Here is a 55,960-nt window from a genome sequence, read left to right as displayed (position 1 = left end):
CTTCCCCACGATCACCGCTGCGACGCGCGCCGCGGGCTACGACTGGGCGTCGTCGCCGGTGCCCGTCTCGCCCGCGGCGCACTACTGGATGGGCGGCATCGCCACCGATCTCGACGGCGCAACCTCCCTGGCCGGTCTGTTCGCGATCGGTGAGTGCGCCTGCACGGGCGTGCACGGTGCGAACCGGCTGGCATCCAACTCACTCCTCGAGGCCGCTGTCTTCGCCGACCGGGCCGTGCGGGCGCTCCCCACTCGTGCGCCGGTGCCGATCAGCGGAGCCGACGGCCGCCACGCCGATGCCGCGGCGCCTGAACCCGGCGCGTCGCATCCGAACTCCGCCGACTCGCACGGCAGCCTTCGGTCCGAGATCCAGGCGATCATGTGGGAGAACGTCGGCGTCTTGCGCACCGGCGATCGCCTCCGCGCCGCCGTCGAGCGCCTCGACGCGCTCGAGCGGCCCGACACCGCTGCGGGATGCGCGGCGGCCGTCGCCGAGACAGCCAACCTGCTCGACGTGGCACGACTCGTCGCGCGCGCCGCACTCGCCCGGGAGGAGTCGCGCGGTGCGCACTTCCGCGCCGACTTCCCGAGCGCGGACCCCGGGCTTGCCGGCCGCGTGCCCGCGAGAGAGGACGCCATCGCATGCTGAACCCCGCCGCGATCGACCGGATCGTCTCCGCCGCTCTCGAGGAGGACGCCCCATGGGGCGACATCACGAGCGAGGCCCTCATCCCCGCCGAGGCGAGCGCGACCGCCCACCTCGTCGCGCGGGAACCCGGCGTCTTCAGCGGAAGCGCGCTCTTCGCGGCGGCCTTCCGCCTGACGGACGGCCGCATCGCGCTCTCGCAGCGCGTGCCCGACGGCGCCGCCTTCGAGGCGGGTGACGTGCTCGCCGAGGTCAGCGGGCCCGCCCGCGGCATCCTGCAGGCCGAGCGCATCGGCCTCAACTTCGTTCAGAGGATGTCGGGCATCGCGACCCTGACGAGCCGGTACGTCGCCGCCGTGCAGGGAACGCAGGCACGCATCGTCGACACCCGCAAGACGACTCCCGGGCTGCGCGCGTTGGAGCGGGCGGCCGTCATCGACGGCGGCGGCCGCAACCACCGCCACTCCCTGAGCGACGCGGTCATGGCGAAGGACAACCACCTGGCCGTGCTCACCGCGGGCGGGCTCAGCGTGACGGAGGCGCTGCACGCCGTGGCCGCCCGCCTCTCGCACACGACGCACATCGAGGTCGAGGTCGATCGGATCGACCAGATCGAGCCCGTTCTGGCCTCGGGAGTCGTCGGCACCATCATGCTCGACAACTTCACTGCCGAACAGCTCGTCGAGGGCGTCGCCCTCGTCGCGGGGCGCGCCGTGGTGGAGGCCAGTGGCGGCGTCAGCCTCGACACCGTGCGGGCTCTCGCCGAGACCGGCGTCGACGTCATCTCGGTCGGCGCGCTGACGCACTCGGTGCGCTCGCTCGACCTCGGCCTCGACGTCGTCGTGCAGGCGTTGCCGTGATCTACCTCGACAATGCGGCGAGCACCCCGGTGCGGCGCGAGGCCATCGAGGCCATGTGGCCCTACCTGACCGGCGAGTTCGGCAACGCCTCCAGCCACCACCGGCTCGGCGAGGTCGCGGCCGAGGCCCTCGCGGCCGCGCGCGCCGCCGTGGCGCGGGTGACAGGCGCGCGGGCCGGCGACGTCGTGTTCACCTCCGGCGGCACGGAGGCCGACAACCTCGCCGTCAAGGGCATCGCCCTCGCGTCTGGCCGCGGCCGGCACATCATCACGACGCCACTCGAGCACGAGGCGGTGCTCGAGAGCGTGGAGTACCTGCGCACCGAGCACGGCTTCGAGGTGAGCATGCTCGCTCCGGATGCGACGGGTCGCGTCTCGCCCGAGGAGCTCGCGGCCGTGCTCCGGCCCGACACCACGCTGGTGAGCGTGCAGTACGGCAACAACGAGATCGGAACCCTCCAGCCCATCGCGGAACTCGCCGCGCTCGCTCGCGCGGCCGGAGTCCCCTTCCACACCGACGCGGTCCAGGCCGCCGGCTGGCTGGCCCTCGACATCGACACGCTCGGGGTCGACGCACTCTCCCTCGCCGGGCACAAGGTGGGCGCGCCGAAGGGGACGGGAGCACTCGTCGTGCGTGGCCGCATCCCCCTGCAGCCGGTGCTGCACGGCGGCGGACAGGAGCGCGGGCGGCGCAGCGGCACCGAGAACGTCGCGGGTGCCGTCGCCTTCGCCACCGCTCTCGCCCTCGCCGAGGCCGAACGCGCGGAGGCAGCCGCCCGTGTGAGCACGCTGCGCGACCGTCTGATCGCCGATGTGCTGAACGCCGTCCCGACGGCCCTGCTCAGCGGGCATCCGCAGCAGCGCCTGCCCGGATGCGCGTCGTTCCTCTTTCCCGGAACCAGTGGCGAGGCGGTGATGCTCGAGCTCGAGCGCAGGGACGTGCTGTGCTCGAGCGGGTCGGCCTGCGCGGCGGGCAGCGACGAACCCTCGCACGTACTCACCGCGATCGGCGTCGAGCCCCTGGTCGCTCAGACAGCGGTGCGGTTCACGCTGGCGACGACGACGTCAGAGAGCGACCTGCGCGATGTCGCCCAGGCGGTCGCTGAGTCGGTTGAAGCGCTCGTCGGCGCCGGGCGCTGAGACGGCCGCCACAAACGCGGTGAGCATGTCGCGTCCCGGACGCCAGCCTCCGAGACCGCTCGCACTGTTGATGTGGCCGATCGGTCCCGCGACGATGAGTGTGGCACCCCACTGGCTCGCCAGGCTCGACGACGCCTCGACAGAGGCATAGGGATCGTCGCTGCTGGCCACGAGAAGAGCCGGAACCCGAAGGCGCTCGCGGGTGAGGCCGACGAACGTTGACGCCTCGCGGGCGGGAAAAGCCGGGGCGTGATCATCGGGTGCGGCCACGAGGAACGCCCCCGCCGCTCGTCCTCCACGTCGGAGCCACTCGGTCGCCGCGAGGGTGCCGAGGCTGTGCGCCACGAGCACGGTCGGCTCGACGCTGCGGGCGACGGCCGTGTCGATGGCCCTCAGCCAGTCCTCCAGATCGGGTGCGTCCCAACCGGCCGGGGCGATGCGGATGGCCGTGGCATCCCCGCGCTCCCAGACGCTCTGCCAGTGCTCGGTGCCCGACCCACCGATCCCCGGAACCATGACCAGGCTCACGTTGCCTCCCCTCCCGACCTGCGACCACCGGTGGCCGCGGATTCACACTGTACCCACAGCGTCGCCGATGCGTTCGCATCCGCTCCGGGCGATCGGCGTATCAGCATGTCGGCCCGTCCCGATAGCGTGATCGTGAATCCCGGCAAGAAACCGTCGTCGCCCGGGAATGGGGCGCTGCTTCGGCGAGTTCTCTCCCAATACACTCTCCACTCTTCATCCACATCGTCAGCGCGTCGGGGTACCGACGATCGGGGGATCCTGCACGTGACCGAATACAGCAACACCGACACCCTCTCTCCCGGCGGGGCCTCACTGAGCGAGGCCGGCGACGAGGCCCGGGCGACGCGCGAACGCGGCGTGCTCTGGGTACTGCTCGTGGCGACCTTCGTCGTCATCCTCAACGAGACCATCATGAGCGTGGCCATCAAGACGCTCCAGCTCGATCTCGGCATCGACGCGCGCTCAGCGCAGTGGCTCTCGACGTCGTTCATGCTCACGATGGCCGTCATCATCCCGATCACGGGATTCCTGCTGCAGCGTTTCACCACCCGGGCGATGTTCATCACCGCGATGGGGCTGTTCTCCGCCGGAACGCTGCTCGCCGCACTGGCGCCGGGCTTCGAGGTGCTGCTCGGCGCCCGCATCGTGCAGGCATCGGGCACGGCGATCATGTTCCCGCTGCTCATGACGACCCTCATGACCGTGGTGCCGCCCTCCCAGCGGGGCAAGACCATGGGCAACGTCTCCATCGTCATCTCGGTCGCCCCGGCCATCGGGCCGATCATCTCGGGCATCGTGCTCTCGGTGCTGTCGTGGCGGTGGATGTTCTGGATCGTGCTGCCCATCGCACTCCTCATGCTGCTCATCGGCTTCCGCCGCCTGCAGAACGTGGGCGAGCGTGTCGACGCGCCCATCGACGCCTTCTCGATCGTGCTCTCGGCGCTCGGCTTCGGCGGCCTCATCTACGGCCTCAGCCGCATCGGAGCGGATGCCGGCGAGAGCGCCGCAGACGCCGCCGTCTCGCTGACGCAGATGTGGGTCGCCCTCGGGGTGGGTGCGCTCGCGCTGGCCGGCTTCATTGTGCGCCAAGTGCTGCTCCAGCGCCGTGATCGGGCCCTGCTCGACCTGCGGGTGTTCACCTCCGGCAACTTCACGGTCGCCATCGGCATGATGGCCGTCTCGATGGCCGCCCTGTTCGGCACCATCATCGTGCTGCCCATCTACATGCAGCAGGTGCTTCACCTGCCCACCTGGCAGATCGGTGCCATCCTGCTTCCCGGTGGCCTCATCATGGGACTGCTCGCTCCTCTCGTGGGCCGGCTCTACGACCGCATCGGCCCCCGCGCGCTCCTGGTGCCCGGAACGATCATCGTGAGCGCAGTGCTCTGGGCACTCACGATGCTCTCGGAGACGACGCCGTGGTGGATGGTGCTCGGTGCCCACGTCATCCTGAGCGTCGGCCTCGCATTGCTGTTCACGCCGCTCTTCACGGCCGGTCTCGGCTCCATCCAGCCGCACCTGTACTCCCACGGCAGCGCCGTGATCGGAACGGTGCAGCAGGTGGCGGGCGCCGCCGGAACGGCGCTGTTCGTTACGCTGCTGGCCACGCAGACGGCAACGCTCACGGGCGCGGGCGTGGCGACGGATGCGGCGGCCGCCGGCGGGGTGCGCACGGCGTTCTTCGCCGGGGCGATCATCTCGCTGTTCGCGGTGGCCGCGGCCTTCTTCATCCGCAAGCCGGCGGACGTGCCCGACGAGCTCGCGATCCACTGATCGCAGGGGCAGCAGCTCGCGGACGCGCAAGCCCCTGAAGCGCTCGGGCTGCGCTGAGTATGGTGAGCTCATGAGCACGGATGCCGAGAACCGCGAGCCCGAGAAGACGCCCGACGAGGGCGAACAGGAGCAGGCCGCCCTCGCCCCCGAGGAGGAGCAACTGGAGGGGTGGCTTCCGGAGGCCACGCCGACCGAGGGCGGCGCACCAGCGCCCTGAGCCGACTCGAACGGCTTTGCGGATGGACCCGCTCAGCTCCAGTGGATGTCTGCGGGCGAGTCCGGAATCGAGATGGTGGGCCGTCGCGCGACGATGACGGGAGCACCCCAGCCGTCGTACTCGCCTCCGTTGGCCTCGACGATCTCGCAGACGTCGCGCACGAATCGGCGCACGCTCTCCTCGTCGAGGGCGTCGACGCGGCGAGCGCAGAGCGAGAACCGGCCGCCGGCCGCGAAGATCGATCCCGTGAAGCCCGCGCCCTCGAGCTGGCGTGCCGCGGCATCCAGTGCGGAGCAATCGGGGAAGTACGCGAAGTGCTCCACGTCGCGAGGCTGCGCAAGATCGTCTCCGAGGATGCGGCGATTCTCGAGTTGGGCGCGATCTACGGCGAATTGCGAAGCGAGGCGTCGGGTGCGCTCGGTGGGCATATCGGGTTCCCTTCGTGTGACCTGTACGGGTCACACTAGATCAGGGCACACGCGAGCCGCCTTCTTTCTCCACAGGGTTGACAGACCGGGCGGGGTTCAGGAACAGTTCGGCCGGCAGCTTCGCTGAGAGAGGGCGTCCACGAGCACGTTGCCCAGGTCTTCCGGCCGGGTCGCCGTGTAGGCCGCTCCCCCTGTCGTCTTCGCGATCTTCGTCATCGCGTCCAGGTCGGTGTCGGGGCCGAAGCCGATGAGGATGACGGGAACCGGCTTGCGCGGATCGTTCTGCGCCGCGAGCTTGGCGAGCAGGTCGTCGAGCGAGATGCCGCCCTCGTCCTCGTTCTTGCCGTCGGTGATCAGCAGCACCGAGTTGACCTTGGTGGGGTCGTAGCTCTCGCGCACCCGTGCCACGGCGGCGAGGGTGGTGTCGTAGAGGCCGGTCGCGCCGCCGAGGCGCGACGGGAGTGAGGCGATGATGTCGGCGATCTGCTGTGAGTGCGCGGCGTCCCCCAGGGGTGCGATGGGCGAGAGGTCCTCCCAGTCCTGATCACCGGCGCGCTTGGTCGAGAAGACCCAGACCCCCATCTCGACCTCGCCCGAGAACTTCTGCATCGCGCCCGTTGCCGCCTGCTGGAAGATGTCGATGCGTCGCAGACCGCTCTCGGTCGGCTCCTCCATCGATCCGGAGACATCGATGAGCGCGAGCATCCGTGAGCGAAGGGTGAGCACCGACCAGGTACGCAGCAGCCCGAGCTGGGCGGCGCCGTCGGCTGCCCCTGGCGCACTCACCGGATCGGCCAGTACGCCGTCTGAGCGCAATCGCCCGCCGCCGGCTCCGTTGCGGAAACCCGCCTCGGCGAAGACCTCGGAAGCGTCGTTGGCCGCCGTCTGAAAGGCGGCGACGAGGGCGTCCTTCTTCTTCGACCCGGTCGAGGAACCCTGAACGCGCACGAACGGGAATCCGACGGATGCCGTGCCGTCCGCGGGATACAGGGCGAGGAACGCGTCTTGCGGCGACGCGGTGTTGGCCGCCACCACCTGCTGCTCGGTGGTGATGACCGCGGTCGGGGTGGGCGACTGGGCCGCCGCGGCGAGGGCGGCATCGACGGAGCGCGGAATGGTCTTGCCCAGGGCGATCATCGCTGCGGCAAGGGGTCGCGGATCATCCGCAGGGGCGCGGGACTGGAGCGCTCCGAGAGCGGTGAGGCTGGCCGCACTGCCCTCCGGATCGGGCAGCAGCGCGGGCAGCGTGCCGGCCAGCAGGCCCGACCAACCGACGCCCGCCTTGGCGTACTCCGTCGCCTGCGTCGCGGGAGCCGCGAACACGAGAGGACTGGAGGCGATGGCCGGACCGAAGGCGGCCGCGGGGGTCGGTCGGCCGAGCGACGCCGCCGTCGCGGCCAGGCGTTCACTCCACGCCGGCGAGTCCGGAACCCACACGTCGGCGTGGGGGTCGTTGCCAGCAGCCAGGATGGATGCCGTGTCGGCGGAATCCTCGGCACGCACGCGAGTGCTCACGCAGCCGTGCCGGGCCTCATCGAAATCGCGCGCCACGTTCTTCAGCGCCCGCGCGATGGCGGGGTCGGCGACCACGTCGATGTTCTGCACCGAGCAGCGAGTCGCGGCATCCGCCGTGCCGGAGAAGTCGGAGAACAGGTCGCCCAGCCATCCCCCTGTCCAGGCGAATGCTCCGGTGACGACGAGCACCGCCGCGACGGCCAGGCTCAGCGCAACCACCAGGAGGCCGCGTCGTCGCCGCCTCACGCTGTGACGTCCCACACACACTCCGTCGTCATGCGGGTACCCGCAGCCGTCACTGGCACATTCGGACCACCCTGAACGGGGGTGGCCTGCGTCAGTGTATTACGAATCCTCATGATCGCGCGCACTCCCGGTGTCCGCGTCGTGGACGCCCGCAGGAGCAGGCGGCTACCCTCGAAGAAGACGAGCGACGGCGCCGTCGGGATGCCGTCGCACGCGGTGCAGGAGCGGGGCGATGATGGACCGTTTTCGCGACCGGGCGGATGCCGGCCGGCTGCTCGCCGCCCTGGTCTGTGAACACCCCGTGCAGCGGCCCGTGGTGCTCGGACTGCCCCGCGGCGGCGTTCCCGTCGCCGCCCCGATCGCGAGCGCCCTCGCCGCCCCGCTCGACGTGCTCATCGTGCGCAAGCTCGGCGTGCCATCGCGAGAGGAGGTCGCGATGGGCGCGATCGGCGAGAACGGCGCCCGCGTGCTCAACGACGACGTCATCGCGAGCGCGCACCTGAGCACCCAGCAGCTCGAGGCGACCGAACGACGAGAGCGGACCGAGCTGGAGCGCCGTGTTCGACTGCTGCGGGCCGGCAGGCCACCCCTGCGTCTGAGGGGCAGGACGGCGCTGATCGTCGACGACGGAATCGCGACCGGGGCGACGGCCCGGGCTGCCTGCCGCATCGCCAGGGCCCTCGACGCCAGTCGGGTCGTGCTGGCGACTCCCGTCGCCGCTCCCGACTCGCTGCCGCTTCTCACCGAGGCCGACGAGGTCATCTGCCTGCGCACCCCGCCCGGCTTCATGGCGGTCGGCATGGAGTACCTGGACTTCCGGCAGACGAGCGACGACGAAGTACTCGCCTTGCTCCGACTCGCCGGTGCGGCGTAGGTTCGCCTGTATGACAGCCGTGGCCGCGAGCGCCGTTCCCCCGCCCGTCGTCGTCGTGCTGATGGGCGTCTCCGGCTCCGGCAAGACGACCGTCGCCGCCCTGCTCTCGGAGATGCTGCACTGGGCCTTCGAAGAGGGTGACGCGCTGCATCCGGCGGCGAACGTGGCGAAGATGGCCTCGGGCCAAGCGCTGACCGACGATGATCGCTGGCCGTGGCTCGGCATCGTCGAGCAGTGGATCGCCGGCCAGCTCGCCCTGGGCAAGAGCGGCATCATCACCTGCTCCGCCCTCAAGCGCTCCTACCGCGACCTTCTGCGCCAGGCCGGACCCGGCGTCCACTTCATCTACCTCGAGGGCGATGAGGAGATGATCAGTGAACGCCAGGCGGCCCGTCAGGGTCACTTCATGCCGCCGTCGCTCGTGCGCAGCCAGTTCGAGACGCTCGAGGAGCCGACGCCCGATGAGGGCATCGAAAGGGTCGACGTGGGGCCCGCCCCGCGTGAGATCGCCCGGGAGATCATCGCGAGACTGGGGCTCGTCGTCGCGTAACGCTGCTCGTCGCGCACTGCGGCGCGGTTGGAGAGGAGGCCGCCATGACGGCCAGGACCATGCTCGACGAGATCGTGCGCGCTGCGGAGTCGGTCAATGACCCGTGGACCGCGCACGACACCATCGTGCTCATCGTGGCGGCGCTCGGCATCGCCATCGTGGTGGTACTCATCGTCTGGCTCAAGCTGCACGCCTTCCTCGCCCTGACCATCGGCGCCCTCTTCGTCGGCGTCGCCTCGGGCATCGACCTCGCCAAGGTGACGGCGTCGTACGAGCTCGGCGTCGGCGGGGTACTCGGCTATGTCGGCGTTCTCATCGCGCTCGGCGCCATGCTCGGCAAGCTGCTGGCCGATTCCGGCGGAGCGGATCGCATCGTCGAGACGCTGCTGCGCGGCCGCCCGGCGACCCTGCCGTGGAAGATGGCACTGATCGCGGGCATCATCGGCATCCCGCTGTTCTTCGAGATCGGCCTCGTGCTGCTCATCCCGGTCGTCATGCTGGCGGTCAGCAGGGCGAAGACCAAGGCGATGCTCCTCGGCATCCCGGCGCTGGCTGGACTGTCGGTTCTGCACGGCTTCGTTCCGCCGCACCCCGGCCCGCTCGCCGCCATCGGCGTGCTCAAGGCGGATGTCGGCACGACGCTCGCGCTCGGCCTGCTCATCGCCATCCCCTGCGTCATCGTGGCCGGGCCGCTCTTCGGCCGGCTCGCCGCGCGCTGGGTGCCCGTGGGCGCATCCGGTGCGGCGCTGGCCGTCACGAGCGGCAGCGGTTCGCTCGCCGAAGGGGATGCGAAGACCGGCAAGGCGCAGGACCCCGATGCCACGGGGACACCGAGCTTCGGACTGACCCTCTTCACGATCCTGCTGCCGGTGGCCCTCATGCTCATCCGTTCGGCCTCGGACATCTGGATGGATCCCGACCTCTGGATCTACCCGCCGCTGCAGTTCATCGGCGACCCGGTGGTGGCCCTGCTCATCTCGGTGCTCGTGGCGATGCTGACGTTCGGAACGGCGGTCGGCTTCAACGCGTCGGTGCTGACCAAGAAGATCGGCCAGAGCCTGCTGCCCATCGTCAGCGTGGTGTTCATCGTCGGCGCCGGCGGAGGCTTCAAGCAGATGCTCGTGGACGGCGGAGCCGGCATCGCGATCGCGAAGATCGCGGTGGCGCTGAGCATCTCGGTCGTCGTGCTGGGCTGGATCATCGCCGCCCTCATCCGCCTCGCCACCGGCTCGGCGACGGTCGCGACCGTCACAGCCGCTGGCATCGTCGCCCCGCTCGCCTCGGGGCTGGAACCGGTGCAGCTCTCCCTCGTGGTTCTCGCCGTCGGCGCCGGCTCGCTCATCTTCTCGCACGTCAACGACGCCGGGTTCTGGCTGGTCAAGGAGTACTTCGGCCTCACCGTCGGCCAGACCATCAAGACCTGGTCGGTCATGGAGACGATCATCTCGGTGCTGGGCCTCATCTGCGTGCTGCTGCTCTCGTTCGCCTTCGGCGGCGCCTGAGTCCGTGGCGGAACGTTCGACCGACCCCGTCGAGAGGGCGCAGGCCGCGCTGCTCGCGATGCAGCGCAAGTCCTGGGAGCAGGGCGTTGCCAGCCATGCGATGCTCGATCTGGGCGAGCTCGGCGTCGCCGAACGGATGGCCCGCGACAGCGTGGTACACCAGAGCCCGGCCGGCAAGCTCGGCGAGCTCGACGACGTCGGCATCGTCAACTCCGGCGCCCTCGGCGAGGTGGTCGCGTTCTTCGGCCGGCGCGACGGCGATGCGATGCTGCTGGGCGCACTGGATCGCCAGCTGCGCTGGCTGCAGCACGGGGCGCCGCGCGCCGACGACGGCACGCTCTTCCACATCGAGGGCTCCCGCGAGATGTGGATCGACACCGTCTACATGGTCGTTCCCCTTCTCGTACTCGTCGGCGACCTGGACGGGGCGCAGCGCCAGTTCGAGGGCCACCGCACGCGGTTGTTCGACGCCGACGCCGGTCTCTACGGGTGGCGGTGGAGCGAAGACGAGGGGCGCATGAACCATCCGCGCCACTGGGGAACCGGCACGGGCTGGGTCATCGCCGGGCTCGCGCGCGCTCTTCGGATGCTCGGCCCCGAGCATCCGCTGCACACGCACTGGAGCGAGCACGTGCGCGCCGTCGTCGACGCGGCCCTGCCCCACCGGCGAGCGGACGGGCTCTTCCACGACGTGATCGACGACCCGGCGACCTTCGCCGAGGGCAACCTCGGCCAGATGCTCGCCTTCACCATCCTGACCGGCGTGGCCGACGGCTGGTTGCCTGCGAGCTACCGCGACACCGGCGTCTCGCTGCTCGAGACGGCCCGCTCCCTCGTGGACGACCTCGGATTCGTGCGTCCGGTCTGCGGGGCGCCGCACTTCGATCGGCCGGGCACGTCAGCCGAGGCGCAGGCGTTCTTCCTGCTGGCCACGGCCGCGCACCGTCGGCTGGAGGGCGCACGACCCGGGGAACCGAGGCGCTGACCGCGGGTCACTTCAGCAGCCGCGACAGCCGCCGGTCGGCGAGCACCTTTCCTCCGGTCTGGCAGGTGGCGCAGTACTGCAGCGAGTTGTCGGCGAAGTAGACGCTGCGCACGATGTCGCCGCAGACCGGACAGGTCTCCCCCGACCGGCCGTGCACCTGCATGCCGCGGCGCTTGGCATCCTTCAGCTCTGCCGGTGGTCGGCCCGAGGCCGTCTCGATCGCCTCGGCGAGCGTCGCCCGCATGGCGTTGAAGAGCCGCTCGACATCGTCGGCCGAGAGGCCGGCCGCGAGCGCGAACGGCGACATCCGGGCGGCGTGCAGGATCTCGTCGGAGTAGGCGTTGCCCACTCCGGCGATGATCGACTGGTCGCGCAGCACGCCCTTGATCTGCGTACGGCGACCGGCCAGCACCTCGGCGAACCGCTCGAGCGTGAACGACTCGTCGAGAGGATCTGGGCCGAGCCGCGCGACGCCCGGCACCTCGGCCGCCTCGCGCACGACGTAGACGGCGAGCGACTTCTTGGTGCCCGCCTCGGTGAGGTCGAAGCCCGACCCGTCGGAGAACACGACCCGGAGGGCGATGGGCGAGCGGCCCGGCTTCAGGGGCGTCGATGGGGCCCCCTCGTGCCACCGCAACCAGCCCGCTCGCGCGAGGTGGAAGACGAGGTGGATGCCGCCCGCATCGATGTCGAGGAACTTGCCGTGGCGCCGTACCGCCCGCACCACAGCACCCACGAGTGCACTGGGCTGAGGGTCGAACGTCTTCAGGGCGGCGTAGGAGTTCAGGCGCAGGCTCTCGAATCGCAGGCCGCCGACGCGAGCGTCGAGAAAGTCGACCAGCGCCTGCACCTCGGGCATCTCGGGCATGGGCAACATCATGCCACCGACGTCGCGCACACCGGCGGGAGGGCACGGCGACGCTCCCCTGAGAGCGCCCTAACCAGAGTGGACGAAAGAATGCAACCCCTATGATTCAGCCTGCGATCAGGGCTTGTCTATGGTGTCGAATCACTCTGAGAGAGGTTGCTGGACCGTGGAAACAAGTACGTGGATCTGGATCATCGTGGCGATCGTCGTCGTCATCCTCATCGTCGCGGCCATCGTGCTCATCACCGCACCCCGTCGACGTGAGGCCAAGCGCGCCGCCGACCGGCAGAAGGCGGAGGAACTGCGCACCAAGGCCGCCGAAACCGACCTCGCCGCCCGCGAGCGTGCGGCCGCTGCGGCGCAGGCGGCGGCCGATGCCCAGCAGGCGCAGGCGGATGCGGCGCGCGCCGACGCCGCGGCCCGTCAGGCACAGCTCGAGGCCGAGCGGCTGAGCCAGCAGTCGGCTGCCCACAACGAGGATGCGGACGGACTGCGCGCGCAGGCTGCCGAGCACGCCCGGCACGCCGACACGCTCGATCCCGACGTCGACGCCGACCGTCGCGACGACGCCGATCGTCACGTGGACGCAGAGCGTCACCTCGACGCCGATCGTCATGTCGACGCAGAGCCTCATGTCGATGCCGAGACCCGCACCGAAGCGCGGCACGCCGATGACGCGGTGGCCGACGAGCGCCGCCACCCCGACGGCCAGGTCTGATCGGTCCTCGCGCCGCGGCGGTTAGGCTCGAACCGGGAGGACGCATGTACACCGTTCCGCAGCAGCATGGCCGTCGATTCGTGATCACCGGTGCCAACAGCGGCACGGGCCGCGAGGCGACGAAACGCCTCGCGGCCGCCGGTGCCGAGGTGGTCCTGGCGGTGCGCTCCCTCGAGAAGGGCAACGCGGCCCGCGACGAGATCCTGCGATCGCAGCCCGATGCGCGGCTAGAGGTGCGCCACATCGACCTCGCCGACCTCGCGAGCGTGCGCGCATTCGCCGCCGGGATCCTCGATGACGGACGCGGCGTCGACGTGCTCGTCAACAATGCCGGTGTCATGGCGCCACCCAAGCGGATGGAGACCGCGGACGGGTTCGAGCTGCAGTTCGGCTCGAACTTCCTCGGCCCGTTCGCCCTGACGAATTTCCTGCTGCCCCTGCTGCTTCAGGGCCCCTCGCCGCGGGTCGCCACCATGAGCAGCATGGTGGCGATCACCGGCCGCATCCATCTCGACGACCTGCAGTACACCCGCCGCCGCTACATTCCCTACCTCGCATACGCGCAGTCGAAGCTCGCCGACCTGCTGCTCGGGCAGCATCTCGCCCGCGTGGCCGAAGAGCGCGGCTGGCCCTTGATCAGCACGATCGCGCACCCGGGCTACACGCGAACGAACCTCCAGGTGTCAGGCGCGAATCTGGGTCGCGACACGCCTCGCACCCGCACTCCCGAGGACCGCACGCTGTTGCCCTCGCAGGATGTGACGCAGGGCGCTGAGCCGCTGCTCTTCGCCGCGGCGGATCCCGCAGCCGTGCAGGGCGCCTACTACGGGCCCGAGAAGTGGGGCGTCGTGGGACCGACGAAGCGTGTCTCCCCACCGCGGTCGGCGCGCGGGGCCGACCTCGCGACGTCTCTGTGGGCGGTCGCTCAGGAGCTGACCGACACCCGACTCCCCGAACCGGTCGCACTCGACCGGTAGCGCGGCATCCGTCTCACTCGAACAACGGGGTGAGGAATCGGCGCTCGTAGCGGAGAAAGCACCGCGTCTCGGCGCCGAACCGGTTGGCGTCGATGCACTCCGGGTCATCCAGCGCGGCGGTGCGGTACTTCTCGTACTCGGCGAGCGACGGGAACGTGAACAGCGCGAAGGCCTCGTCGCTGTCGCCCTCGCTCGGCAGGAAGTAGCCGTGATGCTGCCCTCCGAGCTTCTCGACCAGCCGGATCCAGCGCTGCCCGTACTCGCGGAACTCCGCGAGCTTGTGGGGGTCGATCTGGTAGCGCAGGTGCACGGTGATCACGGGCGTTCGACTCGATTCTGTTCTTGGATGCTGTGGTGCGGACGCGGACGCTCCGACGGAATGTCGACGGGCGTTCCTCACGCTACACAGCGCAGGCGCCCCAGAATCCGCCTTCGCCGCGTTGTGACGGCTTCACCGCGCGAGCTGGCAGGAAGTCGACGACCGGGCGGCGGATGCCGCTCAGGAGCCGGCCGCGCGCAGCGGCAGCAGCTCTCCGTGCGTCTGATCGGTCGGGCAGTACTGTGCCGTCGTGCTCGCGAAGGAGAAGTCGCGGATGGTGTCGCCGCAGACCGGACAGGCCTCACCCGCACGCCCGTGCACCTGCATGGCGTCGACCTTTGCCTGCTTCAGCCGCGCGATCAGCACCCCGCGCTGCGCCTGGATCGCTCCGGTGATGACGCCGACGGTCGCCTGGAACAGCCGGTCGAGTTCGTCGGAAGAGAGGGCGCTCGCGTGCACCACCGGCGAGAGCTTCGCCGCGAACAGGATCTCGTCGGAGTAGGCGTTGCCGATGCCGGCGAGCGACTCCTGGTCTTGCAGCACCGCCTTGAGCTGCTTACGTCGGCCAACGAAGGCGGCGTCGAACTGGGCTCGATCGAAGGCGGGATCGGCGGGATCGGGTCCGAGCTTGGCCACCGCAGGCACGTCGGAGGCATCATCGACGACCCAGCACCCCAGCGAGACCCAGCTGCCCGCATCCGTCAGCTCGAGCACGCTGCCGTCGTCGAATTCGAGGGAGGCGAGGGCGACGGGTGCTTCACCCGGCGCGGTGCTCGGCTCGGTGCTCGGCTCGGCTTCGGCGACCTCGGCACCCGCCCAACGCGCCCAGCCATGACGGCCGAGGGAGACGACCAGGTGCTCCGAGGACTCGAACACCAGGTCGACGAGCTTGCCATGCCGAGCGACCGCGCTCACGCGCGCGCCGATGAGGCTGGAGGGTTGCCGGGCGCGCGACTTGAGGATGCGGAACTCGATGACGTCGACCGCGGAGAGGGCGCGTCCGCTCAGGCGGGCGCCCAGTTCTTCGGCGAGCGCCTGCACCTCGGGAGACTCCGGCATGCCGCCAGCTTCCCACACGGGTCTGTCGTCGTTCCACCCCGCTTCGACATCGGAGGCCGGCGCGGGAGGGCGGCCCGCCGAAGAGGGCAGGGCGTGTCTGCGGCGTTGCGCGCGCGAGCCGGTGTGAGGATCGATGGATGGCCGGCGACCTGCTCCTGCGCATCCACAGTCCCGAGTTCCAGGCGATGTCGGAGCGGGTGCTGCGCGCGACGGAGCTCACCTCACGCCTCAACGTGCTGCCGTTCGACGACGAGGCGGGTAAGGCGCAGCTGTTCGAGCAGATCCTGGGCCGGCCGCTGCCCGCGCGCACCACCATCTACCCGCCCTTCTACACCGACCACGGATTGAGACTCGAGCTGGCCGAGCGGGTGTTCATCAACCAGAACTGCACCTTCCTCGACTACGCCGGTATCCGGCTCGCTGAACGCGTGATGGTCGGTCCCAAGGTCACGTTCATCACGGTCGGGCATCCGGTCGACACGGACGAGCGTCGAGTGTGGCTGACCGGCGCACCCATCGATGTCGCCGAGAACGTCTGGATCGGCGCCGGTGCCACCATCCTGCCGGGCGTTCGCATCGGGCGCGACGCCGTGATCGCCGCCGGCGCGACCGTGGTCGACGATGTGCCGGCGGGCGCTCTCGTGACCGGCCCGAAGGCGTCGGTTCGACGGCAGCAGTGACGCTGTCCGCGATGCACGAATTATGTACCCTTGCGGTTACGTAACAGCGCGGTTACATTATGGGCATGGACACGGTACTCCAGGCGATCGCCGACGAGAGCCGCCGGACGATCATCGAGCTGCTGCGCGAGCAGCCGGCGACGGCGGGCGCTCTCGCAGAGGCGCTCCCGATCGCCCGGCCAGGCGTCTCGCGGCACCTGCGGGTGCTGCGGGAGGCCGGCCTCGTCGAGGTTCGCCAGGAGGCTCAGCGGCGCATCTACTCACTGCGGCCCGAGCCGCTCGCCGAACTGGACGACTGGCTCGCCGACTACCGGGCGCTCTGGCAGAACCGCCTCGACGCCCTCCACACCGAGATCAGCCGAGGGAACAGGAACAGCTCATGAGAACCATCGCCAGCATGCGAGAGCTCGACGACGGGCGTGCAGCAGTGCGCGTCGAGGATGTCTACGAGACCGACATCGAAGACCTCTGGCAGGCCTGCACGACCCCCGACCGTCTCGCACGGTGGATCGCGGAGGTGTCGGGCGACCTGAGCGTCGGCGGCGCCATCCAGGCCCGCTTCACGAGTTCGTGGGAAGGGTCGGGTCGCATCGACTCCTGTGAGCGTCCGCACCACCTCTCGCTCACCATGACGGAGGCGCCGGGCGAGCAGACCGAGGTCGAGGCGTGGCTCACGCAGGAGGGAGACAAGACGCGCCTCGTCGTCGAGGAACGCGGGCTGCCGCTCGACAAGGTCCACTTCTACGGCGCGGGATGGCAGGCGCACCTCGAAGACCTCACCCGATCGCTTGCGGGTCACCCCTCCGAGTGGATGGCCCGGTGGACGGAACTCACGCCGGCCTACGAGGCGATGCAGCTCAGTACTCGCCCTTGATCACGAAGAACGAGCCGCGGATGGTGCCGGCCAGCTTCGACTTCTGGCGGGCGAACTTGAACCGCGAGGCGAGTTCCTCGGGAACCTCCATGCCATCGGAGAGCTTGAAGCCGACGGCTCGCTTGCCACCCGGTTCGAGGCCGTACATCACGTTGATCGCGAGACCCGACTCGTAGAACACGTAGGTCATCCGGGTGCCCTCGACCTCGAAGTCCGTCGCCTCGAGGGGACGCGCCTCGATCACGAGGTCGCGCTCCTCCTTGAGGATGGTCGTGACCCGGTCGAGCGCATCCGGGGCCTCGGCCACCGGGCTCACGGTGAAGTCGTGGTCGAACTTGTTCTTGTAGTAGCGCGCCTCGTTGGCACGCAGCCCGGCGAGCGCATCCGCCACCGGCGATGACTCGAGTCCCTCGATGGAGACGTTCACGAAGTCGACGGTGTGGGGCATTGGTCCTCCTGGTCTGCGGTGGTGCCCCAACGGTAGCGCGAGCACGGATGCCGTGACTTCTCCGATCCTGCTCGATGCGCCACGGGCGTCAGGGCACCCTTCGTCGCCCGGGCGGCAATCGCGCGTGGATCACACGTTGAAGCGGAACTCCACCGGTTTACGCGCGCAATTTGCCTCTGCGCATCGCAGTGATCTCGATCGGTCTCATCCGGCGGCGAGGGGCAGGACGATTGACACCAACGGCCACGTGCACACCGTGACTGCCGAAACGGCGATAGCGGTGATCGCAGCGGCGACACTTCCACGCCCTCGCCGAAGCCGCCAGAGAGCGGTCACACCCAGGCACAGCCCCACCAGGCCGAGGACCGCAGCGAAGGCCCAACTCACGAACATCCAGAACAGCGCCGTCGAGAACACGTAGCTCGGCCCCACCTGAGCCCATACGAGCGCTGGAATCCAAACCGCACCCAAGAGCCCTATCGCTACGAGGGAGACCGAACGTGCGCCCGAGGCCAAGCGCCGATCCGCATCTAAGTCGGGCAGCACGGCTTCCACCTGTGATCCCCCTCGAGGCCCATCAGAACGTGACGGGTTGAATACCCAGATAAGTCAAGATATTAGACGTTGAAGCGGAACTCCACGACGTCGCCGTCCTGCATCACGTAGTCCTTGCCCTCGATGCGGGCCTTGCCGTGGGTGCGGGCCTCGTGCACCGAGCCGACCGCGACGAGGTCGTCGAACGAGATGACCTCGGCCTTGATGAAGCCACGCTCGAAGTCGGTGTGGATGACGCCCGCAGCCTGCGGGGCCTTCCAGCCCTTGTGGATGGTCCAGGCCCGAGTCTCCTTCGGGCCAGCCGTGAGGTAGGTCTGCAAGCCGAGGGTCTCGAAGCCGATGCGCGCGAGCTGGTCGAGGCCCGACTCCTCCTGGCCAGTGGATGCGAGCAGCTCGGCGGCGTCCTCGGGGTCGAGGTCGATGAGCTCGGACTCGATCTTGGCGTCGAGCAGCACGGCGTGGGCCGGGGCGACGAGGGCCTCGAGCTCGGCGCGCTTGGCCGCATCCGTCAGCACGGCCTCGTCGACGTTGAACACGTAGATGAAGGGCTTGGCCGTGAGCAGGCCCAACTCCTTGATCGGCGTGATGTCGACCTTGGAGGCCGAGAGCGGGGTGCCCTTCTGCAGTTCGGCGAGCGCTTCCTGGGCGGCGGCGAGCACATCGGGGCCGAGCTTCTTGCCGCGCACCTCCTTCTCGTAGCGCGTGATGGCCTTCTCGAGGGTCTCGAGGTCGGCGAGGATCAGCTCGGTGTTGATCGTCTCCATGTCGGCCTTCGGGTCGACCGCACCGTCGACGTGCACGACGTCGTCGTCGGTGAATCCGCGGATGACCTGCGCGATCGCATCCGCCTCGCGGATGTTCGCGAGGAACTTGTTGCCCAGCCCCTCACCCTCGGAGGCACCGCGCACGATGCCGGCGATGTCGACGAACGAGACCGGCGCGGGCAGGATGCGCTCGCTGTTGAAGATGCCTGAGAGCACCTCGAGCCGCGGATCGGGCAGGTTCACGACGCCGACGTTCGGCTCGATCGTGGCGAACGGGTAGTTCGCCGCGAGAACCTGGTTCTTGGTCAGTGCGTTGAAGAGGGTGGACTTGCCGACGTTGGGCAGGCCGACGATGCCGATAGTGAGAGCCACGGGCGACCAGTCTACCGGCGGCGTGCGGATGCGGGTCGCGGGGGGCGTGAAGCAGCGAACCCGCAGTATTTGTGGGTGCGGCATCCCGTGCACCCACAAGAGCTGCGGGATCGGGGACGCGCACCCACCGAAACTGCGTGGTCGGCGGCGCACCCACCGAATTTGCGGGATCGGCGCAGCGACCCGCGAACCCGCAGGATCCGAGGGTGCGGCCTCCCGTGCACCCACAGAAGGTGCGGGGTCGACGCACGCGCACCCACCGAAACTGCGGGCTCGGCGGAGAGGGAGCGGGGCAGGATGCCGACAGGCCGCGAGCGCTTCGGGCCGTGTCGTGGCCGCGTGCGAGAGTGGGCATCGTGCCACTGAACTTCACCGCCATCGACTTCGAGACCGCGAACGGATCCAACGTCTCGGCGTGCTCCGTCGGACTGATCAAGGTGGTGGACGGCGTCATCGTCGATCGGGCGAGCTGGTTCATCCGGCCGCCGTTCCCGCATGACGAGTTCAACGAGTGGAACATCCGCATCCACGGCATCCAGCCCGAGCAGTGCGCGAACGCCCTGCAATGGCACGACCAGCTTCCCGACCTGCTCGCCTTCGCGGGCGAGGACGTGCTCGTCGCGCACAACGCCGGCTTCGACCTGGGCGTGATCAAGGCGGCGACCGCGTTCTTCGAGCTGCCGGTTCCCGAGCTGCGCTACCTGTGCAGCCTCCAGGTCGCCCGAAAGACCTACGCGCTGGACTCCTACAAGCTCCCGGTCGCCGCCATGGCCGCCGGCTTCGAGGGGTTCAGCCACCACGACGCGCTCGCGGATGCCGAGGCGTGCGCGCACATCATCATGCACGCCGCCCGTCGGCACGACGCCGACGACGTGGATGCGCTCGCCCGCGTGTGCGCGGTGCGCCTCGGCGCCATCGGACCCGTCACGACGAGCGAGCAGTCCGCCCTGCACGGACCGATGGCGCTGGCCTGACCCACAAACAGCCCGGCTGGGCCTGCCCGGGCGCGGCTCACGGGCAATGTCGTACGGTGTTGCGACACTGAAGGCATGGAACTTCTCGGCGTGATCATCGGCCTGATCGTGGGCGGCGCACTCGGCGCACTCGTGACCGCACTCCTGCTCGCCCGACGCGGCAGCACTCAGCCCGCGGCACCCGCCGAGGACCCCGCCCTCATCGAGGCGCGTCACCAGGCCGAACTCGCCGAGCTGCGGGCGGCCGAGGCGGCCGCCCACGCCAAACTGCGCACCGACGAACTCGCCGTGCAGGGCGCCCTGCGCGCCGAGCTGGCGGCCATGGAGGCGACCGTCGATGGGCTGCGCTCCCAGATCGGCGATGCCAAGACGCAGTACCGGGAGATCCTCGAACAGCATCGGGCGGAGCAGAAGGCGCGCGAGCAGCAGGAGCTCGCCGAGAGCAAGGTTCTGCAGGCCCTCGCCCCGGTCAAGCAGAGCCTGAGCGAGATGCAGACCAAGGTCACCGACCTCGAGACCCAGCGCAACCTGCAGCACGGCGAACTGGCGCAGCAGTTGCGCACCGCCGCGGAGTCCGAGGAGCGGCTGCGTTCGACCGCCGAGTCCCTGGCATCCGCCCTGCGCTCCAACAGCACCCGAGGCGTCTGGGGTGAGACCCAGCTGCGCAGCGTGGTCGAGGCAGCGGGGCTCATCGAGCGCGTCGACTTCGACACGCAGCACGCCATCACGACGGATGCCGGCGCGGGCCGCCCCGACATGGTCATCCACCTGCCGGGCGGCAAGAACATCGCCGTCGACGCCAAGGTGCCCTTCAACGCCTACCTCGAGGCGAGCCAGATCCCCGCGACGGCGAGCGGAGCAGAGGGCGCCCAGCGCGAGACGCTCATGAAGCAGCACGTGAAGGCCGTGCGCGAGCACATCACCGCGCTCGGCAGCAAGGGCTACTGGAACGGCCTGGCCTCCTCCCCGGAGATCGTGATCGCGTTCATCCCGAGCGAGTCGCTCGTCTCGAGCGCGATGGAGGCCGACCCCTCGATCATGGAGTTCGCCTTCTCGAAGCGCGTCGCCCTGGCCTCCCCCGTCACCCTCTGGTCCGTGCTGAAGACGGTGGCCTTCAGCTGGCAGCAAGACGTGCTCACGAACGAGGCGAAGACCCTCTTCGACCTCAGCCGCGAGCTGTACTCCCGGCTCTCGACCACCGCGGGGCAGATCGAGAAGCTCGGCCGCACCATCGAGCGCACGGTGAAGGACTACAACACCTTCGTCGGCTCGCTCGAGAGCCGCGTGCTGCCCACGGCACGCAAGCTCGGCGCCCTCGACGAGTCCAAGGTGTTCGCTCCCCTCGCCGGCATCGAGGAGAGCCCGCGGGAGCTGACCGCCTACGAGTTCACGAGCGCGCTCTCCACCGTCGACGACGAGCTGGCCATCGAGGCATCCGTCGACCCCGAGATCCGCGCGCTCTGAGCCGTCAGCTGACCGGCGCCCGCCGCGCTCAGTCGGCGCGTGGGTGCCGCTCGTCGACCGGATGGGCGAAGCCACCGGCCGCCTCGGCGCCCGTCACGGCGTCGTCGTGCATCTGCTCGCGATCCAGCGGATGCGCCCGTTCGTCGGCGCCGAGCCGGGCGACGAGCAGGGTTCCGACGGCGAGCACGACCGGCACGATGCCCGCGACGAGGAACGCGGGAGCCAAGCCGATCGCCTCTCCGACCGGACCGGCGATCGCCATCGACACCGGCATGAGGGCCAGCGAGACGAAGAAGTCCAGGCTCGAGACCCGCCCCAGCATGGCCGACGGAACGCGACGCTGCAGCAGCGTTCCCCACACCACCTGGGCGCCCTCGAAGAGCAGGCCGACCACGAACAGCGCCACGACCATCACCCACAACTGGCTCGTGAGCCCGATCACCGCCAGGGGCGCGCTGCCGATGCCCCACGCGAGGATCATGAGCGTCAGGTAGCGCTTCGGCAGTCGCAGCGAGGCGACCACGAGCGAGCCGATGGCACCGCCGATGCCGAACGCCGCCAGCACGAGGGCGAACGATCCCGCGCCTCCTCCGGTCTGGTCCTTCACGGCGAAGGGGATGAGCACCTCGATGGGCCCCATGATGATCAGGCACAGCAGCACGGCGAAGAGCAGGGTCGCGAACAGCCAGCGGGTCCTGACCATGTACACGAAGCCGTCGCGCAGGTCGACGAGGCTCTCGATGAGCACGTGACGTTGGGGACCGTCCATCGCCCGCCGCAGCGGCGTCGAGCGCATGAAGCCGAGGGTGATCGCGGCACCGACCTGAAGCACCGCGATCACGACGAACACCGCGCCGGGAGACGAGATGGCGATGATGGCGCTCGCGACGGCCGGTCCGGCGGCGTTGAGGATGGAGGGACGCAGCGCACCCTCGATGCCGTTCGCGGCGAGCAGCTGCTTCTCGGGCAGGATCGCCGGCAGCCACGCCGAGTACGCCGGGTAGAAGAAGCCGTCGGCCACACCCAGCACGAAGGCGATGATCGCCAGGTGCCAGACCTGAACCTGTCCCGAGAGGGTCAGGGCGGCCGCGGTGGCGAAGGTGATGCCCCGCGCCGCCTCCACCGTCAGCAGGATGCGGCGCTGCGGGATGCGGTCCGCCGCGACACCGCCGAACAGCACCGCGAGCACGAGCCCGAGGCTGTTGCCGAGCGCGACGAGCGAGAGGTCGCTCGGCCGTCCCCCGAGCAGCACGACCTGCCATGCCACCGCGACGATCCAGCCGCCGGCGCTGAAGAGCGAGAACACGAGCGCGATCGCGAGCAGCCGGTACTGCGGCAGCGCGAACGGTCTCAGCGCCCGGGGCCAGCGGGAAGCACCCACCCCTAGTGCCACTTCGAGGCGAGGTGCTCGGCGTTGATGCGTCGGATGGTGCCCGACCGGGAGCGCAGTACGATGCTCTCGGTGGTGATGAATTCGCCCTGCTTCTTCACACCGGCGACGAGTGCGCCATCGGTGACCCCCGTGGCCACGAAGATGGTGTTGTCGCCGGCGACGAGGTCGTCGAGGCCGTACGCGCGATCCAGGTCGAGCCCTGCGGCGATGCCGCGCTCGCGTTCCTCGTCGTTCCGCGGGGCGAGGCGGCCCTGCATGAAGCCGCCGAGGGCCTTGATGGCGCAGGCGGTCGTGATTCCCTCGGGGCTGCCGCCGATGCCGATGCACATGTCGACGCGGGTGCCGTGCCGGGCCGCGTTGATGCCCCCGGCCACGTCGCCGTCCAGCAGCAGCCGGGTGCCGGCTCCCGCCTCACGGATCTCCTGGATGAGTCCCTCGTGCCGCGGACGATCGAGCACCGCCACCCGGATCTCGTCGACGGGACGGCCGATGGCCTTGGCGTACGCGCGGATGTTCTCGCCGACGGGGCGATCGATGTCGATCACGCCGTGGCCGGCAGCGCCCGTGACGATCTTGTCCATGTAGAACACCGACGAGGCATCGAGCATGGTGCCCCGATCCGAGACCGCGATCACCGAGAGGGCGTTCTGGCGGCCGGCCGCGGTCAGGCTGGTGCCGTCGATGGGATCGACGGCCATGTCGCAGGCCGGCCCCGTGCCGGTTCCCACGTGCTCGCCGTTGAAGAGCATGGGAGCGTCGTCCTTCTCGCCCTCGCCGATGACGACGACGGCGTCGAAGTCGACCGTGGCGAGGAAGGCCCGCATGGCATCGACCGCTGCCTTGTCGGCCAGGTTCTTCTGGCCCTTCCCGATCCACGGCACCGCGCGGATGGCCGCCGCCTCCGTCGACCGCACGAGCTCGAGTGCGAGGTTGCGGTCGGGGTGCTTGTCCAGGCTGTCGGTCGCCGAGATGTCCATGGTTCGAGCGTAGTCAGCGGGGGCGACGCGCGACCGGGCATTCCCGCTGGGCGGAGGCGAAACTTCGTCGATTCTTAACCGGGCGGCGCATCGCGTGGCGTCAGGCCCTCAGCGCTCGTTCGGGCCCTCATCCGATCGAGCCGGCGGTCCAGACCGCGACGGTGCCGTCCGCTCCGACCGGTGGCAGCGTGAGCCCCGCTCCGAGGTCGACACCGGTGACGGATGCGATGACGACGAGCGCGTCGGCACGACACACGTCTCCGGCGCCGCGGATGACGTACGGGTCGCCGCCGGCAGCGGCCAGTCGCTGCGCCTCGCGAGCGCCCTGCGGGGCGAAGCGGGCGCTCATCGTTCCGCCCAGGGCACGGGCGAGGGCAGCGGTGATCACTGCCTCTGGGGCTCCCCCGGTGCCGAGCAGCGCATCCGCCCCGCCCCTGAGCACGCGGACCGAGCGCTCGATGTCACCGTGCCGGAACCTCTCCACCGTGGCCGAGGCGGCCTCGAGCTGCTCGATCAGTGCGGCGTTGCGGGGGCGCTCCTGCACGAGCACTCGCAGGGGTGGGCCGTCGTCGTCGGAACCCCGGGCCAGCTCGGCGAGAACGGCTGCGACCTCGTCGTCCACCCGCAGGTTCGGGTGCGCGCCGCTCACCACGAGCTTCTGCATGTAGTGCGCTGGACCGAGGTCGATCAGGCCGCCCCGGGGAGCGAGGGCCATCACGACCATCGCACCGGGCGCACCCTCGGCGGCCAGACGGGTGCCGTCGATGGGGTCGACGGCCAGGTCGACGGAGGGGCCGCCGCTGCCGAAGCGCTCGCCCACGAAGAGCATCGGCGCCTCGTCCTTCTCACCCTCGCCGACCACGACCCGCCCGTCCACGGGAACGCGCTCCAGTTCGGTGCGCAGGGCGGCCACGGCGGCGGCGTCCACTGCCATGGCGTCCCCGCCTCCCACGAAGGGCAGCGTCGCCCGAGCGGCGACCTGAGCAGCGTGCACGAGGGCGCCTCGGATGCCGCCTGCCGAAGGATTCACCTGCCCATCCTGCCCGACCCGCGGCATCCGTCGCGCTCGGTAGACTTCAGCTACAGCCCCCGCAAGCACGAAGGAGTCGTCATGCCCGTCGCCACCCCTGAGCAGTACGCCGAGATGCTCGACAAGGCCAAGGCAGGCGGCTTCGCCTACCCCGCCTTCAACGTCTCGTCGTCGCAGAGCATCAACGCCGTGCTGCAGGGCCTGACCGAGGCCGGGAGCGACGGCATCATCCAGGTGACGACCGGCGGCGCCGACTACTTCGCCGGCCACACGGTGAAGAACCGCGCCGGCGGTGCGCTCGCCATGGCCGCCTTCGCCACCCAGGTCGCCAAGAACTACCCCGTGACGGTGGCGCTGCACACCGACCACTGCCCCAAGAACGCCCTCGAGGACTTCGTGCTGCCCCTCATCGCCGCGTCGGAGGAGGAGGTGCGGGCCGGCCGCAATCCGATCTTCCAGTCGCACATGTGGGACGGCTCTGCGGTGCCGCTGGATGAGAACCTCGAGATCGCGAAGGACATGCTCAAGCGCACGAAGGCCATCAACGCCATCCTCGAGGTCGAGATCGGCGTCGTCGGCGGCGAGGAGGACGGCGTGGAGCACGAGGGCACCAACGATGCGCTCTACACGACCGTCGGCGACGTGACGAAGGCCGTCGAGGCGCTCGGCCTCGGCGAGAACGGCCGCTACATCGCGGCGCTGACCTTCGGCAACGTGCACGGCGTCTACAAGCCCGGTGGCGTGAAGCTGCGCCCCGAGCTGCTCGGCGAGATCCAGGCCGGCATCGCCGAGCGCTTCGGCACGGGTCCCAAGCCGCTCGACCTCGTCTTCCACGGTGGATCGGGTTCCAGCGACGCCGAGATCGCGGCTGCCGTGGCCAACGGCGTGATCAAGATGAACATCGACACCGACACCCAGTACGCCTTCACCCGCTCCATCGCCGACTACATGTTCAAGAACTACGACGGCGTGCTGAAGCTCGACGGCGAGGTGGGCAACAAGAAGCTCTACGACCCCCGTGCCTGGGGCAAGGTGGCCGAGAGCGCCATGGCCGCGCGCGTCGTCGAGGCGACCAAGCAGCTCGGCTCCGCCGGGCACGCAGCCTGATCCGGCGACGATGAGTCACACTCCGAGCGGCGGCGAGCTTCCCGACCCGAGGCCGAAGCCCGGTACGGGGAGCTCGCACCGCCCGGGTGGGATTGGAAACCACCGGCGACGGATGCCGCGCCGAGCGAGCCGCCGCCCGCGTCGCCGACGCCCGCGCCGCAGGTCGAGCAGCCTCTGCAGCCCGAGCCGCGCTCGGGCGCCGAGTCCGCCGGACGCGCGGCGGCTCCGCGCTGGGATCGGATGCTCACCATCGGGCTGCTCGTCTTCGGCGTCTTCGGACTCATCTCGACGGTGCAGGTGCAGAACAGCACTCCGCAGGGCATGGCGATGCTCTACGAACAGGAGAAGCTCGGCACCTACACCGAGGCGTCCGCGGTGGCCGGCATCCTGCTCGGCGGCACCATCGTGCAGGTCGCCCTCTGGTTCATCGCGGCGACCGTCTCGGTCGCCCTCGTCATGCGGCGCCGGCGCGCCTTCTGGGTGCCGCTGACCATCGGCGTGGTCGCCGGCTTCGTCATGCTCGGCATCGTGCTGGCCGCCCTGCTCACCGACCCGACGCTGATCGCGCATTTCGGCCGCACGGGCGGCTGATCCAGCCGCGCACCGGCATCCGCGCCGCTAGGAGGCGACGCGGCTTCCCCGACCGCCGAGGGCGCGCGTCTCGCGGTTGCCCTGCAGGTCGCGGCGCAGTTCCTTGGGGAGGGAGAACATCAAGTCCTCCTCGGCCGTCTTGACCTCTTCGACATCGCCGTAGCCGGCATCCGAGAGGTCGTTGAGCACCTCGCGCACGAGCTCTTCGGGAACGGAGGCGCCACTGGTGACGCCGACCGTCTCGACGCCGTCGAGCCATTCCTGGCGGATCTCGCTCGAGTAGTCCACGCGGTAGGCGGCCTTCGCGCCGTGCTCGAGAGCGACCTCGACAAGGCGCACGCTGTTTGAGCTGTTGGCGGAGCCGACGACGATCACGAGATCGGCGCCCTGGGCGACCTTCTTGATGGCGACCTGACGGTTCTGCGTGGCGTAGCAGATGTCGTCGCTCGGCGGGTCCTGCAGGTTCGGGAACCGCTCCCGCAGACGGCGAACGGTCTCCATGGTCTCGTCGACCGAGAGCGTGGTCTGCGACAGCCAGACGACCTTGTCGGGGTCGCGCACCTGGATGTTCGGAACATCGTCGGGGCTGTTCACGAGCGTGACGTGCTCGGGAGCCTCGCCGGCCGTTCCCTCGACCTCTTCGTGGCCCTCGTGGCCGATGAGGAGGATCTCGAAGTCGTCGCGGGCGAAGCGCACGGCCTCGCGGTGCACCTTGGTCACGAGCGGGCAGGTGGCGTCGATGGCGAGCAGGCCGCGGTCGGCCGCGGCGTTCACGACGGCGGGCGAGACGCCGTGGGCACTGAAGACCACATGGGCGCCCGGGGGAACCTCGTCGACCTCGTCGACGAAGACGGCGCCCTTCTTCTCGAGCTCGGTCACCACGTGGATGTTGTGCACGATCTGCTTGCGCACGTAGACGGGAGCGCCGTAGTGCTCGAGCGCCTTCTCCACCGCCACGACCGCACGGTCGACGCCGGCGCAGTAGCCACGGGGAGCGGCCAGCAGCACCCGCTTGTGTCCGAGCACGGGGTTATCCTTGAGCCGCCCCTTCACTCCGGGTATGCGCGGCATGCCGAGGCCGATGGGTGGGGCGTCCGTACTGCTGGTCACCCCACGATTCTACGGGGGCGTCGGGCGAGAACACTGGGAGAGCGCCGCCGTGAGCGATGCGACTGAGACTGCAGCAGCCGTGCAGGCGCCTGCGCGCGACGCCCTGCCGACCCCGGAGACGCCGTGGCCGGTCTCGGTTCTCTCGGGCAAGATCCGCGATTACATCGATCGCCTCGGCACGGTGTGGGTCGAGGGCGAGATCACCCAGTGGGGCGTCTCGGGTGGAAACGTCTACGGCAAGCTGAAAGACCTGAACGGCGATGCGACCGTGAGCTTCAGCCTGTGGTCATCGGTGCGGGCCCGGGTCGGAGCCGAGTTCCGCCAGGGCGACCGGGTCGTGGCCCTCGTCAAGCCCAACTGGTGGGTCAAGGGCGGCACGCTCACCATGAACGTCGTCACGCTCAAGCACGTCGGCATCGGCGACCTGCTCGAACGCATAGAGCGGCTGCGGCGACAGCTCACCGATGAGGGACTCTTCGACAGCGCGCGCAAGAAGCCCCTCCCCTTCCTGCCGCACTGCATCGGCCTCATCACGGGCAAGGACTCCGACGCCGAGAAAGACGTGCTGCGCAACGCCCAGCTGCGCTGGCCGGCGGTGCACTTCCGCGTCGTGCACGCCGCCGTGCAGGGCGACCGCTGCTGCCCCGAGGTCGTGGCGGCCATCCGTGCTCTCGACGCCGACCCGCAGGTCGACGTGATCATCGTGGCGCGCGGCGGCGGCGATTTCCAGAACCTGCTCGGCTTCAGCGATGAGCGGGTGGTGCGGGCCGCGGCCGCCGCATCCACTCCTCTCGTGAGCGCGATCGGGCACGAGGCCGATCGTCCGTTGCTCGACGAGGTCGCCGACCTGCGGGCCTCGACGCCGACGGATGCCGCCAAGCGGGTCGTGCCCGACGTCGCCGACGAGCTGGCCCGCGTTCACCAGGCCCGCGCCCGCCTGAGCGGCCGGCTCAACACCCTGCTGCACCATGAGAACGATCGACTCGCCCAGCTGCGCAGCCGGCCGGTGCTCTCGGGGAGCGACTGGATCATCGACTCGCGGGCCCAAGAGCTCACCTACGCCCTCGCGCGTGGGAGCGAGCTCATGGATCGCGCGCTCGAGAAGGCCTCCGCCACGACCTCGGAGCTGCGCACCCGCCTGCGGGCCCTCTCTCCGCAGGCGACGCTCGACCGGGGCTACGCCATCGCGCAGTCGCCCGACGGCCACGTGCTGCGAGCGGCGGAGGATGCTCCCGAGGGAACCGCGCTTCTGCTCACCCTCGCCGACGGGGCGATCGCCGCGCGTTCCGAGGGACGCAGCGACGCCGGCCCGCACGGCGCCGCGAAATAGAATGGACACCATGCCCGCAACCGACGAGCTCGCCTCCCTCAGCTACGAACAGGCACGCGACGAGCTCATCCGCGTCGTCAACGCCCTCGAGCAGGGCTCCTCGACGCTCGAGGAGTCGCTCGCGCTCTGGGAGCGCGGCGAGAGCCTCGCCCGTCGCTGCGAGGAGTGGCTCGTGGGTGCGAAGGCGCGGCTCGAGGCCGCCCGACGCAGCCAGGTCGGACCCGAGGTCGAGACCATCGAGGCCGGGGCCCTGCGCGTCGACCTCGCCGACTGATGGCCGGCAACCAGCGCCGCGTCGTCGCCGAGCTCGGCAGGCCCGAGACGCCTGAGGAGGAGGCCGCCCGCAAGGCCGAGAGCTCCCGGCTGCATCGAGTGCGCCAGACGCCGAACAACCTCGTGTACTCGCTTCTCGTCACGGTGCTCGCCGTCGTGGTGCTCGTGCTGCTCGTTCCCCGTTCCGAGGCCCCGACGCAGAACGCCGTGGACTACCACTCCCTGGCCGCGCAGGCGCAGCCGGGCATGCCGACGATGCTCGCCGACCCCGACCTGCCGGCGGGCTGGCACGCCAACGTGGCGGAGTACCGCTCGGGAGCATCCGACGGCGTCGATGTGTGGTTCATCGGCTTCATCACGCCGAGCGACGAGTTCATCGGGCTCTCGCAGGCCTTCGACGCGAACGACACCTGGGTCGCCGAGCAGTTGCACAACACGATCGCGACCGGCTCCGTCGAGATCTCCGGCATCCCGTGGACGGTCTACGACAACCGCAAGTCGTCGAGCGATGTCGGCAACGCCAAGTACGCGCTCGTGACCCAGACCCCGAAGAGCACCTGGGTACTCGCGGGCACGGCATCCCCCGCCGAGTTCCGCACCCTCGCGAAGGCCATCGCCCCCACGGTCGCCGCCGAAGCCGACTGAGCACCCACCACCGAGACAGAACCCCGCAGAACGAGGAGAGCCGTGAGCACAGGAACCGATCCGTCGACGACCGCCCGCCCCGAGACTCCGGCTGAGGCCTGGCATGAGCTCCGTCGCGGAAACGCCCGGTTCGTGTCGGGGGAGCCACGGCATCCTCGCCAAGACGTCGAGCGACGCACTGAGGTCGCCTCAGGCCAGGCTCCGCTCGCCGCGCTGCTCGGCTGCAGCGATTCCCGGCTCGCGGCCGAGATCATCTTCGACCAGGGTCTCGGCGACCTCTTCGTCGTGCGGAACGCCGGCCAGGTCGCGTCCGAGTCGGCCATCGGCTCCCTCGACTACGCGGTGGGAGCACTCGGCGTGCCGCTGATCGTGGTGCTCGCGCACGACAACTGCGGCGCCGTGCGGGCCGCCATCGATGCGCACCGACCGGATGCCGCGCCCCTGTCCCCGCACATCCGATCGCTCATCGATCACATCACCCCCGCCGTGCAGCGGGTGATCGGCACCGACGGCACCGTCGATGCGGCCGAGATCGAACCCGCCGACGTCGGCCAGGAGCACCTGCGCGACACCGTCACGGAGATCCTCGAGGCGAGCGAGATGATCTCCGCCGCGATCGCAGAGGGTAAATTGGCAATCGTCGGCGCCAATTACCGCCTCTCCGAAGGCCGCGCCGAGACCGACGTCGTCGTCGGCGCGGTCTGAAGCGACCGTCATCCCTCTCTCGAAAGGCAACACCCACGTGAGCACCGCGGCCGAGTCCGAATACCGCATCGAGCACGACACCATGGGCGAGGTGCGCGTTCCCAAGAACGCCCTCTACCGCGCCCAGACGCAGCGGGCGGTGGAGAACTTCCCGATCTCGGGATCAGGGTTGGAGTCGGCGCAGATCGCCGCGCTCGCCCGCATCAAGAAGTCGGCCGCCCTCGCGAACGAGCGCCTCGGCGTTCTGGACGCCGACGTCGCCCAGGCCATCGCGGCCGCGGCGGATGACGTGATCACCGGCCGCTACGACGCCGAGTTCCCCGTCGACGTCTACCAGACGGGCTCGGGCACCTCGTCGAACATGAACATGAACGAGGTGCTCGCGACCCTCGCGACCGAGCGGCTCGGGCGCCCGGTTCACCCGAACGACCACGTGAACGCGTCGCAGTCCTCGAACGACGTCTTCCCCACCTCCGTGCACGTCGCCGTCACGAGTGCACTCATCGACGACCTCATCCCTGCCCTCGACCACCTCGCGGTGGCCCTCGAGGCCAAGGCCCAGGCCTGGGCCGGCGTGGTCAAGTCGGGTCGTACCCACCTGATGGATGCCACCCCCGTGACGCTCGGACAGGAATTCGGCGGCTATGCCCGCCAGGTGCGCCTCGGCATCGAGCGCGTGCGCACCGCGCTCCCCCGGGTCGCCGAGGTGCCGCTCGGCGGCACCGCCGTGGGCACCGGCATCAACACTCCGGCCGGCTTCCCCCAGTTGGTCATCGAACTGCTCCAGCAGGAGACCGAGCTGCCCATCACCGAGGCAGCCGACCACTTCGAGGCCCAGGCCAACCGCGACGGCCTCGTCGACGCATCCGGAGCCCTCCGCACGATCGCCGTCAGCCTCACCAAGATCTCGAACGACATCCGCTGGATGGGGTCGGGACCGAACACCGGGCTCGGCGAGCTGCACATCCCCGACCTTCAGCCCGGATCCTCCATCATGCCGGGCAAGGTGAACCCCGTCATCCCCGAGGCCGTGCTCATGGTCGCGGCACGGGTGATCGGCAACGACGCCACGATCGCCTGGAGCGGCGCATCGGGCGCGTTCGAGCTCAACGTGCAGATTCCGGTGATGGGAACGGCGCTGCTCGAGTCGATCCGCCTGCTCGCCAATGCGAGCCGGGCCCTGGCCGACAAGACCGTCGACGGGCTCGAGGCCAACGTGGAGCGCGCCGCCGCCCTCGCTGGCATGTCGCCCTCGATCGTGACACCGCTCAACAAGATCATCGGCTACGAGGCGGCCGCCAAGATCGCCAAGCACTCGGTGGCCAAGGGCATCACGGTGCGCGAGGCCGTTCTCGACCTCGGCTACGTCGAGCGCGGCGAGCTCACGCTCGAGCAGCTCGATGCCGCGCTCGACGTGCTCTCGATGACGCGCCCGCCCGTCGCGAAGTAGGCCGCGCCGAGCAGGGCCTCCGAAAAGCGAGGCGATCTTCGCCGACCCGCCGCCCGGACGCGGATCCGGGCGGCGCGTCGCGCGAAATCGCCTCGCTTCTCGGAATGTCCTCGCTTTTCGGGAGGGGTCCGGGTCAGGCGGGTTCGTTGCCGTCGAGCAGGTCGCTCACGAGCGCCGCGATCGCCGAGCGCTCCGAGCGGGTGAGGGTGACGTGTCCGAACAGCGCGTGGCCCTTCAGCGTCTCGATGACCGAGGCGATGCCGTCGTGCCGCCCGACCCGCAGGTTGTCGCGCTGGGCGACGTCGTGGGTGAGCACGACCCGCGAGTTCTGGCCGATGCGGCTGAGCACCGTGAGCAGCACGTTGCGCTCGAGCGACTGGGCCTCGTCCACGATCACGAACGCGTCGTGCAGGCTCCGGCCGCGGATGTGCGTGAGGGGAAGCACCTCGAGGATGCCGCGTGCGACGACCTCTTCGAGCACGTTGTCGCTCACGACCGATCCGAGGGTGTCGAAGACCGCCTGTCCCCAGGGGTTCATCTTCTCGCCCTGGTCACCGGGCAGGTAGCCGAGCTCCTGGCCGCCGACCGCGTAGAGCGGGCGGAAGACCATGATCTTCTTGTGCTGCTGCCGCTCGAGCACGGCCTCGAGGCCGGCGCACAGCGCGAGGGCCGACTTGCCCGTTCCGGCGCGACCGCCGAGCGAGAGGATGCCGATCTCGGGATCCAGCAGCATGTCGATGGCCAGCCGCTGCTCGGCCGAACGGCCGTGCAGGCCGAACACGTCGCGATCCCCGCGCACGAGCCGCATCTCCCCGGGCCGGCTGATGCGCGCCAGCGCGCTGCCGCGGTCGGAGTGGATGACGAGGCCGGTGTTGAGGGGCAGGTCGGCGACCATGCGCGACTCGATGAACTCCTGCTCGTAGAGGTCGTCGATCTCGCGTGATCCGAGGGTGAGCTCCTGCATGCCGGTCCAGCCGGAGTCGTGCGCGAGCTCGGCCCGGTACTCCTCCGCCGCGAGCCCGATGGAGGCGGCCTTGACGCGCAGCGGCAGGTCTTTGGAGACCACCGTCACGTCGAGACCGTCGTTGGCGAGGTTCAGGGCGACGGCGAGGATGCGCGAGTCGTTGTCCTTCAGCTGCAGCCCGCTGGGCAGCACGGTCATGTCGGAGTGGTTCAGCTCCACGCGCAGAGAGCCGCCATCGCCGACCGGGATCGGGAAGTCGAGGCGCTCGTGCTGGATGCGCAGGTCGTCGAGCGTGCGCAGCGCCTTCCGCGCGAAGAAGCCGATCTCGGGGTCGTGGCGCTTGGCTTCGAGCTCGGCGACCACGACGACGGGCAGAACCACCGCATGTTCGGCGAACCGGAACAGCGCGCCCGGATCACTGAGGAGCACGGACGTGTCGAGCACGTACGTGCGCTCCGCCGTCTGCACCGCTGCCGAACGTGTGGACTGCCCTTGGGTTCCTACGTTGGTCACAACCGCTCCCACCCCGAGTTCACTCGGAACGTTCGAGGCGGCCACGTGGCGGTGATATCGAGCCGTCTAGGTGGCCGACCCGATCAGGCGCCTTACCTGATGAGGCGAACCTACGTCTGCCCGGCGACATCGGGGTGAACGACACGCGGCGGATTTCACCCGTTCACAATCGCTCAGTACACCGCCGCCGTGCCGTAGGAGACGAATGCACCGCGCAGCATCTCGACGGTGTCGTCGGAGAGCGCGGCGTGCACGCTCAGGCGCACGGTTCCCAATCGGTGCGTCGCCGTGATGCCGTGGTTGAACAGGGATGCGGTGAGAAGTGTCAGCTGGTCGGCCGGCGGCTCGAGCACGATGAGCCCCGCACGCTCACGCTCGTCGCGGGAGGAGGCGACCGGGATGGCGAACTCGTCGGCGAGCTCGATGATCCGGCTGACGTTCGTGCGCACCGCATCCTCGAGCACGGCCACGCCCACGGCGTTCATCTCCTCCAGTGCCGCGGCGAATCGCGCCTGCGCGATGCGGTCGGGGTTCGTCACGCGGAACGCGCGGGCGCCGGTCGCCGGCGGAGGCACCTCGTCCCACGCCTCGGGCTCCTCCGTGCCGGTGTATCCCGAGATCACGGGCGTCAGCCCATCGAGGGCGCGGGCGCTCAGGGCCATGAACCCGGTGCCCCATCCGGCGCGGCACCACTTCTGGCCGCCGGAGACGACGACGTCGGCCACCTCGTAGGGGGCGTCGACGATGCCGAAGCCCTGGATAGCGTCCACGATCAGCAGCCGGTCGCCGATCACCTGGCGGATGCCGTCGAGATCGGTGACGTAGCCGGTGCGCGAGTCCACGAGCGTGACCGCCACGGCGGCCGTGGCATCCGTCAGCTGCTGCTTGACCTGCCCCGGGGTGACGCGCCCGAGCTCGGTCTCCAGCCAGACCGGCCGCACGACGTGCAGCGCCTCGGCGGCGCGCACAGCCGAGATCGGAAGCGTCGGGAACTCCCCGCCCGAGAGCAGCACCTCGCCGGTCACCCCGAACATGGCGTGGGTGATGCCCATCGAGGTGTTGGGCTGGGTGACGACCTGGTCGACGGGGAAGCCCGTCGCCACGGCGACGGCCTCGTGCAGCCGCTCCTCCTGCTGCTCGAGGGCGTCGAGCGAGCCGAATCGCGCCTTCGCGAGCATCTCGTGCCACCCCTGCGCCTCGGCGACCACGGCACCAGACAGCGGTCCGACGCGGCCGTAGTTCAGGTAGCCGGGTTCCTCCAGGAATCCTGCCGCGTAGTCCTCGAGCGCGCTCATCGGGTCCTTCCTCGTCGTTGTAAGGGGCCGACGCCGTGTGGGGTCTCGCCGCCGTATGGATTGCGCATCAACCGCCGAACCGCCGATGCCGTCTCGCATAGTCGCGCAGGGCCCGCAGGAAGTCCACTTCGCGCAGGTCGGGCCCGAGAGCCTCGACGAAGTAGAACTCGCTGTGCGCCGACTGCCACAGCATGAAGTCGCTCAAGCGCTGCTCCCCCGACGTGCGGATGACCAGGTCGGGATCGGGCTGCCCTCCCGTGTAGAGGTGCTCGCCGATAAGCTCGGGGGTCAGCCGCTCCGCGAGGTCCTCGAGGCTGCGGCCTTCGGCGTGGTGGTCGGCCACGATGCTGCGCATCGCATCCGTGATCTCGGTGCGGCCTCCGTAGCCGACGGCGAGGTTGACGTGCATGCCCTCCTTGCCCATGGACTGCTCCTCCGCGCTCTCGAGCGCGGCCACGAGCGGCTGCGGCAGGCCCGCGGTCGAGCCGACGTGCTTGACGCGCCAATCGCGATAACGCGAGAGGTCGTCGGCCAGCTCCGCGATGATCTCGATGAGGTCGCCGAGTTCGTCGGGCGAACGATTGCTGAGGTTGTCGGAGGAGAGCAGGTACAGGGTCACGACCGAGATGCCGAGGTCGTCGCACCATTCCAGGAACTCGCGCATCTTCGCGGCGCCGGCTCGATGCCCGTGCGAGGCACTCGAGAAGCCGAGCTGCTTGGCCCAGCGACGATTGCCGTCGATGATCATGGCGACGTGGTGCGGCAGCGCCTCCGTGTCGAGGGTGCGACGCAGGCGGCGTTCGTAGAGGCCATAGAGGATGCCACGCCCGAGTGGTTCCCGCCTCTTCTGCACGTGACAACGGTAGTGCACGGCGCGAGATGCGCTTCCCGGGTGCTCAGCCGCCGAAGGAACCGAACCCGCCGCTGCCCGACTTGACGGAGTGGCCGAATCCCGAAGACTTGCCCGACGAGCCGAAGCCGCCCGTGAGAGGGGCGCGGGATCCCACCTTCGCCGAGGCCGGCGCCTTCTCTGCCACATCGGACGGGGCCGAGCCGGGCGCCGCGAAACCGCCCGCCTGCACGGGCGCCCACGATGAGACCCGCGAGCTGTTCCAGCGGGAGCCGGCGAACAGCAACGGGCCCAGCCAAAGGCCGGCACCGTAGTGGCCCTGGTAGCGGTCCGAGGACTCGCAGAGCTGCTCAGGGGTCTGGTCGACGCTCTTGCCGTCCTGCCGCAGCTTCTCGAGCTGTTCGGCGACATCGGCCAGGCATTCCTCCTTGGAGGCGTACACCGGACGCTCAGTGTCATCGGGAACCACGTACTTCTCGCCGTCCGCGCCGGTGACCACCGTGCCGTCCTTCGGAAGCGAGGAGCATCCGGCGAGCGCGAACAACGCTCCCGCGACGCCGACCATCGCGGCCGCGCGAGTCGTGCGAGACGCGGCGACGCCGGTCAGGGTGAGGCTGCCCCGCCGCGTGGGTTCCCTGCTCACGGTTCCTCCTGCTCGATGAAGTGCGGCACGAACTCGGCGAGGTCTCCGGTGATCGGACCGGAGGTCTCGCGGATGTCGATGCCGACCGGGTCTTCGCCGACGACCCAGCTCCCGATGATGGCAGTCTTGCCTGAGATCGGGGTGAGGCCGGCGCGTTTCTGGAACACGAACCCCTCCTCGCCGTACTCTCCCGGCTGGGAGGCGACGACCGCTCCGTCGGCTCCGAACATCGTGACGTTGGCGCCCTCGCGCCCGAGCCGGGGCTTGGAGACGTAGGGAACCCCCCAGAGCTCCTCCGGCGAGGCGTAGGCGGGCAGGAGGTTCGGATGCCCGGGGAAGAGCTCCCACAGGACCACGAGCAGCTGCTTGTTCGACAGCAGCATCTTCCACAGCGGCTCGACCCACTGGGTGCGCCACCTCGAGGCCTCGAGGAACCCGGCGAACTGCTCCTGCCGCATCCACTCCCACGGATAGAGCTTGAAGATGTGGGTGATGTCGGCTCCGTCAGCGTCGACGAACTGGTTGCGCTCGAGGTCGTACTCGATGTCCTCCATGAAGATGAGCCGGGGCGTGAAGCCGGCCTGCTTCGCGGTCTCCGCCATGTAGGCGACCGTGTCCGCATCCTCGACGATCAGAACGCCATCGCCCGAGTCGTGCAGGGAGGCCAGGTGCAGGGTCGAACCCTCGGGCAGGTTCCAGCGCGTGACGCGAATGTGCTGCCACTGCTCGACGAGGGCCTCGTGGATGCTGTTGAACTGGTCGGCCTGCTCCCCGTGCACGTCGATCAGCCATTGCCACTGCGCCGCGGCCGACTCCACGAGCGAGGTGGGGGTGTCTGCGTTGAACTCGAGCATCTGCACGGTGCCCTCGGCAGGGTCGTAGGCGAGGTCGAACCGCCCGTAGACGGTGGGATCGTCGTCGTCCCACGAGTGCTTCACCCGCTCACGCAACAGCAGCGGCACCCCGAATTCCGCCAGCCGGTCGGAGCGCACGACGTGCTCGACGGCGTCCATGCACCGGTCGAACAGCTCCTTCGTGGCCCTTTCGAGGGTCTCGATCTCGGCCCGGGTGAAGCTGTACGCGGCGCTCTCGTTCCAGTAGGGGCGCCCGCCCTCGGATTCCAGGTCGTAGAAAGTGAATCCGACCGCGTCGCAGCGCCGCCGCCAGTCCGGGCGGGGCGTGCTGGGTATTCGGAGCAAGCGGGCCCCCCTCGTGTTTTGATGGAGCTGATCTCCCGCCACGATCGCACAAAGGATGCCGCCCGTGTCGAGCAAGCCGATTCTCGCAGGAGCACTCGTGCTCGGCCTGTGCGGCTGCGGGGCGGATCGCGGCGCCTCCGATGCGGAGTGCGCACTGGTCGATGAGGCCGTTCAGGCCATCAGCGCCACCCTCGAGCGCATCTCCGGTCCCGATGACGCGCGCATCGCCCTCTCCGCGATGGAGCCCGACATGAGCGCGCTCGCGGCAGCCGCGGGCGGCATCCGGAGCACGGCGCTGCGCCGGGCGGCCACCGATCTCGCCGGCGGCTACGCCGCGCTGCACGACTCCGCCACCGACCTGCTCGACCTCACTGCGGCGGTCGGAGCCGATACGGCAGCCGATGCGCAGTCCGACCGCCTGCGCGAGCGCCTCAGCGACGCCGACGAGTGGATCAGGTCGGCCTCGCTGCGCTACCGGAACATCTGCCTCGAAGGCTGAGAGGAAGCCACCGCGTGCTGCCGTAGAGTGTCGGCATGAACGCCCCGGAGAGCCGCGAATCGGAGGACGTGCGCGAGCAACTGCACGAACCGATCGGCAACCTCACCGCGTCGGATGCCGCCGTGGCGGCCGACGACACCCGCGGACCCGAGCTGCCCAACATCCCCCTCGTCGACGCCTCCCCCGCCCATCCGAACGACATCAAGCCGACCTGGCGCGGCTGGATCCACGCGGCCACCTTCCCCCTCGCCCTCGCCGCGGGAATCGTGCTCATCTGCCTCGCCGACGGTACGGCCGCCAAGTGGGCATCGGCCGTGTTCATGGCCACGTCTCTGCTGCTGTTCGGCAACTCGGCCCTCTACCACCGCTTCGACTGGAAGCCGCGCACGAAGGTCGTGCTGAAGCGCATCGACCACGCCAACATCTTCCTGCTCATCGCGGGCACCTACACCCCGCTGGCGATCCTGGCCCTGCCGCCTCAGAAGGGCACGCTGCTGCTCGTTCTCGTGTGGGCGGGGGCGATCATCGGCATCGGATTCCGCGTCTTCTGGATCAACGCGCCGCGCTGGCTGTACGTGCCCATCTACATCGCCCTCGGCTGGGCGGCGGTCATGTACCTCGGCGACCTGCTGAACGCCAACGCCGCAATGATGGTGCTCGTCATCGTCGGCGGAGTGCTCTACACCGGCGGCGCGGTCGTCTATGCGCTCAAGCGACCGAACCCCTGGCCCGGCCGATTCGGCTTCCACGAGATCTTCCACGCCTGCACGCTCATCGCGTTCCTGTGCCACTGGACGGCGACGCTGCTGATCGCCCTCGCCCCCGCCTACAACGCGTAGGGCGGCTCACTCAGCGGGTCGGGGCGTCAGGATCCTCGGTCGCGGGCGGCGCGGCCGCCGGGGCATCCGTCGTCGCCCCGCCGTCGTGGAGCTGCTCGGCCGTGAGGCGCTCGCGCACCTGGGCGCGATAGTTGGTGCGGCGCACGCGGCGCACCATGTCGAGGATGAGCAGCACGGTCGCCGCGGCGATGAGGAAGGTGATGATGAATCCGACGATGCCGGGGGTCACCGTGTCTTCGTCCGGGGTGACGGGGGGCGTCGTCGCGAGGTGAACGGATGCCTGGACCAGCAGATCGTTGATGCTCCCGAGCACGCGTCGTTCTCCCTCGTTGTGCGGCGTTAGCCTTGGTGTACCAGCCTAACCGCCGCGGGCTCGCGCCCCGTTCAGGAGGAATCCACTCACCGCCATGACCGCACTCGACGAACGCTACGGCCGCACACGCAGCCGTCGGCGACGCGACCTGTGGATCGTGGCCGGCGTGGCCGTGGCATTCGTCGTCGTCTTCGCCGCCTGGGTCATCTGGGCCGGTCTGGACGGCACGAGCTCGAGCATCGACACCGAGGACACCAAGCACGAGATCATCGACGCCCACAGCGTGAGCGTCACCTTCGAGATCTCCATGGCGCCCGGAATGACCGCGAGCTGCGCCGTGCAGGCCCTCGACGAGGACTTCTCCATCGTGGGCTGGAAGGTCATCGACATCCCGGCCTCGAGCCAGTACACGCGATCGTTCACGGAAGTCTTGCGCACCGCAGGGCAGAGCAACACGGGTTTGATTAAGGGCTGCTGGCCGACCTAATATAGGCCATTCGCCCCGGCACAGGGCGTGTGACGAACCGGGCGCCTCAGGCTCCCGGCTCCACCCGCCCGGATCGCCGGGGCCGCGTTCTATCCCCACTCTCTCTTCGAGGAGCACTGATGACCCAGGATGCCGCTGTCAGCTGGCTGACCCAGGATGCATACGACCGTCTCGCTGCGGAGCTCGAGCGGCTGAGCACGGTCGGGCGCGAGGAGATCGCCAAACGCATCGAGGCCGCGCGCGAAGAGGGCGACCTGAAGGAGAACGGCGGCTACCACGCTGCCAAGGACGAGCAGGGCAAGCAGGAGGCCCGCATCCGTCAGCTCACCGAGCTGCTGCGCACCGCCGAGGTCGGCGAGGCACCCGAGAGCCACGGCGTCGTCGAGCCCGGAACCGTCATCACGGCCCGCATCGCCGGTGACGAGAGCACCTTCCTCATCGGCTCCCGTGAGATCGCCGGCGACAGCGAGCTCGACGTCTACAGCGAGCAGAGCCCGCTCGGCGCCGCGATCGTCGGCCTGTCGGTCGGAGACTCGACGACCTACACCGCTCCGAACGGACGGGAGATCAGCGTCGAGGTGCTCGGCGTCGAGACCTGGACCGGTCGCTGAGCGAGCTCCTCGTCAGAGGATGCGGGGGTCGTAGCCGCCCGCGCGCAGCGTGTCGACGACGTGCTGCTTGTGAGCGGGACCGCGCGTCTCGATCGAGAGCTGCAGTTCGACGTCGCTGATCTGGCGACCCGCCCCGTGCCGCGTGTGCAGCACCTCGACGACGTTGGCGTTGGCCTCGGCGACGAGTTCCGACGTGCGCGCGAGCTGGCCGGGACGATCCGGCAGCATGATCGAGATGGTCAGGTAGCGCCCGGAGGCCGCCAGTCCGTGACTGATGACGCGCTGCATGAGCAGCGGGTCGATGTTGCCGCCCGAGAGGATCGCGACGACGGGGCCCGTGCTCTTCACGGCCCCCGCCAGGATCGCGGCGACGGAGACCGCTCCGGCGGGCTCGACCACGAGCTTCGCGCGCTCCATCAGCACGATGATCGCGCGGGCGACATCGTCTTCGGTGACGGTCACGATCTCGTCGACGCTCTCGCGGATGATCTGGAAGTTCAGCTCGCCCGGCGTGTAGACCGCGATGCCGTCGGCGATGGTCGGCAGCACGGGCACCGACACGGGGTACCCCGCGGCGAGCGAGGCGGGGTAGGGCGCGGCGTTCGCGGCCTGCACGCCGATGATCCGCACGGTGCGGCCCTCGGCATCCGCGCGCTGGCGGATGGCGCTGGCCACCCCGGAGGCCAGCCCTCCTCCGCCGATGGGAACGATGACGGTTCTCACGTCGGGCGCCTGGTCGAGGATCTCGAGGCCGAGGGTTCCCTGGCCCGCGACGACGTCGGCGTGATCGAACGGCGGGATGAGCACCGCCCCGGTCTCCTCGGCGAATGCCGCAGCGGCAGCGAGGGTCTCTCCGATCACGTCACCGTGCAGCACGACGTCTGCGCCGTAGTCCCGCGTGGCCTCGAGCTTGGGCAGTGCGACCCCGATCGGCATGAAGATGGTGGCGTCGATGCCGAGTTCGCGGGCGGCCAGCGCGACGCCCTGGGCGTGGTTGCCCGCCGACGCCGCCACGACCCCGCGTGAGCGCTCATCGGCATCCAGCGCCGCGAGGCGATTGTAGGCGCCGCGGATCTTGTACGAGCCGGTGCGCTGCAGGTTCTCGCACTTGAGGTAGACGGGTGCACCGAGAACCTCGGCGAGATAGCGCGAGCTCTCGAGCGGAGTGACGCGGGCGACCCCCGCCACGACCTCCCGAGCGCGCTCGAAGTCAACGAGTTGGGGCCCGACCGCGTGCGCTTGTCTCACTCCGCCATCGTATGAGAGAGCCTATGCGTCTTGGGACATGTTCCGACGTCGACCAGGGCGTGCGGCCGGAACGGTCTGCCAGATGGCGTTCCCGGCCGGGGCGGGGGGCACGGGCGGATGGCTCTTCCAGGCGCCGCTCGACACGTAGCGCACCATCACGTTCAGCACAGCGGCGAACGGGACCGCGAACAACGCCCCGGGGATGCCCGCGAGGAGCGATCCGGCGGCTACGACGAGCACGACGGCGAGGGGATGCACCTTGACGGCGGTTCCCATGACCAGAGGCTGCAGGATGTGGCCCTCAACCTGCTGCACGAGCAGCACGACGCCCAGGAGGATGAGGGCGATGAGCCAGCCGTTGTAGACGAGGGCGACGACGCACGCGAGCGCACCGGTGATGACGGCACCGACGATCGGGATGAACGACCCGAGGAAGACCATGACGGCGATCGGTATGGCCAGCGGCACGCCGAGCAGGAAGGCACCGAGGCCGATTCCGAAGGCGTCGATGGTCGCCACGAGAATCTGCACGCGGGCGAAGCTGCCGAGGGTATGCCAGCCGGCCCTGCCCGCGCCGTCGACCGCCGCCCGCGCATTCCGCGGGAACACCCGCACGATCCAGCCCCAGATCCCCTTGCCGTCGATGAGGATGAAGATGAGGCTGAACAGGGTCAGCAGCAGCCCGGCTCCGACGTGGCCGAGCGTGGAACCGACCGAGAGCGCACCGCTGATGAAGACCTGGCTGTCGGCCTGCAGGCTCTTCCACGCGCTGTTGATGTAGTCGTTGAGCTCGGACTCGCTCAGCTGCAGCGGCGAGGCCAACAGGGCGGCCTTCAGGTCACCGTACGAGGTGACCGCCCGATCGCTCAGGTCGCTCCACCCCCGTGCGATCTGCGTGACCACGAGAACGACGAGTCCACCGACGATGGCGATCGTGCCGACGAGCGCGACCACGACGGCGAGCCACTTCGGCCAGTGATGGTGCTGAAGGAAGCCGACGAAGGGAACCAGCAGGGCGCCGACGAGCACCGCGATCAGCAGCGGGATGAGGATCAGGCGCAGCTGGATGATGAGGAAGATGAGCACCGCGGCGACCGCGGCGATGAGCAGCAGCCTCCACGACCACCCCGCGGCCAGGCGCATGCCGTTGGGGATGGATCTCTCGACGCTGAACGGCGGCTCCACGACGACGGGCTCCTCACTGCGGGTGAGCAGCACACGGTTCCACCACGAGCCGCCCTGCGGTCGGCTCGCCCCCCGGGGGGTCTCCGGCTGGTTCTCAGTCATTCGGTCAGTCTAGGAGTCCCGATTCCACCGGATCAGGGGCTTGCGCACACCTCACCTGCGCTCCACCCCGCGTCCGAGGCGACTGCTAGCCTCCCAAGACAATGGTTGATTCGATGTCCGCCGCCCTCGCCCGACGGGTCGCACTGGCCGCTCAGGGGTTCGGGCGCACCCTTCCGCCCGCCGTCGGCACCCGTCAGCTGAACGGCGCCATCGACCGCCTCGGCCTGCTGCAGATCGACTCGGTGAACGTCTTCGAGCGCTCGCACTACCTGCCGCTGTTCGCGCGCCTCGGCGGCTACGACAAGGCGCTGCTCGACCGGCTCGCCTTCGCCCGCTCCGGCCGCTACATCGAGTACTGGGCGCACGAGGCGGCCATCATCCCGACGCAGACCTGGCCGCTGCTGCGCTGGCGCATGGACGAGTATCGCGACCGATACGCGAGCAACCCCGCCGAGTGGCCGAGAGGTGAGAGCGGCCTCTACCCGTGGCTGCTCGAGGAGCTCGCCCGCAATGGTCCCCTGCCGGCCAGCGCCATCGAGCACGAGGCGAATGTGCGGCGCGGTCCGTGGTGGGGCTGGTCCGACGTGAAGCGCAGCCTGGAGGTGCTCTTCCGTACGGGCGCCGTCGTCTCGGCGGGCCGCACCCGGTTCGAGCGCACGTACGCCCTTCCCGAGCAGGTACTCCCCCGTGAGGTGATCGAACGCGACGTTCCACGGGACGAGGCGCACCGCCAGTTGGTCGAACACGCCGCCCGCGCTCACGGCGTCGGCACCGAGAAGGACCTCGCCGACTACTTCCGCCTGAAGCGCGCGGATGTGGCTCCCGCCATCGCCGACCTCGTCGACGCGGGCATCCTGCTGCCGGTGAAGGTCGACGGCTGGAAGAGCGCCGCCTGGCTGCACCGCGAGGCGCGCCTGCCCCGACGCGTCTCGACGCAGGCGCTGCTCTCGCCGTTCGACCCCGTGGTGTGGGAGCGCGCGCGCACGGAGCGTTTGTTCGACTTCCACTACCGCATCGAGATCTACACCCCCGCCGAGAAGCGCGTCTTCGGCTACTACTCGCTGCCGATCCTCATCGACGACGCGCTCGTGGGCCGCATCGACCTGAAGAGCGATCGCCAGTCCGGCGTGCTGCGGGTGCAGTCGGCGTGGCTGGAGCAGGGGGTCGCCGCGGCATCCGTCGCCGAGATCGCCGCACGCACGGCCGGGCTCGTCCGCGCCGCGGCGGTGTGGCAGGGGCTCGGCGGCGTCGCCGTGCAGGATCGCGGAACCCTCGCGCCTGCCCTCGCGGCGGAGCTCGTCGCTGCGGTCGGAACCGCCTAGAACCGTCCGCCGATCTGGTTCAGCCGGGCGATGCGGTCGGCGATCGGCGGATGCGTCGAGAACAGCCGGCTCATCAGGCTCGGCTTCAGCGGATCGGCGATCCAGAGGTGGGCCATCGACGAGTTCTGCCGACGCATCGGCGCGCCGTACGCGCCCAGCTTGGCGAGCGCGCTGGCGAGGCCCTCGGGGTGGCGGGTGATGAGAGCGCCGGTGGCATCGGCCAGGTACTCGCGCTGACGCGAGACGGCCGCCTGCACGATCGCCGCGACGATGGGCGCCACGATCATCGCCACGAGCCCGAAGACGAGTACCACCGGGTTGGAGTTGCTGTCGCGGTTGCGGCCGCCGAAGAACGCCATGCGCAGGAACAGGTCGGCGATGAAGCCGATGGCCACGGTGAGTCCGAACACGATCATCGAGACGCGGATGTCGTAGTTCTTCACGTGACCCATCTCGTGGGCGAGCACGCCCTCGAGCTCGGAGTCGTCCATCATCGCGAGCAGGCCGGTGGTCGCCGCGACGATGGCGTGCTGCGGGTCGCGTCCCGTCGCGAACGCGTTCGGCGCGGGATCGTTGACGATGTAGACCTTCGGCATCGGCAGGCCCTGCGAGATGGCGATGTTCTCCACGGTGCGCCAGAGGCGCGGGTCGTCGTTCTTCGAGATCTCGACGGCACCGGTCATCAGCACGGCCTGCGACGCCGCGAAGAAGTACTGTACGAGCGCGTACAGGGCCGCCCCCACGATGACGACCACCGCGATCGTCGCGCTGTTGTAGACGTACGCGGCGAGCGCGCCGAGGCCGCCGATGATCAGCAGGAAGAACAGGATGATGAAGACGGTGTTGCGCTTGTTCCTGGCTATCGCGCTATACAACGACGTCCCTTAGAACTGCACGCGCGGCGGCTCGGCGATCGCCGCCGCATCCGCGACCTCGAAGAAGTCGCGCTCGCCGAAGCCCAGTCGCTTGGCGAAGACGTTGTTCGGGAACACCTTGATCTTGGTGTTCAGCTCACGCACGCCGCCGTTGTAGAAGCGTCGCGCGGCCTGGATCTTGTCTTCGGTGTCGACGAGCTCGGACTGCAACTGCAGGAAGTTCTGGCTCGCCTGCAGCTGGGGGTAGGCCTCCGCAACGGCGAAGATCGAGCGCAGCGCCTGCTGCATGTGGTTCTCGGCCACGGAGGCCTCCGCCGGTCCCTGCGCGGAGAGGGTCTCGGCACGGGCACGGGTGACGGACTCGAAGACGCCCTTCTCGTGGGCGGCGTAGCCCTTGACCGACTCGATGATGTTCGGGATGAGGTCGGCCCGTCGCTTCAGCTGCACGGTGATGTCGCTCCACGCCTCGTCGACACGCACGTTGAGCGTGACGAGCGAGTTGTAGGTCGCCCACAGGTAGATGCCGAAGATGAGGATCAGCACGACGACGACGATCAGGGCGATGAGCCATTCCATGGCGAGACTCCTAGTAGAGCGGATCAGTGCCGATCAGGGGCGGATCGAGGCGGTCCCATACTAATTGGCGGGCGGGCGCTCACGGTGTCTTCTCACCACACTCAAAGCAGAGCACCGCATCGGCACCCCGAGGGCGCCGACGCCGTTGCGCCACCTGCGCGGCCCTTGCGCCAGATCTTTTGGCGCAACGGCCGAGCAACTGGCGCAACACGGTAGCGCGTATGCTCCAACCGTGGACGAAGACGACCGCGACGGAACCGCGGACGCCGCGATCGACGTGCGCGGGCTCAGGGTGCGGCGCGGCACGGCGGAGGTGCTCCGCGGGCTCGACGTGGGAGTCGAGCGCGGCGGGGTGATCGGCCTCCTCGGTCCGAGCGGCAGCGGCAAGACGACGCTCATGCGCTGCATCGTGGGCGTGCAGGTCACTCACGGCGGCAGCGTGATCGTTCTCGGCGAGGATGCGGGCAGCCCCCGGCTGCGTCGCCGCGTCGGGTACGTCACCCAGGCCGCGAGCGTGTACGACGACCTCACCGTGCGGCAGAACCTCGCCTACTTCCGCACGGTGCTCGGCGCGGCGGCCTCGGACGTCGACCGCGTACTCGACCAGGTCGAGCTCGCGCCCTACGCCGGCCGGTTGGCCGGAACGCTCTCCGGCGGCCAGCGCAGTCGCGTCTCGCTCGCCGCTGCGCTGCTCGGCAGTCCGGAACTGCTCGTGCTCGATGAGCCGACCGTGGGACTGGATCCCGTGCTGCGGGTTGAGCTCTGGGCCCTCTTCCACCGTCTCGCCGACGCCGGCGTCACCCTGCTGGTCTCCAGCCACGTCATGGACGAGGCCACGCGCTGCGACCGACTGCTGCTGCTGCGTGAGGGCGAACTCCTCGCCGACGACACCCCGGCGGCGCTGCTCGGCGCCACCGGTGCCTCCGACGTCGAGAGCGCCTTCCTCGCCCTCATCGCCCAGCACGGTGGCGACGCGCTCGAACGGGAGTCCGGCCGGGCCGGCCGCCACGCTCACCGGGCGGATGCGCGATGAATCCGTCGAGAACCCTCGCCACCGCCGGCCGCGTGCTGCAGCAGATCCGGCATGACCCGCGCACCGTGGCCCTGCTCGTTCTGGTGCCGAGCCTGCTCATCGGCCTCGTCGCGTGGATCTTCGACGAGACCGACCTCTTCAGCGATATCGGTCCGGCGATGCTCGCCCTGTTCCCGTTCATCGTGATGTTCCTCGTGACGAGCATCGCGACCCTGCGCGAGCGCCGTACCGGAACGCTCGAGCGGCTGCTCTCCATGCCGCTCGGCAAGGGCGACTTCATCCTCGGCTACGCCCTCGCCTTCGGCGTGCTCGCGATCGTGCAGACCGCGGTCGCCGTCACGTTCGCCGTCTGGGTGTGCGGATTGAGCATCGAGGGCAGTGTCTGGCTGCTCTTCGCCGTGGCCATCGCGGATGCGCTGCTCGGCAATGCGCTCGGGCTGCTCGCGAGCGCCTTCGCCCGCACCGAGTTCCAGGTCGTGCAGTTCCTGCCGGTGTTCGTGTTTCCGCAGGTGCTGCTGGCCGGCATCTTCCTCCCCCGCGACCAACTGCCCGAGGTCCTGCAGAGGATCAGCGAGTGGATCCCGCTCAGCTATGCCATCGATGCACTGACCGCCGTGGCCGACGGCACGCACGACGCCGGCTATGTCTGGACGAAGATCGGCGTGATCGGCGCGTGGGTCGTGGGCAGCATCGTGCTCGGCTCGATCACGCTGCGTCGCCGCACGCCCTGACCGGTCGGCGTCCGCATCCGGATGCCGTTGCGCCACTTGGGCGGCCGTTGCGCCAGATCTTCTGGCGCAACGGCCGGGAAGGTGGCGCAACACGAGAGGTCAGGGGCATCCCCAGTAGGTGACGCCCTCCCACACGATGGGCACGAGCGTGGCTCCCGGGCAGGGTCCGCAGCCGGCGACCGGGCCGGATGCCGCGGCCGCGGGTGCCGACGCTCCGGCCGCGGCCGGGGCCGGGGCCGAGCCGGCGTCTGCGTCACCCGACCAGGATGACCGAGCCGCATCCGCGGAGACCTGTGCGGCCTGCGCAGCAGCAGCAGCCGCAGCGGCGGCGGCGGCGGCCTCGGCCTGGGCGCGTTGGGCCGCGATCCGCGCGTCTTCCGCCGCCTGCCATGCGGCGACCTCGTCGGAGACGGCCTTCTCCGCCTCGCGCAGACGGTACACGGCATCCGTCACGCTCGCGCTGCGGGCAGCCAGACCGCGGCGCACCTGATCCCGTGCGGACGACAACCTCTCGAGGCCGGATGCGGTGGCCTTTTCGGCGCTCACCTCGGCCAGCGCGCCGGCGTTCACGAATTCCGCTCGGGCCGCGTCGGCGGCCGCCTGCCAGCGGCTGTCGGCGAGGTCGAGGCTCGTCGAGCCCACCCCGATGCGGTGGGATACGGCGGCGACGGCGGCGGCACGCAGCGCTTCCTGCCGGGCGCCCTGCGCACTCGTCTGGGCCGCTGCCGCCGTCGTACCCGAAACGACGATGACAGCGGCCAGCAGAACGACGAGCGAGGTGCGGACACGGTGGTACAGGGGTGCGGAATCGATGCGGGGCATCGGGTCTCCTTCTGGCGGTAGGGCGCCGGCAACTGTAGGGAGTCACAGGAGGCAGTGCGTGCCGGCCGCCGTGGCCGACACCCACAGAATCCCAACCCCGTGCAGAGCCTGTCAAACCCCCGTCGCGCCGGGCGTTGTCCCCCTCCCTCCCGCACGGGGGTCACCGTGAGCGATCTTCACCTACTCGGGATTTCCTGATCAGCGAACAAATGAGCGCACGCTCGGCCGGCGAAGGATGTCACCCCAACTGGGGCGTCAGCGGCGACGCTGCGATCCCGTCTCGTGGGTCCGCTGCCGCCGGCCGGGAGCGGTGCCGAGCACCCGATCCAGGTACGGATTCGCGAACAGGCCGTCGGGATCGAGGCGGTTGCGCAGGGCCACGAAATCGTCGAACCGCGGGTAGATTCCCCCCAGCTGCTCCGCCTCGAGCGAGTGCATCTTGCCCCAGTGCGGGCGACCGTCGTGGGCCCGCATGATCGCCTCGACGGCCGTGAAGTACTCCGTAGGATCCTCGCGGTGATAGCGGTGCACGGCGACGTAGCCGCTCTCGCGCCCCGAGGCGGTCGAGAGCCAGAGGTCGTCGGCGGCCGCCGAGCGCACCTCCATCGGGAACGAGACCCGCCAACCCTTCCGATCGATGAGCCGGCGCACCTCGCGCACCGCATCCGGAACGGCCGCACGCGGCAGGGCGTACTCCATCTCGCGGAACCGCACGGTGCGGTTCGTCACGAAGACCGACGTCGAGACGTCGGTGAAGTCGCGGTTGCCCGAGAACCGTTCGGCGAGGCGCGCGGTTCCCGGAACGGATGCGGGGGCCAGCCGGCCGAGCGCGCAGAGCACCCGATAGGCCCCGTTCGCCATGAGCTCGTCGTCCATCCACCGCGAGAATCGGCCGAGCGGAGCCCGCGGCGCCTCGAGAGGCAGGCGGGTGTTGGTCTTGGTCAGCGCCGTCTGCGTGTGCGGAAACCAGTAGAACTCGAAGTGGTCTGCCGCGGCGCTGCGCTCGAGGTAGCCGTCGAGAACCTCCTCCAAGCCCTCCGGCCGCTCCCGCGCCTGCAGCAGGAAGGCCGGCTCGAGCGCGAGGGTCACGTCGACGAGAACGCCGAGCGCGCCGAGCCCGAGGGCAGCGGCAGGCAGCAGTTCGCTGTTCTCGCGCTCGCTCACGTGCAGCAGCTCACCGGCCGCCGTCACGAGCGTGAGCGCCCGCACCTGCGTCGCGATCCCGCCGAAGCCCCCGCCGGTTCCGTGGGTTCCGGTCGAGATCGCACCGGCGATGGACTGCCGGTCGATGTCGCCCATGTTCGTCATGGCGAGCCCGTACGGCCGCAGCAGGCCCGGCAGCTGGTGCAGCCGGGTTCCCGCCGCCAACGTGACGTGGCCACGGCCCTCGTCCACGGAGAGGATGCCCGTGAGATCGTTCAGGTCCAGTTGCACACCGGGCGCCACGGCGATGCCCGTGAAGCTGTGCCCGGCACCGACCGGTTTCACGCCGAGACCGGATGCGGCCGCCGCCTGCACAGCGCGCAACACCGCCGCCGCGCTCGAGGGCCGCTCGACCCGCACCGGCCGCACCGCCTCCGTCCGGCCCCAGTTGCGCCAGGTCGCACCACTCGCCGTCACAGGAACGCCTTCCCCTCGCCGCGGTAGGTCGGAAGCGAATCGACCACGCCGCCGCCGTCGACGACGGCGAACTCATTCACGTGCTCTGAGAGCTCCCCCGACTTGGTGTGCCGCGCCCACACGCGATCGCCGACCCGCAAGGAGCGCGCGGCGGGTCCGATCACGGGCGTCTGCACCTCGCCGGCCATCTCGCGACCGACCATCTGCAGGCCCTGCGGCCAGACCAGCTGCGGCAGGCGATCCGCCGCCGCCGGCCCCGATGCCACCCAGCCGCCGCCGAGCAGCGTCGCCGTTCCGGGCGCCGGCCGGCGCACGACCGAGAGCGCGAAGGATGCCGCGGGCGCGGGCCGGAAGCGCGCGTAGTTGTCGAACAGGTGGCCGCCGAAGAGCCCGCTCCCAGCCCCGATCTCGGTGACGGAGGAGTCTTCCGAGGTGGATTCCAATGATCCGGTGCCGCCGCCGTTGACGAACTCGAGCTCGACGATCTCGCGCACGGCGGCGACCGCCTGGCCGCGTCGGCGGTGCAGTTCCTCGACGGACTGGCCCTGCATCCAGCGCTTGAGTGCCCCGTCGAAGGGCTTGCCCACCGGCGCATCGCCGACCCCGGCGATCTGCGCCTCGTAGGCCATCATGCCCACCAGCCGGAATCCGGGGCGCTCGCTGATGTAGCGGGCCAGCGAGGATGCCGCGTGTGCGTCGTGCACCGGTGAGCGCCAGACCCCGATGTGACCGAGGAGCGCGGAGTTCCACGACGCATCCAGTTCCAGGCACACACGGATGCTCTCCCGCTGGCCCGGGGGAAGCACGGCGTCGATGAGGTCGAGCTGGGCCGGGGAGTCGACCATCAGGGTCACCCGGGCAGCGAGCTCCGGGTCGGTCGCCAGCCGGCGCAGGGCACCGCGCTCCGCGGTCGGATAGCCGACCACGACGTCGTCGATGCTCTCGGCGAGCCAGAGCGCCTCCGCGAGCGTGTAGGCGAGCACGCCGGAGAAGCCGGGAACCTTCAGCACCTCCTCGATGACTCCGCGCACCCGCACCGACTTGCTCGCCACGCGGATGGGCGTCCCGCCCGCACGCCGGAGCATGTCGTGCAGGTTGTGCCGGAGCGCGTCGAGGTGCAGCACGGCGAACGGCGCGTCGAGTTCGCGGGTGGCGGCATCCAGGGCCGGCCAGTACGCGGCAGGATCCATCCAGGGAGAGGACGAGGGGTGCTTCTGAAGGTCGAGCATCACTTCACGCTCCTGACGCGTGTCACGGCGAGCGCTCCCAGTGCCGCGCAGACGGCGGCGAGCGTGAAGAGGCCTTGAAACCCGTCGAGCGCGGCCACGAGCAGCGCTCCGAGCAGGGGGGCGATCGCCTGGGGAACCGCGAGTGCGATGTTCATGATGCCGAGGTCCTTGCCGCGGGTCGCGGGATCGGGCAGCACCTGCGTGGCGAGGGCCTGATCGACCGAGAGGAAACAGCCGTAGCCGGCGCCGAGCAGCGCGGCGCCGATCATCGCGACCGTGAGGTCGGGCACGAAGGCCAGCAGCAGCGCCGCGATGGCCTGCAGCGCCGAGGCGACCGCCACGAAGATGCGGCGGCGGCCGAGACGGTCCGAGAGCCGCCCGAGCCCGATGGAGGCGAGGATCACGAAGACCATGTAGATGAGCGTGAGCACGATGAGGTCATCCTCTGCGTGTTCGTCGTCGAGGCCGAACATGAGGAAGTACAGCAGCAGGGTGGTGCCGAAGGCGTTGCCGAAGTTGACGAGAACGCGCCCGAGCAGCGTCCAGCCGAAGTCGGGGTGGCGACGAGGGCTGATCCAGAACTCATCGAGCATGCCGCGTGCCGACAGCCGGGCCTTCTGCGCCGGCGCGAGCACCGCATCCGGAAGCATCAGGAAGGGGATGCTGAGCACGAGCAGCGCGAGAGCCACGGCGAGGTACCCGGCGAACTGCCCGACGAAGACGAACATGACCAGCACGAGCCCGAGGATGGTGCCGACGGCCTGGGGGGCGGCGAGCCAGCCCGAGACGTAGCCGCGCTGGTCGACGGGCACCTGGTCGGAGATGGTCGCCGTGAGCGCAGCCGTCATCACGCAGAACCCGGTGAGGGTGAGAGTCCAGCAGATTCCGATGCCCACCATGGTGGTCTGCAGCCCGAGGGCGACGAGGGCGACAGCGAAGAGCAGCACTCCCCCGAGAATCCACGGGCGACGGCGACCGAAGCGCGAGGTCGTGCGATCGGAGAGGGCACCGGTCAGGGGGTACGCGATGATGGCGGCCACGCCCGCGATACCGGAGATCAGGCCGAAGGCGACGACGGAGTCCACCCAGTTCTCCGGGTGCAGCTCACGATCCACCTGTTGCGGGAGCAGCAGCTGGATGGGGGTGAGCTGCGCCATCCAGATGCCGAGCCAGGCGGCCGCGAAGGCGGCGATCCAGCCGCCGGTGACCCGGCGGCTCGGCTCGGCGAAGACGGCCGGGGCCGGCGTCGCGGTGGTCGGTGCCATCTATTCGTCCGCCATTCTCGCGACGGCATCCGCCGCGTTCTCGATCAGCCGGGCCGTCGCCGCATCGTCGCGGTCGACCAGCCAGGCCAGGGTCAGTCCATCGGTCAGTGCGACGAGCAGCCGGGCGATGTCGTCGATCGGCAGCGCCCAGCGGATGCCGCTGCGCTCGGCCGCGACGAGCAGGGCATCCGCCGCGAGCGCGTGGTAGCGCGCATACTGGCGTGCCGCCAGGTTCTGCATGCCCGGGGTGCGCAGGGCGTGCAGCGCGAGCTCGTTCACGGCCTGCTCGCGCTGCGGATTCTCGCGCAGCAGCCCGAAGTACCGGCTGAGGCCGGCACGCACGACCTCGCGCACCCCGCCCTCGGGAATCTCGTCGGGGAGGATCGCCACCTGCTCACCCTCGACGACCCAGGCGATGACCTCAGCCATCAGTTCGTCATGCGAGGCGAAGGCGTAGTGGAAGCTCGCGAGCGACATGCCCGCCTCCGCGACGATCGCGCGTGTCGTCGCGGCCGACACACCGCCGCGGGCGATGACCCGAACGGCCGCCTGCACGAGCGCGGCGCGGCGCTCGGGGGCGGGGATACGAGGCATGCGCGGCTCCTCACGCGGCGATGGGCGAAAAGTGGGACGGTCGACCCAGTTGGATCGTCGCACCAGTATGCACCATCGCGCAGCCTGTCCGACTCAGAGGGCCGCGGACCCGGTCGTGTCGCCCTCAGCCGGGTGAGCATCCGCTTCGGGCAGCGGCTCCCGGGCGGTCTTCGCCCACGTTCGCCGCCCCGAGAGTTCGCGGAACAGGCCGAGCCCGAGCACGGGGAAGACGATCCACGAGTACACGGTGTACGGCAGCACCAGCCCGATCGCGATGGGGATGCGCTTCCACCCGGTGTTCTGCAGCAGCAGCGAGAGCAGCCCCGGACCGAACCCGAGAGTCAGGAAGATGACGAGGGTGATGTTGCTGAACGGCCAGAAGGGCACGTTCAGCACGCGACCCACGACGATGGATGCCACCAAGCCCGCCCCCGTGACGAGTTGCAGGATGGGGGTGATGAGGTAGTAGAACCCGTCGAGCGCGGCGAGAGGCGGCCTCAGCCGGTACTCCGTGCCGGCCAGCGGCAGGCACTGCCAGTTGCCCTGCGCCCAGCGCGTGCGCTGCCGGTACAGCCTGCGCAGGTTCGGAACGCCCTGCTGGTTGATCTCGGCGCCGTTCTCCTGGCCGCCCCTCCAGCCCTTCTGCAGCAGGCGCACGCCGAGGTCGAGGTCTTCGGTCAGCCGGTCACGCCACGGGCCGCGCTCCGCCTCGTCGTAGACGTCGGCGAGCGCGCTCAGCCGGTTGAACTGGCCGTTCCCGCCCATCATCGCAGTTCCCCATCCCGCCCGACCCGCCTGGAAGACGAGGCCGAAGCTGCCGAACTCCACGTCCTGCGCCCAGGTCAGGAAGCTCTGCCGGTTGTAGATGCGCACCCGCAGCTGCACCCCGCCCATCCGGGGATCGCGAAAATGCCAGGCGACGCGCTCGGGGGTGTGCACGTCGAGCCGGCCGTCGGCATCCGTCACCGCCACGATCACCCGGTCGACGGGCCACGCCGCCCAGGCGCCCGTCGTAAGCACCGTGTCGCGGATGTACCGGTAGGCGGCGTTCAGCGCGGCGCCCTTGCCGATGTGCGCGTCGGGTGGCACTCGCGTCATGACCATGAGGTGGGAGTCCTCGATGCCCTCGAGCACGGCGGCCGTGTTGTCGATGGACCCGTCGTTGATCGCGAAGATCACCTTGTTGGTCGCCTGCACTTTGAGCAGCCGTTCGACACTGTCGGCGATGGTGACCTCTTCATTGAGCGCGGGAACGAGGAAGATCCAGAGGAACTCGTCTTCACCGGGACCCTCCCCCGTCCGCGCTCCGCGCTCACGGCGGCGACCGAACACGATGGCGCTGATCAGCAGGGTCAACACGGAGAGGAATGAGGTGAGCGTGATCGCGAAGACCACCCAGAAGAACACCTGCAACCAGACGGGGAGCCCGCCGAAGAGGTCCCACCAGGCGCGTTCGCCGCTCACTGCAGGTCCGAGACCATCCGTGAGGAGTCGATCCTCTCCTCCGCGGGGGTGGTGAGGTCGGCCATGAAGGCGAGCAGCGACGCCGGGTCGACCGAGTACCCGCCGGCCACGAGCACCTTGTGCCGGTCGAAGGGAGGGCCGAAGGGCGCCGGCGCGGGCGATCCGAAGGCCACGTGTGCTGCCGCCGCCACGATGCGCTCCGCCGATTCTCCGTCTCCGTACGGATTGAGCCGGCCGGCGCGCTCGTTGCGCAGGTCGGGACTGTCGAGCAGCCGGCTCGCGGCGTCGACAATGCGCTCGACCTGGGTGCCGACGAGCTCGACCGTGCCTGCCGCGACACCCTCCTGGCGCTCGGTCTCCTCGCGGGCCACGAGCACCGGTGTTCCGAGGGCGGGCGCTTCCTCTTGGATGCCCCCCGAGTCTGAGATGGCGAAGTAGGAACGATCGATGAGGTGGGCGAACTGACCGTAGGGAAGCGGTGCCGTCAGGATGACGTTGTCCCTGCCGTCGAGCACCTCGGTCAGTATCGCCCCGACCTCGGGGTTCGGGTGCACGGAGACGACGAAGTGCACGTCGGGATAAGCGTCGGAGAGCTGTTCGACGGCGGTGGCGATGCGCCGGATTCCGGCACCCCAGTTCTCGCGCCGATGGGTCGTGACAAGCACGACGCGCGTGGAATGATCCTCGTGCAGCTTCTGCAACCGGGGATCGGCGAAGTCGGGGTGCACCTGGGCGGCGAGCTTGAGGGCGTCGATCGCGGTATTGCCGCAGATGAAGATGCGGCCGCGGTCGATCCCCTCGTGTTCCAGATTCGCGGCATTCTGGGCCGTCGGAGCCAGGTGCAGGGCGGCGATGCGCGAGATCACCTGGCGATTGAATTCCTCGGGATACGGCGACAGGATGTCCGAGGTGCGAAGGCCCGCCTCGACGTGCACGACCGGGATGCGCATGTGGAAGGCGGCGACGGCGGATGCGGCGGCGCTCGAAGTGTCGCCGTGTACGAACATCGCCGTCGGATAGCCGGAGGGCGCCACACCGAGCTCCGCACCGCGGGGCTCCCCGAATGCACCCTGGATGAAACGCTGCACTCCCGTCATGACCGAGGCGAAGAGTGCGTTCAAGCTCATGCCGGGGGTCGTCGCGTACAGCGTGACGTCGGGAACGATGTTCGCCATGGCGAACACGTCGGCGACCATCTTGCTGTGCTGCCCTGTCGAGATCACGACGGCGCGGAAGCGCTCGTCCGCGCGGAACGCGATGATCAGCGGGAGCATCTTGATGGCCTCTGGCCGGGTACCGACGACCAGGACGATCGTGGCACCACTCTCGGGCCTGCGCTCATCAGCCATGACGCCAGCGTAGGACGGCGAACCCTCCGCCACCAGAGCGCGGGAGGTGGCGTTCCCTTCGACAGGCTCAGGGAACAGTTCTCTACGAAAGCCCACCACCGCGGTTCGCTGAGCCTGTCGAAGCGCGGTGACGTGCCTGCCCGAGTCCTGTTCGCTGAGCCTGTCGAAGCGTGGTGACCTTCCCGACGTGGGTGGCGTTCCCTTCGACAGGCTCAGGGAACAGCCCCCTGCGAAACCCCACCACCACGGTTCGCTGAGCCTGTCGAAGCGCGGTGACGTGCCTGCCGAAGTGGATGGCGTTCCCTTCGACAGGCTCAGGGAACAGCCCCCTGCGAAACCACATGCCGTTCGCTGAGCCTGTCGAAGCGTCGCAACGTGCCTTCCAA

At 69.7% G+C, this 55,960-nt stretch carries 58 protein-coding genes and 1 pseudogene (1 of these 59 cut by a window edge); 30 read left to right on the top strand and 29 right to left on the bottom strand.

The features are described from left to right. The 3 genes in view from nadB to WDJ51_RS08065 are tightly spaced (each overlapping or abutting the next) and all read left to right on the top strand, a layout consistent with a single transcriptional unit that may run on beyond the window. Window positions 1–649: the final stretch of an L-aspartate oxidase gene (nadB, locus tag WDJ51_RS08075; RefSeq protein WP_337851927.1), read on the top strand. The gene continues 917 nt to the left of window position 1, outside the view; only the last 649 of its 1,566 coding nucleotides appear in the window; its start codon lies beyond the left edge, outside the window; the stop codon is at window positions 647–649. Continuing rightward, entirely contained in the window at window positions 643–1,506 is an 864-nt protein-coding gene (nadC, locus tag WDJ51_RS08070; protein ID WP_337851926.1) for a carboxylating nicotinate-nucleotide diphosphorylase, read from the top strand. The genes nadB and nadC overlap by 7 nt, the downstream gene beginning before the upstream one ends. Continuing rightward, window positions 1,503–2,645: a cysteine desulfurase family protein gene (locus tag WDJ51_RS08065; RefSeq protein WP_337851925.1), complete on the top strand. Its 1,143-nt coding sequence runs from the start codon at window positions 1,503–1,505 to the stop codon at window positions 2,643–2,645. The genes nadC and WDJ51_RS08065 overlap by 4 nt, the downstream gene beginning before the upstream one ends. On the opposite strand, the gene WDJ51_RS08060 is transcribed toward WDJ51_RS08065, so the two are convergent. Next, a complete protein-coding gene (locus WDJ51_RS08060) occupies window positions 2,571–3,173 on the bottom strand; it encodes an RBBP9/YdeN family alpha/beta hydrolase (RefSeq protein WP_337851924.1) in 603 nt (200 codons plus the stop codon). The genes WDJ51_RS08065 and WDJ51_RS08060 overlap by 75 nt on opposite strands. Window positions 3,174–3,437: 264 nt before the next feature. Here WDJ51_RS08060 and WDJ51_RS08055 point away from each other — a divergent pair, with 264 nt between their 5' ends. Next, a complete protein-coding gene (locus WDJ51_RS08055) occupies window positions 3,438–4,946 on the top strand; it encodes a DHA2 family efflux MFS transporter permease subunit (protein ID WP_443218470.1) in 1,509 nt (502 codons plus the stop codon). Between the two features lie 70 nt (window positions 4,947–5,016). Next, complete coding sequence (locus tag WDJ51_RS08050; RefSeq protein WP_337851923.1) at window positions 5,017–5,163, top strand: hypothetical protein; 147 nt, start codon at window positions 5,017–5,019, stop codon at window positions 5,161–5,163. Between the two features lie 32 nt (window positions 5,164–5,195). Here WDJ51_RS08050 and WDJ51_RS08045 read toward each other — a convergent pair whose 3' ends face one another. Beyond that, the gene (locus tag WDJ51_RS08045; RefSeq protein WP_337851922.1) at window positions 5,196–5,591 is read right to left on the bottom strand and encodes a ribonuclease E inhibitor RraB; all 396 of its coding nucleotides are present in this window, start codon (window positions 5,589–5,591) and stop codon (window positions 5,196–5,198) included. A gap of 96 nt (window positions 5,592–5,687) precedes the next feature. Continuing rightward, entirely contained in the window at window positions 5,688–7,325 is a 1,638-nt protein-coding gene (locus tag WDJ51_RS08040; RefSeq protein WP_337851921.1) for a VWA domain-containing protein, read from the bottom strand. A 259-nt stretch (window positions 7,326–7,584) separates the two neighbouring features. Between WDJ51_RS08040 and WDJ51_RS08035 the strand changes: the two genes are divergently transcribed. From WDJ51_RS08035 to WDJ51_RS08020, 4 genes are read left to right on the top strand one after another with little or no spacing between them, the layout of a single operon-like run. Beyond that, the gene (locus WDJ51_RS08035; RefSeq protein ID WP_337851920.1) at window positions 7,585–8,226 is read left to right on the top strand and encodes a phosphoribosyltransferase; all 642 of its coding nucleotides are present in this window, start codon (window positions 7,585–7,587) and stop codon (window positions 8,224–8,226) included. 10 nt (window positions 8,227–8,236) lie between these two features. Then, complete coding sequence (locus WDJ51_RS08030; RefSeq protein WP_337851919.1) at window positions 8,237–8,776, top strand: gluconokinase; 540 nt, start codon at window positions 8,237–8,239, stop codon at window positions 8,774–8,776. Window positions 8,777–8,820: 44 nt separating this feature from the next. Further along, complete coding sequence (locus WDJ51_RS08025; protein ID WP_337851918.1) at window positions 8,821–10,278, top strand: GntT/GntP/DsdX family permease; 1,458 nt, start codon at window positions 8,821–8,823, stop codon at window positions 10,276–10,278. A 4-nt stretch (window positions 10,279–10,282) separates the two neighbouring features. Next, window positions 10,283–11,263 carry a glycoside hydrolase family 88 protein gene (locus tag WDJ51_RS08020; protein ID WP_337851917.1) on the top strand — a complete coding sequence of 327 codons (981 nt, stop codon included), beginning with the start codon at window positions 10,283–10,285 and terminating at the stop codon, window positions 11,261–11,263. A 7-nt stretch (window positions 11,264–11,270) separates the two neighbouring features. Here the strand turns inward: WDJ51_RS08020 and WDJ51_RS08015 are convergent, their stop codons facing one another. Further along, window positions 11,271–12,131, bottom strand: coding sequence for an Fpg/Nei family DNA glycosylase (locus tag WDJ51_RS08015; RefSeq protein WP_337851916.1), 861 nt, complete (start codon window positions 12,129–12,131; stop codon window positions 11,271–11,273). A 166-nt stretch (window positions 12,132–12,297) separates the two neighbouring features. On the opposite strand from WDJ51_RS08015, the gene WDJ51_RS08010 reads away from it, so the two are divergent. Further along, window positions 12,298–12,849, top strand: coding sequence for a hypothetical protein (locus tag WDJ51_RS08010; RefSeq protein ID WP_337851915.1), 552 nt, complete (start codon window positions 12,298–12,300; stop codon window positions 12,847–12,849). 44 nt (window positions 12,850–12,893) lie between these two features. After that, the gene (locus WDJ51_RS08005; RefSeq protein ID WP_337851914.1) at window positions 12,894–13,826 is read left to right on the top strand and encodes an SDR family oxidoreductase; all 933 of its coding nucleotides are present in this window, start codon (window positions 12,894–12,896) and stop codon (window positions 13,824–13,826) included. A gap of 13 nt (window positions 13,827–13,839) precedes the next feature. Here WDJ51_RS08005 and WDJ51_RS08000 read toward each other — a convergent pair whose 3' ends face one another. After that, window positions 13,840–14,145: an NIPSNAP family protein gene (locus WDJ51_RS08000; protein WP_337851913.1), complete on the bottom strand. Its 306-nt coding sequence runs from the start codon at window positions 14,143–14,145 to the stop codon at window positions 13,840–13,842. A gap of 180 nt (window positions 14,146–14,325) precedes the next feature. Next, the gene (locus tag WDJ51_RS07995; protein ID WP_337851912.1) at window positions 14,326–15,204 is read right to left on the bottom strand and encodes a DNA-formamidopyrimidine glycosylase family protein; all 879 of its coding nucleotides are present in this window, start codon (window positions 15,202–15,204) and stop codon (window positions 14,326–14,328) included. Between the two features lie 137 nt (window positions 15,205–15,341). Between WDJ51_RS07995 and WDJ51_RS07990 the strand changes: the two genes are divergently transcribed. The 3 genes from WDJ51_RS07990 (at window position 15,342) to WDJ51_RS07980 (ending at window position 16,758) form a co-directional block, all read left to right on the top strand. Then, window positions 15,342–15,884 (top strand): sugar O-acetyltransferase, encoded by a 543-nt coding sequence (locus tag WDJ51_RS07990; RefSeq protein ID WP_337851911.1) that lies wholly within the window; start codon window positions 15,342–15,344, stop codon window positions 15,882–15,884. A 65-nt stretch (window positions 15,885–15,949) separates the two neighbouring features. Next, window positions 15,950–16,267, top strand: a complete 318-nt coding sequence (locus WDJ51_RS07985; RefSeq protein ID WP_337851910.1) for an ArsR/SmtB family transcription factor — start codon at window positions 15,950–15,952, stop codon at window positions 16,265–16,267. Next, window positions 16,264–16,758: an SRPBCC family protein gene (locus WDJ51_RS07980; RefSeq protein WP_337851909.1), complete on the top strand. Its 495-nt coding sequence runs from the start codon at window positions 16,264–16,266 to the stop codon at window positions 16,756–16,758. The genes WDJ51_RS07985 and WDJ51_RS07980 overlap by 4 nt, the downstream gene beginning before the upstream one ends. On the opposite strand, the gene WDJ51_RS07975 is transcribed toward WDJ51_RS07980, so the two are convergent. Together WDJ51_RS07975 and ychF are read right to left on the bottom strand one after the other, a co-directional pair. Continuing rightward, complete coding sequence (locus tag WDJ51_RS07975) at window positions 16,742–17,206, bottom strand: phage tail protein (protein WP_337851908.1); 465 nt, start codon at window positions 17,204–17,206, stop codon at window positions 16,742–16,744. The two genes, WDJ51_RS07980 and WDJ51_RS07975, sit on opposite strands and share 17 nt — an antisense overlap. A gap of 617 nt (window positions 17,207–17,823) precedes the next feature. Continuing rightward, on the bottom strand, window positions 17,824–18,897 hold the full coding sequence (gene ychF, locus WDJ51_RS07970; protein ID WP_337851907.1) for a redox-regulated ATPase YchF: 1,074 nt from the start codon (window positions 18,895–18,897) through the stop codon (window positions 17,824–17,826). A 356-nt stretch (window positions 18,898–19,253) separates the two neighbouring features. Between ychF and WDJ51_RS07965 the strand changes: the two genes are divergently transcribed. Further along, window positions 19,254–19,871, top strand: coding sequence for a 3'-5' exonuclease (locus WDJ51_RS07965; RefSeq protein ID WP_337851906.1), 618 nt, complete (start codon window positions 19,254–19,256; stop codon window positions 19,869–19,871). A gap of 75 nt (window positions 19,872–19,946) precedes the next feature. Then, window positions 19,947–21,335, top strand: coding sequence for a DNA recombination protein RmuC (gene rmuC / locus WDJ51_RS07960; RefSeq protein ID WP_337851905.1), 1,389 nt, complete (start codon window positions 19,947–19,949; stop codon window positions 21,333–21,335). 28 nt (window positions 21,336–21,363) lie between these two features. Here the strand turns inward: rmuC and WDJ51_RS07955 are convergent, their stop codons facing one another. The 3 genes from WDJ51_RS07955 to WDJ51_RS07945 all read right to left on the bottom strand — a co-directional run bounded on the left by WDJ51_RS07955 (window position 21,364) and on the right by WDJ51_RS07945 (window position 24,735). Continuing rightward, window positions 21,364–22,716, bottom strand: coding sequence for an MFS transporter (locus WDJ51_RS07955; protein WP_337851904.1), 1,353 nt, complete (start codon window positions 22,714–22,716; stop codon window positions 21,364–21,366). 2 nt (window positions 22,717–22,718) lie between these two features. Beyond that, window positions 22,719–23,705, bottom strand: a complete 987-nt coding sequence (gene glpX / locus WDJ51_RS07950; RefSeq protein WP_337851903.1) for a class II fructose-bisphosphatase — start codon at window positions 23,703–23,705, stop codon at window positions 22,719–22,721. 127 nt (window positions 23,706–23,832) lie between these two features. Then, entirely contained in the window at window positions 23,833–24,735 is a 903-nt protein-coding gene (locus WDJ51_RS07945; RefSeq protein ID WP_337851902.1) for a fructose-bisphosphatase class II, read from the bottom strand. Between the two features lie 81 nt (window positions 24,736–24,816). Between WDJ51_RS07945 and fbaA the strand changes: the two genes are divergently transcribed. Together fbaA and WDJ51_RS07935 are read left to right on the top strand one after the other, a co-directional pair. Further along, complete coding sequence (fbaA, locus tag WDJ51_RS07940; RefSeq protein WP_337851901.1) at window positions 24,817–25,842, top strand: class II fructose-bisphosphate aldolase; 1,026 nt, start codon at window positions 24,817–24,819, stop codon at window positions 25,840–25,842. 72 nt (window positions 25,843–25,914) lie between these two features. Then, window positions 25,915–26,433, top strand: a pseudogene (locus WDJ51_RS07935) (DUF6264 family protein); the annotation flags it as partial. Between the two features lie 27 nt (window positions 26,434–26,460). Here WDJ51_RS07935 and WDJ51_RS07930 read toward each other — a convergent pair. Beyond that, on the bottom strand, window positions 26,461–27,504 hold the full coding sequence (locus WDJ51_RS07930; RefSeq protein WP_337851949.1) for a 4-hydroxy-3-methylbut-2-enyl diphosphate reductase: 1,044 nt from the start codon (window positions 27,502–27,504) through the stop codon (window positions 26,461–26,463). Between the two features lie 88 nt (window positions 27,505–27,592). Between WDJ51_RS07930 and xseA the strand changes: the two genes are divergently transcribed. From xseA to WDJ51_RS07905, 5 genes are read left to right on the top strand one after another with little or no spacing between them, the layout of a single operon-like run. Continuing rightward, entirely contained in the window at window positions 27,593–28,873 is a 1,281-nt protein-coding gene (gene xseA, locus WDJ51_RS07925; protein ID WP_337851900.1) for an exodeoxyribonuclease VII large subunit, read from the top strand. Between the two features lies 1 nt (window position 28,874). Further along, window positions 28,875–29,147 (top strand): exodeoxyribonuclease VII small subunit, encoded by a 273-nt coding sequence (locus WDJ51_RS07920; RefSeq protein ID WP_337851899.1) that lies wholly within the window; start codon window positions 28,875–28,877, stop codon window positions 29,145–29,147. After that, window positions 29,147–29,791, top strand: coding sequence for a DUF4245 domain-containing protein (locus tag WDJ51_RS07915; protein WP_337851898.1), 645 nt, complete (start codon window positions 29,147–29,149; stop codon window positions 29,789–29,791). Before WDJ51_RS07920 ends, WDJ51_RS07915 begins: the two co-directional genes overlap by 1 nt. Window positions 29,792–29,833: 42 nt before the next feature. Further along, on the top strand, window positions 29,834–30,496 hold the full coding sequence (locus WDJ51_RS07910) for a carbonic anhydrase (RefSeq protein ID WP_337851897.1): 663 nt from the start codon (window positions 29,834–29,836) through the stop codon (window positions 30,494–30,496). Between the two features lie 37 nt (window positions 30,497–30,533). Then, window positions 30,534–31,946, top strand: a complete 1,413-nt coding sequence (locus WDJ51_RS07905) for a class II fumarate hydratase (protein WP_337851896.1) — start codon at window positions 30,534–30,536, stop codon at window positions 31,944–31,946. A 133-nt stretch (window positions 31,947–32,079) separates the two neighbouring features. Here the strand turns inward: WDJ51_RS07905 and WDJ51_RS07900 are convergent, their stop codons facing one another. The 5 genes from WDJ51_RS07900 to WDJ51_RS07880 form a co-directional block, all read right to left on the bottom strand. After that, on the bottom strand, window positions 32,080–33,378 hold the full coding sequence (locus tag WDJ51_RS07900; RefSeq protein ID WP_337851948.1) for a PhoH family protein: 1,299 nt from the start codon (window positions 33,376–33,378) through the stop codon (window positions 32,080–32,082). Between the two features lie 218 nt (window positions 33,379–33,596). Further along, window positions 33,597–34,718 (bottom strand): aminotransferase class V-fold PLP-dependent enzyme, encoded by a 1,122-nt coding sequence (locus tag WDJ51_RS07895; protein WP_337851895.1) that lies wholly within the window; start codon window positions 34,716–34,718, stop codon window positions 33,597–33,599. A gap of 67 nt (window positions 34,719–34,785) precedes the next feature. Beyond that, window positions 34,786–35,571: an isoprenyl transferase gene (locus WDJ51_RS07890; RefSeq protein WP_337851894.1), complete on the bottom strand. Its 786-nt coding sequence runs from the start codon at window positions 35,569–35,571 to the stop codon at window positions 34,786–34,788. A 43-nt stretch (window positions 35,572–35,614) separates the two neighbouring features. Next, entirely contained in the window at window positions 35,615–36,211 is a 597-nt protein-coding gene (locus WDJ51_RS07885) for a hypothetical protein (protein ID WP_337851893.1), read from the bottom strand. Further along, on the bottom strand, window positions 36,208–37,410 hold the full coding sequence (locus WDJ51_RS07880) for a glutathionylspermidine synthase family protein (RefSeq protein ID WP_337851892.1): 1,203 nt from the start codon (window positions 37,408–37,410) through the stop codon (window positions 36,208–36,210). The genes WDJ51_RS07885 and WDJ51_RS07880 overlap by 4 nt, the downstream gene beginning before the upstream one ends. A gap of 64 nt (window positions 37,411–37,474) precedes the next feature. Between WDJ51_RS07880 and WDJ51_RS07875 the strand changes: the two genes are divergently transcribed. Then, entirely contained in the window at window positions 37,475–37,909 is a 435-nt protein-coding gene (locus WDJ51_RS07875) for a hypothetical protein (RefSeq protein WP_337851891.1), read from the top strand. 35 nt (window positions 37,910–37,944) lie between these two features. Then, the gene (gene trhA, locus WDJ51_RS07870) at window positions 37,945–38,748 is read left to right on the top strand and encodes a PAQR family membrane homeostasis protein TrhA (protein WP_337851890.1); all 804 of its coding nucleotides are present in this window, start codon (window positions 37,945–37,947) and stop codon (window positions 38,746–38,748) included. A 10-nt stretch (window positions 38,749–38,758) separates the two neighbouring features. Here trhA and WDJ51_RS07865 read toward each other — a convergent pair whose 3' ends face one another. Beyond that, window positions 38,759–39,061: a hypothetical protein gene (locus WDJ51_RS07865; RefSeq protein ID WP_337851889.1), complete on the bottom strand. Its 303-nt coding sequence runs from the start codon at window positions 39,059–39,061 to the stop codon at window positions 38,759–38,761. 94 nt (window positions 39,062–39,155) lie between these two features. On the opposite strand from WDJ51_RS07865, the gene WDJ51_RS07860 reads away from it, so the two are divergent. Beyond that, on the top strand, window positions 39,156–39,548 hold the full coding sequence (locus WDJ51_RS07860) for a DUF4307 domain-containing protein (RefSeq protein ID WP_337851888.1): 393 nt from the start codon (window positions 39,156–39,158) through the stop codon (window positions 39,546–39,548). A gap of 119 nt (window positions 39,549–39,667) precedes the next feature. Further along, window positions 39,668–40,159: a transcription elongation factor GreA gene (greA, locus tag WDJ51_RS07855; RefSeq protein ID WP_337851887.1), complete on the top strand. Its 492-nt coding sequence runs from the start codon at window positions 39,668–39,670 to the stop codon at window positions 40,157–40,159. A 12-nt stretch (window positions 40,160–40,171) separates the two neighbouring features. Here the strand turns inward: greA and ilvA are convergent, their stop codons facing one another. Together ilvA and WDJ51_RS07845 are read right to left on the bottom strand one after the other, a co-directional pair. Further along, on the bottom strand, window positions 40,172–41,407 hold the full coding sequence (gene ilvA / locus WDJ51_RS07850; protein WP_337851886.1) for a threonine ammonia-lyase: 1,236 nt from the start codon (window positions 41,405–41,407) through the stop codon (window positions 40,172–40,174). 21 nt (window positions 41,408–41,428) lie between these two features. Next, window positions 41,429–42,694 carry an AI-2E family transporter gene (locus WDJ51_RS07845; protein WP_337851885.1) on the bottom strand — a complete coding sequence of 422 codons (1,266 nt, stop codon included), beginning with the start codon at window positions 42,692–42,694 and terminating at the stop codon, window positions 41,429–41,431. Between the two features lie 101 nt (window positions 42,695–42,795). On the opposite strand from WDJ51_RS07845, the gene WDJ51_RS07840 reads away from it, so the two are divergent. Next, window positions 42,796–44,016, top strand: a complete 1,221-nt coding sequence (locus tag WDJ51_RS07840) for a winged helix-turn-helix domain-containing protein (protein ID WP_337851884.1) — start codon at window positions 42,796–42,798, stop codon at window positions 44,014–44,016. On the opposite strand, the gene WDJ51_RS07835 is transcribed toward WDJ51_RS07840, so the two are convergent. Together WDJ51_RS07835 and WDJ51_RS07830 are read right to left on the bottom strand one after the other, a co-directional pair. Beyond that, window positions 44,013–44,891 (bottom strand): M48 family metalloprotease, encoded by an 879-nt coding sequence (locus WDJ51_RS07835; RefSeq protein ID WP_337851883.1) that lies wholly within the window; start codon window positions 44,889–44,891, stop codon window positions 44,013–44,015. The genes WDJ51_RS07840 and WDJ51_RS07835 overlap by 4 nt on opposite strands. Before the next feature lie 9 nt (window positions 44,892–44,900). Then, the gene (locus tag WDJ51_RS07830; protein WP_337851882.1) at window positions 44,901–45,467 is read right to left on the bottom strand and encodes a LemA family protein; all 567 of its coding nucleotides are present in this window, start codon (window positions 45,465–45,467) and stop codon (window positions 44,901–44,903) included. Window positions 45,468–45,699: 232 nt separating this feature from the next. On the opposite strand from WDJ51_RS07830, the gene WDJ51_RS07825 reads away from it, so the two are divergent. Together WDJ51_RS07825 and WDJ51_RS07820 are read left to right on the top strand one after the other, a co-directional pair. Further along, window positions 45,700–46,500: an ABC transporter ATP-binding protein gene (locus WDJ51_RS07825; RefSeq protein ID WP_337851881.1), complete on the top strand. Its 801-nt coding sequence runs from the start codon at window positions 45,700–45,702 to the stop codon at window positions 46,498–46,500. Then, on the top strand, window positions 46,497–47,231 hold the full coding sequence (locus tag WDJ51_RS07820; protein WP_337851880.1) for an ABC transporter permease: 735 nt from the start codon (window positions 46,497–46,499) through the stop codon (window positions 47,229–47,231). The genes WDJ51_RS07825 and WDJ51_RS07820 overlap by 4 nt, the downstream gene beginning before the upstream one ends. Window positions 47,232–47,330: 99 nt before the next feature. Here the strand turns inward: WDJ51_RS07820 and WDJ51_RS07815 are convergent, their stop codons facing one another. From WDJ51_RS07815 to wecB, 7 genes are all read right to left on the bottom strand, one after another. Next, on the bottom strand, window positions 47,331–48,053 hold the full coding sequence (locus WDJ51_RS07815) for a hypothetical protein (RefSeq protein ID WP_337851879.1): 723 nt from the start codon (window positions 48,051–48,053) through the stop codon (window positions 47,331–47,333). Between the two features lie 255 nt (window positions 48,054–48,308). Then, entirely contained in the window at window positions 48,309–49,673 is a 1,365-nt protein-coding gene (locus tag WDJ51_RS07810; RefSeq protein ID WP_337851878.1) for a D-arabinono-1,4-lactone oxidase, read from the bottom strand. Beyond that, window positions 49,670–50,902 carry an amino acid deaminase/aldolase gene (locus WDJ51_RS07805; protein WP_337851947.1) on the bottom strand — a complete coding sequence of 411 codons (1,233 nt, stop codon included), beginning with the start codon at window positions 50,900–50,902 and terminating at the stop codon, window positions 49,670–49,672. The genes WDJ51_RS07810 and WDJ51_RS07805 overlap by 4 nt, the downstream gene beginning before the upstream one ends. Next, entirely contained in the window at window positions 50,902–52,167 is a 1,266-nt protein-coding gene (locus tag WDJ51_RS07800) for an MFS transporter (protein WP_337851877.1), read from the bottom strand. The genes WDJ51_RS07805 and WDJ51_RS07800 overlap by 1 nt, the downstream gene beginning before the upstream one ends. After that, the gene (locus tag WDJ51_RS07795; RefSeq protein WP_337851876.1) at window positions 52,168–52,761 is read right to left on the bottom strand and encodes a TetR/AcrR family transcriptional regulator; all 594 of its coding nucleotides are present in this window, start codon (window positions 52,759–52,761) and stop codon (window positions 52,168–52,170) included. 93 nt (window positions 52,762–52,854) lie between these two features. Further along, window positions 52,855–54,225 (bottom strand): glycosyltransferase family 2 protein, encoded by a 1,371-nt coding sequence (locus WDJ51_RS07790; RefSeq protein ID WP_337851875.1) that lies wholly within the window; start codon window positions 54,223–54,225, stop codon window positions 52,855–52,857. Beyond that, window positions 54,222–55,574: a non-hydrolyzing UDP-N-acetylglucosamine 2-epimerase gene (wecB, locus tag WDJ51_RS07785; RefSeq protein WP_337851874.1), complete on the bottom strand. Its 1,353-nt coding sequence runs from the start codon at window positions 55,572–55,574 to the stop codon at window positions 54,222–54,224. The genes WDJ51_RS07790 and wecB overlap by 4 nt, the downstream gene beginning before the upstream one ends. Window positions 55,575–55,960: the final 386 nt, after the last annotated feature.

The organism is Rathayibacter sp. YIM 133350 (assembly GCF_037404875.1).
Lineage (GTDB): Bacteria > Actinomycetota > Actinomycetes > Actinomycetales > Microbacteriaceae > Orlajensenia.
Note: the sequence above shows the minus strand (reverse complement) of the source record. Positions and strands in the feature narration are given on the sequence as shown.

Coding starts and splice junctions, on each gene's coding strand:
- WDJ51_RS07845 (WP_337851885.1), bottom strand. CDS start 42,694: ATGACTGAGAACCAGCCGGAGACCCCCCGGGGGGCGAGCCGACCGCAG.
- WDJ51_RS07840 (WP_337851884.1), top strand. CDS start 42,796: ATGGTTGATTCGATGTCCGCCGCCCTCGCCCGACGGGTCGCACTGGCC.
- WDJ51_RS08030 (WP_337851919.1), top strand. CDS start 8,237: ATGACAGCCGTGGCCGCGAGCGCCGTTCCCCCGCCCGTCGTCGTCGTG.
- wecB (WP_337851874.1), bottom strand. CDS start 55,574: ATGGCTGATGAGCGCAGGCCCGAGAGTGGTGCCACGATCGTCCTGGTC.
- WDJ51_RS07980 (WP_337851909.1), top strand. CDS start 16,264: ATGAGAACCATCGCCAGCATGCGAGAGCTCGACGACGGGCGTGCAGCA.
- WDJ51_RS07915 (WP_337851898.1), top strand. CDS start 29,147: ATGGCCGGCAACCAGCGCCGCGTCGTCGCCGAGCTCGGCAGGCCCGAG.
- WDJ51_RS08025 (WP_337851918.1), top strand. CDS start 8,821: ATGACGGCCAGGACCATGCTCGACGAGATCGTGCGCGCTGCGGAGTCG.
- WDJ51_RS07860 (WP_337851888.1), top strand. CDS start 39,156: ATGACCGCACTCGACGAACGCTACGGCCGCACACGCAGCCGTCGGCGA.
- WDJ51_RS08005 (WP_337851914.1), top strand. CDS start 12,894: ATGTACACCGTTCCGCAGCAGCATGGCCGTCGATTCGTGATCACCGGT.
- WDJ51_RS07795 (WP_337851876.1), bottom strand. CDS start 52,761: ATGCCTCGTATCCCCGCCCCCGAGCGCCGCGCCGCGCTCGTGCAGGCG.
- WDJ51_RS07800 (WP_337851877.1), bottom strand. CDS start 52,167: ATGGCACCGACCACCGCGACGCCGGCCCCGGCCGTCTTCGCCGAGCCG.
- WDJ51_RS08050 (WP_337851923.1), top strand. CDS start 5,017: ATGAGCACGGATGCCGAGAACCGCGAGCCCGAGAAGACGCCCGACGAG.
- WDJ51_RS07930 (WP_337851949.1), bottom strand. CDS start 27,504: ATGCCGCGCATACCCGGAGTGAAGGGGCGGCTCAAGGATAACCCCGTG.
- WDJ51_RS07920 (WP_337851899.1), top strand. CDS start 28,875: ATGGACACCATGCCCGCAACCGACGAGCTCGCCTCCCTCAGCTACGAA.
- WDJ51_RS07820 (WP_337851880.1), top strand. CDS start 46,497: ATGAATCCGTCGAGAACCCTCGCCACCGCCGGCCGCGTGCTGCAGCAG.
- WDJ51_RS07985 (WP_337851910.1), top strand. CDS start 15,950: ATGGACACGGTACTCCAGGCGATCGCCGACGAGAGCCGCCGGACGATC.
- WDJ51_RS07995 (WP_337851912.1), bottom strand. CDS start 15,204: ATGCCGGAGTCTCCCGAGGTGCAGGCGCTCGCCGAAGAACTGGGCGCC.
- nadC (WP_337851926.1), top strand. CDS start 643: ATGCTGAACCCCGCCGCGATCGACCGGATCGTCTCCGCCGCTCTCGAG.
- WDJ51_RS07830 (WP_337851882.1), bottom strand. CDS start 45,467: ATGGAATGGCTCATCGCCCTGATCGTCGTCGTCGTGCTGATCCTCATC.
- trhA (WP_337851890.1), top strand. CDS start 37,945: ATGAACGCCCCGGAGAGCCGCGAATCGGAGGACGTGCGCGAGCAACTG.
- WDJ51_RS07805 (WP_337851947.1), bottom strand. CDS start 50,902: ATGCTCGACCTTCAGAAGCACCCCTCGTCCTCTCCCTGGATGGATCCT.
- WDJ51_RS07895 (WP_337851895.1), bottom strand. CDS start 34,718: ATGAGCGCGCTCGAGGACTACGCGGCAGGATTCCTGGAGGAACCCGGC.
- glpX (WP_337851903.1), bottom strand. CDS start 23,705: ATGGACATCTCGGCGACCGACAGCCTGGACAAGCACCCCGACCGCAAC.
- WDJ51_RS08045 (WP_337851922.1), bottom strand. CDS start 5,591: ATGCCCACCGAGCGCACCCGACGCCTCGCTTCGCAATTCGCCGTAGAT.
- greA (WP_337851887.1), top strand. CDS start 39,668: ATGACCCAGGATGCCGCTGTCAGCTGGCTGACCCAGGATGCATACGAC.
- fbaA (WP_337851901.1), top strand. CDS start 24,817: ATGCCCGTCGCCACCCCTGAGCAGTACGCCGAGATGCTCGACAAGGCC.
- WDJ51_RS08015 (WP_337851916.1), bottom strand. CDS start 12,131: ATGCCCGAGATGCCCGAGGTGCAGGCGCTGGTCGACTTTCTCGACGCT.
- WDJ51_RS07990 (WP_337851911.1), top strand. CDS start 15,342: ATGGCCGGCGACCTGCTCCTGCGCATCCACAGTCCCGAGTTCCAGGCG.
- WDJ51_RS07815 (WP_337851879.1), bottom strand. CDS start 48,053: ATGCCCCGCATCGATTCCGCACCCCTGTACCACCGTGTCCGCACCTCG.
- WDJ51_RS08035 (WP_337851920.1), top strand. CDS start 7,585: ATGATGGACCGTTTTCGCGACCGGGCGGATGCCGGCCGGCTGCTCGCC.
- WDJ51_RS07975 (WP_337851908.1), bottom strand. CDS start 17,206: ATGCCCCACACCGTCGACTTCGTGAACGTCTCCATCGAGGGACTCGAG.
- rmuC (WP_337851905.1), top strand. CDS start 19,947: ATGGAACTTCTCGGCGTGATCATCGGCCTGATCGTGGGCGGCGCACTC.